Annotated in this window: 37 protein-coding genes (1 of these 37 cut by a window edge); 22 read left to right on the forward strand and 15 right to left on the reverse strand. The window is 39.1% G+C overall.

What is annotated here, in order from left to right; all coding sequences use genetic code 11:
* The 4 genes in view from ribD to KIM67_RS11905 are tightly spaced (each overlapping or abutting the next) and all read left to right on the forward strand, a layout consistent with a single transcriptional unit that may run on beyond the window.
* A protein-coding gene (gene ribD / locus KIM67_RS11890) for a bifunctional diaminohydroxyphosphoribosylaminopyrimidine deaminase/5-amino-6-(5-phosphoribosylamino)uracil reductase RibD (protein WP_250149247.1) crosses the window boundary here: on the forward strand, positions 1–139 show its 3' portion. It extends 893 nt beyond the left edge of the window; only the last 139 of its 1,032 coding nucleotides appear in the window; the start codon falls outside the window, past its left edge; the stop codon is at positions 137–139.
* On the forward strand, positions 132–734 hold the full coding sequence (locus tag KIM67_RS11895; protein WP_213831615.1) for an HAD family phosphatase: 603 nt from the start codon (positions 132–134) through the stop codon (positions 732–734). The genes ribD and KIM67_RS11895 overlap by 8 nt, the downstream gene beginning before the upstream one ends.
* On the forward strand, positions 734–1,597 hold the full coding sequence (locus KIM67_RS11900; RefSeq protein WP_213831616.1) for an EamA family transporter: 864 nt from the start codon (positions 734–736) through the stop codon (positions 1,595–1,597). The genes KIM67_RS11895 and KIM67_RS11900 overlap by 1 nt, the downstream gene beginning before the upstream one ends.
* Entirely contained in the window at positions 1,597–2,208 is a 612-nt protein-coding gene (locus KIM67_RS11905) for a YigZ family protein (RefSeq protein ID WP_213831618.1), read from the forward strand. The genes KIM67_RS11900 and KIM67_RS11905 overlap by 1 nt, the downstream gene beginning before the upstream one ends.
* On the opposite strand, the gene KIM67_RS11910 is transcribed toward KIM67_RS11905, so the two are convergent.
* Positions 2,205–2,603 (reverse strand): thioesterase family protein, encoded by a 399-nt coding sequence (locus KIM67_RS11910; protein ID WP_213831620.1) that lies wholly within the window; start codon positions 2,601–2,603, stop codon positions 2,205–2,207. The genes KIM67_RS11905 and KIM67_RS11910 overlap by 4 nt on opposite strands.
* Positions 2,604–2,805: 202 nt before the next feature.
* Here KIM67_RS11910 and dnaA point away from each other — a divergent pair, with 202 nt between their 5' ends.
* From dnaA to KIM67_RS11925, 3 genes are read left to right on the forward strand one after another with little or no spacing between them, the layout of a single operon-like run.
* A complete protein-coding gene (gene dnaA, locus KIM67_RS11915; protein ID WP_163418620.1) occupies positions 2,806–4,230 on the forward strand; it encodes a chromosomal replication initiator protein DnaA in 1,425 nt (474 codons plus the stop codon).
* 16 nt (positions 4,231–4,246) lie between these two features.
* Positions 4,247–4,699, forward strand: coding sequence for a low molecular weight protein-tyrosine-phosphatase (locus tag KIM67_RS11920; RefSeq protein WP_213831622.1), 453 nt, complete (start codon positions 4,247–4,249; stop codon positions 4,697–4,699).
* 3 nt (positions 4,700–4,702) lie between these two features.
* Complete coding sequence (locus KIM67_RS11925; RefSeq protein WP_213831624.1) at positions 4,703–5,431, forward strand: SAM-dependent methyltransferase; 729 nt, start codon at positions 4,703–4,705, stop codon at positions 5,429–5,431.
* Between the two features lie 50 nt (positions 5,432–5,481).
* Here the strand turns inward: KIM67_RS11925 and KIM67_RS11930 are convergent, their stop codons facing one another.
* From KIM67_RS11930 to dapF, 4 genes are all read right to left on the reverse strand, one after another.
* Positions 5,482–6,126 carry a hypothetical protein gene (locus KIM67_RS11930; protein WP_213831626.1) on the reverse strand — a complete coding sequence of 215 codons (645 nt, stop codon included), beginning with the start codon at positions 6,124–6,126 and terminating at the stop codon, positions 5,482–5,484.
* Positions 6,127–6,286: 160 nt separating this feature from the next.
* A complete protein-coding gene (gene mltG / locus KIM67_RS11935) occupies positions 6,287–7,327 on the reverse strand; it encodes an endolytic transglycosylase MltG (RefSeq protein ID WP_213831627.1) in 1,041 nt (346 codons plus the stop codon).
* Entirely contained in the window at positions 7,320–7,850 is a 531-nt protein-coding gene (locus KIM67_RS11940) for a GNAT family N-acetyltransferase (RefSeq protein ID WP_213831633.1), read from the reverse strand. The genes mltG and KIM67_RS11940 overlap by 8 nt, the downstream gene beginning before the upstream one ends.
* Positions 7,844–8,620 carry a diaminopimelate epimerase gene (dapF, locus tag KIM67_RS11945; RefSeq protein ID WP_213831638.1) on the reverse strand — a complete coding sequence of 259 codons (777 nt, stop codon included), beginning with the start codon at positions 8,618–8,620 and terminating at the stop codon, positions 7,844–7,846. The genes KIM67_RS11940 and dapF overlap by 7 nt, the downstream gene beginning before the upstream one ends.
* A 133-nt stretch (positions 8,621–8,753) precedes the next feature.
* Between dapF and KIM67_RS11950 the strand changes: the two genes are divergently transcribed.
* The 11 genes from KIM67_RS11950 to KIM67_RS11995 all read left to right on the forward strand — a co-directional run bounded on the left by KIM67_RS11950 (position 8,754) and on the right by KIM67_RS11995 (position 20,709).
* A complete protein-coding gene (locus KIM67_RS11950) occupies positions 8,754–10,145 on the forward strand; it encodes a trypsin-like peptidase domain-containing protein (protein WP_213831640.1) in 1,392 nt (463 codons plus the stop codon).
* 136 nt (positions 10,146–10,281) lie between these two features.
* Positions 10,282–11,730 carry a glyceraldehyde-3-phosphate dehydrogenase gene (locus KIM67_RS11955; protein WP_213831642.1) on the forward strand — a complete coding sequence of 483 codons (1,449 nt, stop codon included), beginning with the start codon at positions 10,282–10,284 and terminating at the stop codon, positions 11,728–11,730.
* A 110-nt stretch (positions 11,731–11,840) separates the two neighbouring features.
* Positions 11,841–12,446, forward strand: coding sequence for a tRNA (guanine-N1)-methyltransferase (locus KIM67_RS11960; RefSeq protein ID WP_213831644.1), 606 nt, complete (start codon positions 11,841–11,843; stop codon positions 12,444–12,446).
* 99 nt (positions 12,447–12,545) lie between these two features.
* The gene (locus KIM67_RS18625; RefSeq protein ID WP_250149248.1) at positions 12,546–12,818 is read left to right on the forward strand and encodes a GNAT family N-acetyltransferase; all 273 of its coding nucleotides are present in this window, start codon (positions 12,546–12,548) and stop codon (positions 12,816–12,818) included.
* A 3-nt stretch (positions 12,819–12,821) separates the two neighbouring features.
* On the forward strand, positions 12,822–12,995 hold the full coding sequence (locus KIM67_RS18630; protein WP_250149249.1) for an N-acetyltransferase: 174 nt from the start codon (positions 12,822–12,824) through the stop codon (positions 12,993–12,995).
* Between the two features lie 31 nt (positions 12,996–13,026).
* Positions 13,027–13,701 carry a tRNA (guanosine(37)-N1)-methyltransferase TrmD gene (trmD, locus tag KIM67_RS11970; protein ID WP_213831645.1) on the forward strand — a complete coding sequence of 225 codons (675 nt, stop codon included), beginning with the start codon at positions 13,027–13,029 and terminating at the stop codon, positions 13,699–13,701.
* A gap of 1 nt (position 13,702) precedes the next feature.
* A complete protein-coding gene (locus KIM67_RS11975; protein ID WP_163418608.1) occupies positions 13,703–14,029 on the forward strand; it encodes a hypothetical protein in 327 nt (108 codons plus the stop codon).
* A gap of 121 nt (positions 14,030–14,150) precedes the next feature.
* Positions 14,151–14,501: a 50S ribosomal protein L19 gene (rplS, locus tag KIM67_RS11980; RefSeq protein ID WP_163418607.1), complete on the forward strand. Its 351-nt coding sequence runs from the start codon at positions 14,151–14,153 to the stop codon at positions 14,499–14,501.
* A gap of 622 nt (positions 14,502–15,123) precedes the next feature.
* Positions 15,124–17,346: an NADP-dependent isocitrate dehydrogenase gene (locus KIM67_RS11985; RefSeq protein ID WP_213831647.1), complete on the forward strand. Its 2,223-nt coding sequence runs from the start codon at positions 15,124–15,126 to the stop codon at positions 17,344–17,346.
* 91 nt (positions 17,347–17,437) lie between these two features.
* Complete coding sequence (locus KIM67_RS11990; RefSeq protein ID WP_213831650.1) at positions 17,438–18,247, forward strand: DUF4249 family protein; 810 nt, start codon at positions 17,438–17,440, stop codon at positions 18,245–18,247.
* 62 nt (positions 18,248–18,309) lie between these two features.
* Complete coding sequence (locus tag KIM67_RS11995; RefSeq protein ID WP_213831651.1) at positions 18,310–20,709, forward strand: TonB-dependent receptor; 2,400 nt, start codon at positions 18,310–18,312, stop codon at positions 20,707–20,709.
* A gap of 18 nt (positions 20,710–20,727) precedes the next feature.
* Here KIM67_RS11995 and KIM67_RS12000 read toward each other — a convergent pair whose 3' ends face one another.
* The gene (locus KIM67_RS12000; RefSeq protein WP_213831652.1) at positions 20,728–22,050 is read right to left on the reverse strand and encodes a GntP family permease; all 1,323 of its coding nucleotides are present in this window, start codon (positions 22,048–22,050) and stop codon (positions 20,728–20,730) included.
* 58 nt (positions 22,051–22,108) lie between these two features.
* Here KIM67_RS12000 and KIM67_RS12005 point away from each other — a divergent pair, with 58 nt between their 5' ends.
* A complete protein-coding gene (locus tag KIM67_RS12005; RefSeq protein WP_213831654.1) occupies positions 22,109–22,342 on the forward strand; it encodes a DUF6095 family protein in 234 nt (77 codons plus the stop codon).
* Here the strand turns inward: KIM67_RS12005 and KIM67_RS12010 are convergent.
* Positions 22,339–23,019, reverse strand: a complete 681-nt coding sequence (locus tag KIM67_RS12010) for a DUF4294 domain-containing protein (protein ID WP_213831656.1) — start codon at positions 23,017–23,019, stop codon at positions 22,339–22,341. The two genes, KIM67_RS12005 and KIM67_RS12010, sit on opposite strands and share 4 nt — an antisense overlap.
* Positions 23,020–23,121: 102 nt before the next feature.
* On the opposite strand from KIM67_RS12010, the gene KIM67_RS12015 reads away from it, so the two are divergent.
* From KIM67_RS12015 to KIM67_RS12025, 3 genes are all read left to right on the forward strand, one after another.
* Complete coding sequence (locus KIM67_RS12015) at positions 23,122–24,210, forward strand: M42 family metallopeptidase (RefSeq protein WP_213831657.1); 1,089 nt, start codon at positions 23,122–23,124, stop codon at positions 24,208–24,210.
* 135 nt (positions 24,211–24,345) lie between these two features.
* On the forward strand, positions 24,346–24,684 hold the full coding sequence (locus tag KIM67_RS12020; protein WP_213831658.1) for an IPT/TIG domain-containing protein: 339 nt from the start codon (positions 24,346–24,348) through the stop codon (positions 24,682–24,684).
* Between the two features lie 162 nt (positions 24,685–24,846).
* Entirely contained in the window at positions 24,847–25,407 is a 561-nt protein-coding gene (locus tag KIM67_RS12025) for an NUDIX domain-containing protein (RefSeq protein WP_213831659.1), read from the forward strand.
* Here KIM67_RS12025 and hisS read toward each other — a convergent pair.
* From hisS to KIM67_RS12065, 8 genes are all read right to left on the reverse strand, one after another.
* Entirely contained in the window at positions 25,396–26,778 is a 1,383-nt protein-coding gene (hisS, locus tag KIM67_RS12030; protein ID WP_213831664.1) for a histidine--tRNA ligase, read from the reverse strand. The two genes, KIM67_RS12025 and hisS, sit on opposite strands and share 12 nt — an antisense overlap.
* 82 nt (positions 26,779–26,860) lie before the next feature.
* Positions 26,861–27,331, reverse strand: coding sequence for a DUF6495 family protein (locus KIM67_RS12035; RefSeq protein ID WP_213831665.1), 471 nt, complete (start codon positions 27,329–27,331; stop codon positions 26,861–26,863).
* 126 nt (positions 27,332–27,457) lie between these two features.
* Positions 27,458–30,802: a T9SS type A sorting domain-containing protein gene (locus tag KIM67_RS12040; protein WP_213831666.1), complete on the reverse strand. Its 3,345-nt coding sequence runs from the start codon at positions 30,800–30,802 to the stop codon at positions 27,458–27,460.
* Between the two features lie 6 nt (positions 30,803–30,808).
* A complete protein-coding gene (locus tag KIM67_RS12045) occupies positions 30,809–32,899 on the reverse strand; it encodes a fibronectin type III domain-containing protein (protein WP_213831668.1) in 2,091 nt (696 codons plus the stop codon).
* 4 nt (positions 32,900–32,903) lie between these two features.
* Positions 32,904–37,769, reverse strand: a complete 4,866-nt coding sequence (locus KIM67_RS12050; RefSeq protein ID WP_213831670.1) for a hypothetical protein — start codon at positions 37,767–37,769, stop codon at positions 32,904–32,906.
* A 310-nt stretch (positions 37,770–38,079) separates the two neighbouring features.
* On the reverse strand, positions 38,080–38,799 hold the full coding sequence (locus tag KIM67_RS12055) for a hypothetical protein (protein ID WP_213831671.1): 720 nt from the start codon (positions 38,797–38,799) through the stop codon (positions 38,080–38,082).
* 10 nt (positions 38,800–38,809) lie between these two features.
* Entirely contained in the window at positions 38,810–40,318 is a 1,509-nt protein-coding gene (locus KIM67_RS12060; protein ID WP_213831673.1) for a M23 family metallopeptidase, read from the reverse strand.
* A 1-nt stretch (position 40,319) separates the two neighbouring features.
* A partial coding sequence (locus tag KIM67_RS12065) for a hypothetical protein (RefSeq protein ID WP_213831676.1) occupies positions 40,320–41,252 on the reverse strand: 933 nt, incomplete at its 5' end.

Genomic DNA, 41,252 nt, shown 5'->3' on the forward strand with positions numbered 1-41,252 from the left:
AGGATTATGGGACGAAGCAAGGGTTTTCAAGGGAGTGACCTTGTTTCAAAAAGGTATAACAGCTCCAAAAATTCCTGGGCGACTTTCAGAGAACATTTCAATACTGACGGACACTTTATCAATCTTTTTAAATGATTAAAAATATAATTCTAGACTTTGGTGATATTTTCATCAATTTGGATAAATCCGCTACGGCAAAAGCCATGGAAAAATTTGGTTTTTCGGGCCTAACTACGGATTTAGATACGCTTTTTAAGGAGTATGAAAAAGGAACTGTAAGTTCTATAGCTTTTTTGAATGATGTTTCGCACCACTTTCCAAAAGCGACCCGACAAGATTTAATCAATGCTTGGAATGCTATTTTATTGGATTTTCCAGATAGACGATTGGAATTTATAGAAGCATTGGCCAAGGAAGATCAATACAGGTTGTTTCTGCTCAGCAATACCAATGACATTCATATTGAATTTGTGAAACACCAAATGGGCATGGAGCGGTTCAATAGATTTAGGGAGTCTTTTGAGATATTTTATCTATCCTATGAAATGGGAATGCGCAAACCTGATGCCGAAATCTTCGAATTTGTTTTGGAAGAAAATAAGCTAATAACAAGTGAAACCTTTTTTGTAGACGACACTAAAGAGAATACAGATGCTGCGGCCAGTCTGGGAATTCATATTTGGAATTTGAAAGTAGGCAAAGAAGATATCACACAATTAAAATCTTACTTGTAATGCTATATCTGGTCCTTAGTGTGCTTTGCTCAAGTTTGATCTTCGTCATCTTTAAACTTTTTTCAGTATACAAAGTACAGACCCTCTATGCCATTATCACCAATTATGTGGTAGCTTGTGTGGTAGGCCTGGTTTTATATGAGGGCACAATAGATTTTAATGAAATAACACATAAATCTTGGTTTTTGGGCACTTTAGCGCTCGGCATGTTTTTTATTCTCATTTTTAATTTAATGGCAAAAACATCACAAGTTGCTGGTGTTTCGGTAGCTTCGGTGGCAACAAAAATGTCTTTGGTCATGCCAGTCATCTTTGGGGTCATTCAATATAAAGAGTCTCTTTCCCTGCTTCAGATCATAGGCATTTTACTTGCGTTGGCAGCAGTCTATTTTGCCTCTCTAAAAGAAAATGGCATCGTAGTCTCCAAAAAGATATTGGTGTTACCACTGCTCGTATTTCTAGGTTCCGGGATTATAGACATCAGCATGAAATATTTTCAGGAAAACCATCTACAACCTGAAGAAGTTTCCATTTTTTCGGCCATGATTTTTGGTTTTGCGGCGATTACCGGTTTTGTATTTATTGGTTCAAAAGCAATTAAACAACCCATCACACTTAATTTTAAAAATGTATTGGGCGGCATCGCATTGGGAATTCCCAACTATTTTTCCATTTTCTTTTTGATCAGGGCTTTGGAAAACAAGGCGCTTAGCAGTGCTGTCATCTTCACATTGAACAACGTTGCCATCGTTATGCTTTCAACCATTCTTGGGATTTTGATTTTTAAGGAAAAAATGAGCTTAAAAAACCGAGCTGGTATTCTCTTGGCCGTAATCAGTATTGTTTTAGTAGCCCTATTTTGATGAAGGCGGACGATATTTTCAAGACCATTGCCGAGCCGTCCGATGAAATTCTTTTTAAGGATAGAAAAAGCAAATTTTATGGCTATGCTTTCCCTATTACTTCTGAAGATGAAGTAAAACCCATAATTGAAAAACTACGTAAAAAACACCATACCGCAAATCATGTCTGCTACGCATGGCAGTTGGGCGAGAAAGTATACAATTATAGGGCAAACGATGATGGAGAACCCAATAATTCTGCTGGAATGCCAATTTACGGGCAAATTCAAGCCTTTGAAATCACCAATGTATTGGTAGCCGTTGCAAGAATTTTTGGAGGTACCAAACTTGGAGTTGGCGGACTTATTCAAGCATACCGCACTGCAGCCCAGATAGCTTTGGAAAATGCATCCATTGTTGAAAACACCATAGCCTCATTCTTTAAACTGCATTTTGAGTATCCGATCATGGACAAAGTCATGCGAATCATCAAACAAAAAGGAATAACCATAGTCTCGCAAAAAATGGAACTGACTTGTATATTAACTATTTCAGTAAGGGAGAGCGAGGGCAAAGAAACTAAAATACTTTTCGACGAAATGCAACATGTGCGTATTAAAACACTTCACTAAAAAGTTAACTTTTCCAGAATATGATCGGGACATTTTACTGGTCTATTCGTATTCTTATCCATGAACGCCAAAACAGTATTGGCTTCTGCCAATAATTCCCGAGATTCGTTATAAATTTTGTAGTCAAACTCAATCTTCACCAAAGGTGGTTTCTTGATTTCGGTCTCTACAGTAATCAAATCATCATAAAGCGCCGACTTTTTGTATTTAATCTGTAAGGAAATTACGGGCAGTATAATTCCATTTTCCTCCATGCTCCTATAAGTGGTGCCCAAGGACCTTAGCCACTCTACCCTGCCAAGCTCCAAATACTGCGCATAGTTACCGTGGTATACGACACCCATTTGGTCGGTTTCTACGTAACGAACTCTAAAAGAAAATGAATTTTTTAGCATATATTAAATGAAAAATGATATATTTAAAGGCTTGGTTAACATTAAGGAAACATGCGAAAAAAAAATAGAATATTCAACCACTAAATGATTTTTTTTTTCAAAGATTTGTTCACATATTTGTCGCATCCAAAGAGCATCTAATTTCCCCTTAGATGTTTTAACATAGCTTTAAACTAACCAACAAAACTAAGGAAAAACTTTTATGAGTGTGACTGCAAATTCCGTGTGGAACAACTGTTTGGCTTTTATCAAGGATAATATCCAACCGCAGGCATTCAAAACTTGGTTTGAACCTATAAAGCCTATCAAGTTAACAGACAAAGCCCTTAGCATACAGGTGCCCAGTAAATTTTTTTATGAGTGGCTAGAGGAACATTACGTGAAACTTTTAAAAGTTGCGCTCACCAAGGAATTGGGAAATAATGCAAAACTTATTTACATCATTAAAATGGAAAATAAGTACGGTAATAAAGAACCGTTCACAGAACAAATACCAAGCTCCAACAGAACTGCCGTTGGACCACAAGAATTAGATGTGCCAATTACTTCAAAAAGTCCTGAGCTCAAAAACCCTTTTGTTATTCCCGGAATACGAAATATAAAGATTGAGTCACAGCTAAACCCAAATTATAACTTTGAGAATTTTCTCGAAGGTGATTCCAATCGCTTGGCAAGGTCCGCGGGTATGGCGGTAGCCAATAAACCTGGGGGCACTTCCTTTAACCCGCTGTTGGTTTTTGGGGGAGTTGGTCTAGGGAAGACACATTTGGCCCATGCCATTGGTGTTGAAATCAAGGATAAATATCCAGAAAAGACCGTATTATATATCTCTGCAGAAAAGTTTACGCAGCAGTATATAGAATCTGTTAAAAAGAATACTAGAAACGATTTTATCCATTTTTACCAGTTAATCGATGTACTTATCATTGATGATGTACAGTTTCTATCCGGTAAATCGGGCACACAAGATGTTTTCTTCCATATATTCAACCACTTACACCAAAACGGAAAGCAGGTTATTTTAACATCCGATAAGGCTCCAGTGGACATGCAGGATATAGAACAACGTTTGTTATCACGATTCAAATGGGGACTTTCCGCAGAATTACAGAGTCCAGATTTTGAGACCAGAATCTCTATCTTAAAGAACAAGCTCTATCGTGATGGTGTTGAGATGCCAGATGAGATTATAGATCATGTCGCCAAAAACATAAAGACCAATATTCGAGAATTGGAGGGCGCCATTATTTCTTTGATAGCACAATCCTCCTTCAACAAAAGAGAAGTGACGTTGGAACTCGCGCAACAAGTGGTTGAAAAGTTTGTAAAAAATACCAAGCGAGAAGTTTCCATAGACTATATCCAAAAAGTAGTTTCGGATTATTTTGAGATGGATGTAGCTACCTTACAATCCAAAACAAGAAAGCGCCATATTGTGCAAGCAAGACAATTGGCCATGTTCTTTGCAAAAAAGTTCACGAAAGCCTCTCTGGCCAGTATAGGGTCGCAAATTGGAAAAAGAGACCATGCCACAGTGTTACACGCCTGCAAAACAGTGGACAACTTAGCCGAGACGGATAAACAGTTTAGGAAATACATCGAAGACCTAAGCAAGAAATTCTCTTAATAATTACTTATACTTAATGAAAACCAAAGTCTTGATGGTCTGCCTGGGAAATATATGCAGGTCACCCTTGGCCGAAGGTATTTTAAGGTCTAAAGTTGATAAAGACAAGATAGTTGTAGATTCAGCAGGAACAGCTGGTTATCATGTTGGCAATCCGCCGGACAGAAGATCTATATCGGTAGCTAAAAAACATGGAATCGATATAAGCCTTCAAACGTGCAGACAATTTTCCAAAGACGATTTTAACATTTTCGACTTTATCTATGTCATGGATAAAAATAACTTTGATGATGTAATACTTTTAGCAACTTCCGAATTAGAAGAAAAAAAGGTAAAATTACTTTTGGACGAAGTCGACTTAAACATCAATGAAGTACCCGACCCCTATTATGGGGGAACGGACGGTTTTGAAAATGTATATCAGATGATCGATATCGCTTGTGAGGCAATTGCAAAAAAAGTAAGTTAGCGTATGGAGGACCCTAAACCAAGCCTCATTGTAGGCAAAATATACTTGATTCCTACTACACTTGGAGATAATGCACCTCTTGAGGTATTACCGATTTCCATAAAGCGAACTATTGAAAATACTGATCATTACATTGTAGAGAACGAAAAAACCGCAAGGCATTTTATAAAAAAAATAAGTCCAAGTAAGGCTCAACCCACCCTGCATATTGAAACATTGAACAAATTTACCGATCCAGCCGTTATCCCGGAGTTTTTGGAACCTTGCATCAGTGGTTTTGATATAGGCATACTATCCGAAGCGGGCTGCCCGGGAATTGCCGATCCAGGTGCAGAGGTAATTCGAGTTGCACACGAAAAAAGAATACAGGTAGTTCCTTTGGTAGGGCCTTCTTCTATTCTCATGGCCATGATGTCAAGCGGAATGAACGGACAAAATTTCGCATTTAATGGTTACCTGCCTATCGATGCTTTTGAACGTAAATCCAAAATTAAGAGTCTGGAACGTATCTCGAGAGAAAAAGGCCAATCCCAAATCATCATGGAAACACCCTATCGAAATGATAAACTTTTGAAGGAGTTAACGAAAATACTTCAAAAAACCACAAGATTATGTGTTGCCTGTGATATTACATTGCCTACAGAGTTCATTAGGACCAAAATTGCGCATGAGTGGAGCGAAATAAATATTGACCTTAATAAGAGACCTACAATATTTATTATTCAGGCATAAAAAAACCCAGAATTGTATTCTGGGCTTAAGGTTTCATCAAGAGTCAATTCTCAAACTTTTGCATTTCTTTTTTGCGCTATTCTAGAAATGTCATACCCTGCAAATTTTCGAATGTAATATGAAATACTACTTCCATACGCATCTGCTACATCGTTCTTTCCATAAGAACGTAGGTACTTTTTCACATTTCCGGCACCAGCTAGATGCGCTGCGGCCAAAATACCAGATTCAGTAATTTCAACTCCTCTTATCCTTTTCCCGTTAAAACGTTTAATATCCCTGCGCAAAATCCATTTATTCCTTGCAATATTGGTTTCAAATGTCTTTTCTTGAAGCGCTGGATCGTTCAAAAAATTCTTGGAATCGTGCACACCCATTAAACTAAGGGTGCTCAAACCAAATTGATACTTTCCAAGATATCCGAACGTATTAATAACAGAGTACCTTCCTTGGGATTCTTTAAAAGCCAAAGCTTCTTTAAATCCATTGTACGCTTTTCCCAAAAAAGGAGGTTTAATTTTTAAATCTTTGGAAGAATCCAAAGAATCTTTAAGAACCAAGATTTCAGTATTGGCTTCTACTTTTAACGAATCAGGAACTTTATAGTCCACTTTTTTCGTCACGGTATACGAACCAAAACTTGTCAAAATTACAATCATGGCCAGATGCAAAATAAAGCTTATCCATCTTTTCATAACTTTCATATTTAGCGTTCTGATGTACCAAAAACGGTACAACTAAATTAGGGCGGCAAATATAAGGGCAGTGTTTTTCATTTGAAGCATGATGTTCATAAGATTTTCTTAAATGAGGCCTAAAATCCGTTAAATCACTGAAAATTAACGACAAAAGGTATTATCGACGTACTTTTTTGGAATCCAACCATCGGGTATATTGTACTTTATTTCGGTTGTGTTGCGCCAAGGTTTTGGCAAACATGTGGTATCCAAAATTGGAAACATCGGCTACAAAAAATAAATAATCGTGTTTTTCAGGATTTAAAACGGCATCGATCGAAGAGATGTCGGGCATGGCAATCGGACCTGGAGGAATGCCAGCATATTTATACGTGTTGTAGGGCGAATCCATTTCTAAATCTCGATATAAAACCCGCTTGATAATGGTATCAAAATTCCCCGTTTCCTTTTTTATGGCATAAATAACTGTTGGGTCAGCTTGCAGTAATATGCCTTTCCGCACTCTATTAAGATATACTCCGGCCACTCGAGGGCGTTCCTCTACTTTTACGGTTTCCTTTTGTACTATTGCGGCAAGCGCTATGACTTGTGATGGAGAAAGATTTAATTCTTCCGCTTTTTTCAATCGTTCAGCATTCCAGAACCGTTCATATTCCTTATACATCTTATCCCTAAAATTCTTTGCATTGGTATTCCAGAAGAATTCATAGGTATTGGGCAGGTACATTCCTAATTTGGAGTCTTCGTTCAAGCCTATACTTTCCAAAAATTCAGGATCATTGAAACTCTTAACAAGCTCGGTACTATCTGCCTCTATCTGTTGGGCTATCCTTCCTGCCAAGGCATTTAGGGACTCTTGATTGTTGAACGACACTTTTACAGGGATATTTTTACTTCGAAGAGAATTGATCATCTCATTATTGTTCATCCCCTTTTTTACGGCAAACTTTCCACCTTTAATATTTGTTACATATCCTTTGCGTTCCGCTACGGCCTCAAAAGTGGACATGTCCTTAACCAGTGGTTCTAGACTATTCCTTACATCAGAAAAAGTAGCATCGGATGGAATGTACACAAAGGCTTCATCATTATTAAAGTTGGTATTAGGACTAAAAATTGCACTGTAGATTTGATATGCTATGAAACCACATATCAAAAGTCCTAGAATGGCTGTTGCCCAAAGTACTTTTTTAAGCATGGGAATTTATTTTTTGGAACATAATCTCATTTTTGAAACCGTTATTGGTCCTGATCCACTCTTTCTTCACGCCTATTTTTTGAAAGCCCATTTTTTCAAATAGATAAATACTAGCGGTGTTTTCTTCCAATATATTGGCATAGAGCTGGTGAACATCTAGAATTGAAAAGGCATAATTGCATAATAGGGTAAGTGCTTCCGCACCCAAACCCTTGTTCCTATCTTCAGGTCTTGCAATTACGATACCTATCCCTACCCTTCTGTTTTTCGGGTCAAAATCGAAAAGATCTATTAAACCAATACTTTTATCAGCATTATCACAAATGCACAAGCGTAATTGCTTCACATCAAAAATATCCCTGTGAGCGTTATCCAAGTATAATCGAAGTACTTTTTTAGAGTATGGCTTTAATGTGCCGCTTATCTCCCAAATTGAAGTATCATTTTCCAATTGGTACAGAAAATCCAAATCTTTGGGTTCCAAAGCCCTTAAACTTACTTGTTTTCCTTTAAGGTTTACCATTTAATTTCACCTTTATAGACCTGTTTTGCCGGTCCTTTTAAATAAATATTCCTGTAAGAACCTTCTTGATGATCAAAGCTAATGGTCAGATTTCCACCGGGAGTGCTCACTTCAATACTGTTCAAAGATGTTTTACCCAGTTTGTGCATAGCAATGGCAACTGCCGTTACCCCTGTTCCGCATGAAAGTGTCTCATCCTCAACACCCCTTTCATAAGTTCTCACCCCAAAAGAGTTGCTGTCCAACTGTTCAACAAAGTTTATATTGCTTCCAACCTGTCCATAAAGCCCATAACGCAACTTGGCACCTTCTTTTTGCACATCCAACTTTGATAGGTTTTCTATGAGCTGTACATGATGTGGCGACCCTGTATCCAAAAAACTATACGCAGGTTTTATTTTGACCTCGTCCACATCCGTCATGTTCAGTTCTACAATGTCTTCCACAATTGTAGCATGGTGTAATCCGTCAATAGCATTAAACGAAGTCTTACCATTGATAACACCCAGATAGTTGGCAAAAGCTACCAAACATCTGCCCCCGTTCCCGCACATAGTACTTTCTGCACCGTCAGCGTTGTAATAGACCATTTTAAAATCCGACATTTTGTCATTTTCCAATAAAATGAGCCCATCTCCCCCAATGCCAAATTTTCTGTCACAAAGCTTGGCAATCAATTTGGTATCGTTTTTGGGAAAAGTTTGTAGACGATTATCAATGATTACAAAATCATTTCCCGTACCTTGATATTTAAAAAATTGTAGTGCCATAATTGCCTGCAAAGAAACAAATATAGGGTATTCTTTAAGGAATTTTTTGTAGTTAAAAGCGAGTTAAACTGATGAAGCCAAAAATGAATTGAATTAGTTTTGTTAATTGAAAAAGTTAAATTTTTATAGAATTATGAAAAGAATTGCCAATTTACTCTTGGTATCCGTTTTTGCAGGTGCAATAACATTGGGAGCTTACAAATTATTTTTTGAAAAAGATACGTATAAATGGGTTGCGGAAAACCAAGAAACACCTTTTATAAGTACCAGTGGTCTAACAGCATCTGCCAAAGGAGCGGGAATAAATGAAGTTGACTTTACCATTGCAGCAGAAAAAACTGTAAATGCGGTAGTACATGTTAAAAACGTAACCTTAAATAAAGGCTCCAATAGCATAGCCGATTTCTTTTATGGGTTTGAACGTCAACAAACCCCACAAGTAGGTACGGGTTCTGGTGTAATTATTTCACCTGATGGCTATATCGTCACCAATAATCATGTTATTGCTAAGGCCAGTCAATTGGAAATAACCCTGAACAATAACAAGACGTACGATGCCACGGTCATTGGCGCTGATGCAAGCTCCGACATAGCACTTTTAAAAATTGATGTGGAAAAAGCACTGCCTTATCTAGCTTTTGGTGATTCGGACAATGCCAAGATCGGTGAATGGGTGCTTGCTGTTGGAAACCCCTTTAGCTTGACTTCAACGGTAACCGCAGGAATTGTAAGTGCCAAAGCAAGATCGTTGGGCAGAAATCAATCCTTTATCCAAACGGATGCAGCCGTGAACCCTGGTAATAGCGGTGGCGCATTGGTCAATACGAATGGTGATCTAATTGGTATAAATACGGCCATCACCTCACAAACAGGTTCTTATGTAGGATACTCGTTTGCAGTACCTAGCAATATCGCTAAAAAGGTGGTAGAAGACATCATGGAGTTTGGCAATGTGCAAAGAGGACTATTGGGCATCTCTGCTGCAAACGTAAATTCTAGACAAGCTATTGAAATGGGATTGAACGAAATTGAGGGAGTCTACATTTCTCAAATTGAAGAAGACTCCGGAGCGGAAGCAGCTGGATTACAATCAGGTGATATTATCAAAAAAGTTGATAATGTGCTTGTGCGTAAATTTTCTGAGCTTACCGGGTACCTGTCTTCAAAAAGACCGGATGACACTATTGAAGTTGTGGTAGATAGAGATGGCAAAAGAATTACAAAGAAGGTAACCCTTAAAAAACAACAGACCGTTCAATTGCCCACTGTTGGTTTTACGGTAAAGAATTTATCCAAAAAAGATAAAAAGACTTACGGGGTAAGCAAGGGAGTCAAGATCACTGATGTACCTGAAGGTTATAACCGTTACGATTTAAAGAACAAGGTAATTACGGAAGTGGACGATAAACCAATAAGTAATATTGAAGATGCTAAGGAGCTTTTTGATGAAATTTCCAGATATGGTAGAACAAGTTTTACCATGATCAACGAGAAAGGTGAAAAAGAACGTCTTATACTTCAATAAAACGTATAAATAAATATGAATGAAAAATAGCACCCAAAATTGGGTGCTATTTTTATGCGCAAAATCTTTTACGAAAACGTTTGAAATATCTAATTTTGCCGAGCATTTAAAAAAACAACATCTCCAACCGATAGATATGAGTGATATTAAGTCTTACGAGAAAGAACTTGCATTCCAAGCAGATAGAAGAAAAGCTACTACGGAATTCATAAAAATTATCAGTGACCTTTGGTATGACAAAGCAATTGAAGTGGTACTCTTCAAAAATCAAATTATAGATAAAAATGTAAGCGATATTATCAATCTCCATGAATACGCCGGGGAATTTGTACAAAAACCGATTTCAATCTTTGATTCAGTTGAAATTCTTAGGGCCATTAACGATATCAACTTACCTCCTTCAAAATTGGATATTGGCAAGTTGACCTACGAATACCATTCGGACGACAACAATCACCTGAATGTTAAGTCATTCGTTTTGGAAAAACTCAAAGATGCCCAAGCATCCAAAGAAATAAAACCGAAAGATGTTGTGCTTTATGGGTTTGGTAGAATTGGCCGATTAGTTGCCAGGGAGTTAGTTGCCAAAACCGGAAGAGGTAGCCAGTTGAGACTTAGGGCCGTTGTGGTTAGGGGATTGATCAACAAAGAGGTCTTGGAAAAAAGAGCAGCGTTGTTAAAAACCGATTCCGTACACGGACAGTTTATGGGTACCGTAGATGTTGATGAGAAAAAAAATGCCTTGATCGTAAATGGCACAACAGTTCTGTTCATTAGCGCAGACAAACCTGAAGCTTTGGATTATACACAATTTGGAATCTATAATGCACTTATTATTGACAATACAGGTGCTTTTAGAGATAAAGCAGCACTTTCCAGACATTTGGAAGCTAAAGGAGCAAGCAGGGTATTGCTAACTGCGCCGGGCAAAGAAGTCCCAAATATAGTGCACGGCGTAAACCAAAAAGATTTTGACCCGGATAAGACAAAAATATTTTCGGCAGCATCCTGCACCACCAATGCCATAACGCCAATATTAAAAGTCATTGAAGATTCGCTTGGGATAAAAAAGGGACATTTAGAGACCATTCATGCCTATACAAATGATCAAAATTTGGTTGATAACATGCACAGCAAGTACCGTAGAGGTAGGGCCGCTGCGCTAAATATGGTCATAACCGAAACCGGTGCGGGAGCAGCAGTTGCCAAAGCATTACCTTCGTTAAAAGGAAAATTAACATCCAATGCCATTCGAGTTCCGGTCCCCAATGGTTCACTGGCAATCCTTAATCTTGAAGTAAAGAACAAGACCTCCAAGGAAAGTATCAATACCATTTTAAAGAAGTATGCCCTTGAGGGCGACCTTGTGGAACAAATTCAGTATTCTTTAAGTAATGAATTGGTATCATCGGACATTGTGGGCGCCTCTGCACCTTCCATCTATGACAGTAAGGCTACCCTAGTGTCCGCAGACGGGAAAAGTTTGGTACTTTATATTTGGTACGACAATGAGTATGGCTATTCACACCAAGTAATCCGATTGGCAAAATACATTGCCAAAGTAAGGCGCTATACCTATTATTAAAGCCTAAATCTTTGCATATAATTTTTATTAAAAGATTTTTCTTTTCAATCTTAACTTTATTCGTGTAATTTCGCAGTTCCCTCAATCTAAATTTATACGCAATATTTATCATGAAACGTTTACAAGTATTTTTCACCCTTACCTTACTAATCACTTTTTTACCAATTTTAGCCCAAGACAACGAATCGGAATCCAGTTCTGACAATACGCTTGTTGGACAATTTCAACAACTTGAAAAAAAATCGGGTAATTACAGGGCAAACGGTGTTCGTTACGAAGTTGTACGCATAGGGGACTTGGCCAGAATCAAGGAGAATATTTTCGATTCCATTAATAGTGCCAACACATCAATAAAAAACTTATCCGCTACCATAGAAAGCAATAACTCAAAAATAGAAGAGTTAAATTCCCAGCTTCAAGAGACTACCAATAATTTAGAGACCGTTACCGAAGAAAAAGACAGCATGTCGTTTTTTGGGGCTTTGGTGAGCAAGGGAACGTATAACCTAATACTTTGGTCAATTATTTTCGCATTGTTATTATTCTTGTTGTTTTTTATCTACAGATTTAGAAACAGTAACTTTTTAACCCATCAGGCAAAAACGGCACTTGCCGATGTAGAAAAAGAATACGAAGAACATAGACGCCGTGCACTGGAACGTGAACAAAAAATCAGTCGTCAATTACAAGACGAGCTGAACAAGCAAAAAAAGTAAACCAAAAACTCCCTTTTTTAGGGAGTTTTTTCATTGATATCCTTATCAAAAAAATATAATAGGAAATCTTTAGCTTTACGATTATAACTATTTTATGTGATGAAAGTTAAAAGAGCAACCCTATCAGATGTAGCGTTTATCGCTCCGTTATTCAATGAATACCGAATATTCTACAAACAAGAAACAGACTTAAGTGCCTCCAGAGCTTTTCTTGAAGCGCGTTTGCGCAACAACGAATCAATCATTTTTGTAGCAATTAGTGAAGGGGAGATGATTGGATTTACCCAACTCTACAAAACCTTTTCATCGGTATCATTGCAACCTTATTATATTTTGAATGATTTATTTGTAGCACAAGCGCACAGAAAATAAGGAGTGGGAGAAGCACTACTAAACCATGCAAAAATCCATTGTGCCAAAAAGAATTATAAAGGCTTGGCACTGGAGACCGCTACAGATAATCCAGCACAAAAATTATATGAACGCTTAGAATGGAAAAAAGATAATGACTGCTTTCATTACTTTTGGAAAAATACTATTGCACAATAACCCTTATTTTTGATGAATTTCTAAGATAGCCATGCGGATAGATATTATCACGGTTTTGCCAGAACTATTAAAAAGTCCTTTTGAAGCTTCAATCTTAAAAAGAGCTATAGAAAAGGGGCTGGTCGAAGTACATTTCCATAATTTAAGGGATTACTCAACGGGCAATTACAAGCAAGTGGACGACTATCAATTTGGTGGGGGTGCGGGAATGGTTTTAATGGTAGAGCCCATAGACAGGTGTATTACTGGATTAAAGGAAGAACGGGAGTACGATGAAATCATCTATATGACACCAGACGGAAGTACACTGAATCAAGCCGTTTCCAACGAGATATCCCTAAAAAAAAATATCATAATCCTATGCGGCCATTACAAAGGAGTTGACCAAAGGGTACGTGATATGTTCATAACAAGAGAAATTTCCATAGGTGATTACGTACTGTCAGGTGGGGAGTTGGCGGCCGCAGTCTTTTGTGATGCTGTTATACGATTATTGCCAGGAGTCCTCAATGATGAAACCTCAGCATTAACAGACACATTTCAAGATAATTTATTGGCGCCACCTGTTTATACTAGACCATCTAATTATAAAGGCACAACTGTACCTGAAGTGTTGCTAAGCGGTGATTTCCCAAAAATAGAGAAATGGCGCGAAGAAAAAGCTTTGGAGCGAACTGAAAAACTAAGACCAGATTTATTAAACTGATATGGAAAATTCTCACACGCTATTTTATGCCATTGGAGGCATTCTGAACGCACTTGCACAACTGGTTGTTATTATAGGTTGTATTGTTTTGGTCACCAAACAGAAAAACACGGGCACTATTCTCATGTTGGTCGCAAGCATTCTTTCCCTGCTCTTTTTGATAGGAAACTTTGCAGGAAACATGATTGCTGGACATTATGGGACAGATGCTATTTTGCTGTTCAGTAAAATGACCGCAGTTTTGACACCACTCCCCTATGTTCTGTTTGCTGCCGGGCTATTAACTTACGGGGTGATGTATGTCAACAAAACAAAACCTGTAGCATAACCATTTAAAAATTTAAAAACATCTTGTCAATTCTAAATATTGCACTATTTTTGCAATCTCAAAATTAACCTCTGACGATGTCCGTGAAAGTTAATCTTGTTAAACGATAAAAAAACATACCATGGAATCCTTAATAAAATTTGTTGAAGACGAATTTGTTCCAAAAAAAGATTTTCCAAAATTTTCTTCTGGTGACACGATAACTGTTTACTATGAAATTAAGGAAGGTGAAAAAACCCGTACACAGTTCTTTAAAGGAGTTGTAATACAACGAAGAGGGACTGGAGCTACAGAAACATTCACTATTAGAAAAATGTCAGGTACTGTTGGTGTGGAAAGAATTTTCCCAGTAAACATGCCAGCGCTTCAAAAAATTGAAGTAAACAAAAAAGGTAAGGTACGTAGATCTAGAATCTTCTACTTTAGAGAGCTTACAGGTAAAAAAGCCCGTATTAAAGAGATAAGAGGATAACTCAATAATCCTATACGTAATAAAAAGCACCTGTAACAGGTGCTTTTTTTATGAACAATTGTTAATAACCAAAGTTCATAGTCTGTTGATTTTTAATCGCTTATAAAGTTTGCATACCTCCTACTTTATTTTAATTTAGTAAAAGAATAAGCAAGGGATGTATTTCTACTCCTTATTCTTTTAGAGTTAACGTTCTTTAAAACTGATATTTTCCTTTTTAGTTGGTAACACTACTAATCGAAAAAGAAGTTTCATATTTAGATAAACTTAGGTTAATCTAATTATGGGATAATAAATTTTATGTGCGGACAGAAGAGCAATTTTCTGTTTTGATAAAATTTAGAAAATAACAGACCTGTTTCGTAAAATGTAGTTTGATTTAATAATTAAAGATATTTTGCGAAATAAACGTTAAAAGAGCAACGGATGCAATCAATGGTTGCGAATTTGTTGAAAAGCAAATAAAAATCTTTTAGCTCTTTTCAGAAAGCCATATCAATGTTCACACATAGATATGGCTTTTGTTATTTGGGCTCTTCTAAATTCACACTTTAAGTTAAATCCCTTACACTTCCAACAGCCATAAATTGTATATTTGCACCGCTCAAATAAAAACACCTTAATGGCTAAAATTTTCTACACAAAAACTGACGAAGCGCCAGCCTTGGCAACATTATCTTTTTTACCAATAGTAAAAGCATTTACAAATACCGCCAATATAGACATAGAGACCAAAAATATTTCGCTTGCAGGTAGAATAGCAGCTGTATTTCCCGAGTTTTTGGACGATAACCAAAAAATATCGGATGATTTGGCCAAATTGGGCAGTTTAGCAAAGACCCCGGAAGCCAATATTATCAAATTACCAAACATAAGTGCATCCATTCCACAACTAAAAGAAGCCATTGCGGAACTTCAACAAAAAGGATTCAACGTACCCAACTATCCAGACGAGCCAAATACCGAAAACGAGAAGACCGTTAAGTCCAGGTATGATAAAATAAAGGGAAGTGCCGTAAACCCTGTGTTGCGCGAAGGAAACTCCGATAGAAGAGCGCCAAAAGCAATTAAAAATTACGCAAAAAAGAATCCCCACAGCATGGGCGAATGGTCATCGCAATCCAAAACCCATGTGGCCACAATGTCAGAAGGAGATTTTAAACACAATGAAAAATCCTTGACTTTAAAGAATGTTGATGATGTGCGTATTGAACTGGTCAATGCCAATGGCGAAGCGACTGTACTAAAAGAGAGCACTCCGCTTCAAAAAGGGGAAATAATCGATGCTACGGTCATGAGCAAACGCGCACTTGTTGATTTTTTAACCCATGAAGTGGCAGCCGCAAAAAAGGATGGTCTTTTACTTTCCCTACACTTTAAGGCCACTATGATGAAGGTGTCCGATCCAATTATATTCGGTCATGCATTAAAAGCTTATTTCGCTGATCTCTTTGAAAAATATGGTGATGCTTTAGAAGATTTAGGAATAAATCCCAATAATGGTTTAGAAAGTCTGCTTGATAAATTGCACAAGTTGCCCGAAGCAAAACGAAAAGAGATTGAAGCTGTAGTTGCTGAAAATATCGAAAATGGTCCAGCTTTGGCCATGGTGAATTCAGATAAAGGAGTAACCAATCTTCATGTCCCCAGTGACATCATTATCGATGCTTCCATGCCAGCAATGATTAGAAACTCTGGAAAGATGTGGGACAAAAATGGACAACCTCAAGATACGAAAGCCATTATTCCTGATAGTAGCTACGCAGGAATTTATCAAGCTACCATAGACTTTTGCAAAGAACATGGCGCTTTCGACCCCACAACCATGGGAACCGTTCCCAATGTAGGACTAATGGCCCAAAAAGCGGAAGAATATGGCTCCCATGATAAAACTTTCGAGATACAAAATTCTGGAACAGTTCGCGTGGTCAGTACAACGACCAATGAAGTTTTACTACAGCATAACGTTGAGCAAGGGGATATCTGGAGAATGTGCCAAGTTAAAGATGCTCCCATCCAAGATTGGGTAAAACTAGCTGTTACCAGAGCTCGAGCGACCAACACACCTGCTGTATTTTGGTTGGATGAAGAAAGAGCCCATGACGCTGAATTAATTGGTAAAGTAACCGAATATCTGAAGCTTCATGATACAGAAGGATTGGATTTACGTATTCTATCCCCCACTGATGCTACCAAATTCACTCTGGAACGCATAAAGGATGGAAAAGACACTATCTCAGTCTCTGGAAATGTGCTACGCGATTACCTTACTGACCTCTTCCCAATTCTGGAAGTTGGTACCAGTGCAAAAATGCTATCCATAGTTCCGTTGATGAACGGTGGTGGCCTGTTTGAAACAGGTGCTGGTGGATCTGCACCAAAACATGTACAGCAGTTTTTGGAAGAAGGACACCTAAGATGGGATTCCCTAGGTGAATTTTTGGCACTTGGTGTTTCCTTGGAACACTACGGCGAAAAAAATCAGAATAAAAAAGCTTTGGTATTGGCAGAAGCTTTGGACAATGCAACAGAGAAATTCTTGGACAACGATAAATCTCCTTCAAGAAAAGTGAACGAACTGGATACACGGGGAAGTCATTTTTATCTGGCATTGTACTGGGCAGAAGAACTGGCTAACCAGAATGAAGATAAAGAGCTTAAATCCTCTTTTACCAAGGTGTATGAGTCCCTTGATGCTAACCAAGATAAAATCACTTCAGAATTAATAGATGCACAAGGTGTTTCTGTTGATATTGGTGGATATTATCTTCCCGATTCGGATTTGGCATCAAAAGCAATGCGACCAAGTAAGACGTTCAATACCATTTTAGAGGCTATTTCTTGATTTTTCACAATTAAGGATTAAGAAACTGTTAAACCAGATAGTTTAATAGTATGATTGTCTATTTTAGACCCCAAAAAGCAACTTTAACACTTTGAAAAACAGCATATACCCCCTACTATTATTATTTCTACTAGCGAGTTGTGAAGAAGTAATCGATATAGAGTTGCCAACTTCTGAACCTAGATTGGTCATAGACGCCATAATAGGCTATAACCAAAACAATGGAGACCCAATCACTATTGGACAGGTAAAACTTACCCTTACAGCACCTTTTCTTCAAGATGAAATACCGCCTGCAGAGAATGCAACGGTAACCATTATAGACGAAGAAAATGGACAATCTTTTCCCCTAGTAGAAAGTGACCCAGGTGTTTTTCAAAATGGGTTTCCTGATTTGGAGTTTGATAGGGAATATACCCTTATTGTGAATTACGATGGAGAAACCTACACAGCAACACAACAGTTGATACCAGCCCCGGTCATTAGTAGCGCTGTACAAGGAGACGGTTTTTTGTTCGATGAGGAAGAAGAGACCGAAGTGGTCATCACATTTACAGATACCCCAAACGAACGCAACTACTATTTGTTCTCTTTTGGGTTTGACAACTTTTTGGTTGTCGATGATGAATTTTTTGAAGGTAGTGATATTACATTTTCATATTTCTATGAAGATGTTGAACCTGGCGATTTGCTCACGATAACACTATTAGGGATTGATAAAAATTTTGCAGATTACGTTGACCTAGCTTTGGTACAATCTGGAGAAAGTGGCGGTGGCCCTTTTGCAACTCCTCCAGCTACCGTTAAAGGTAATATCCTAAATACGACAACCCCGGAAAATTTCCCTTTTGGCTATTTTAACCTGAGTGAGTTTGACACTGAATTATTGACCGTTGAATGAAATTAGATATCTCTTTTTCTATAAATCGCCCTGTTTCATTCAAAACATCGAAAAAACGTAAAATGTCCAAAAGGCAATTGTTTCTTTTTCTTTCCTTGCTGATTAGCGCTATCTCTTTACAGGCACAAAATAGATTTACGTTAAGTGGCACCATTACAGAAGCTAGCAGTAATGAGACCCTAATAGGAGTAACCATAGCGTTTCCAGAGTTAAAAACAGGTGTAACCACCAACGAGTATGGGTTTTACTCCATCACACTGCCACAAGGTGAGTATGAAGTTATTGTTAGCTATTTGGGTTTTCAGGAGGTTCGTGAGACTATAAACCTATCCCTTAATATAAAAAAAGACTTTGAGCTCAATGAAGAAGCGGAACAACTGGACGAAGTTATCGTTTCTGAAAATCCAGAGCGTTTGGATATTGTAAAACCTCAAATGAGCGTAAATACCCTTGCGGTGCAGACCATAAAACAAATACCCGTGGTACTGGGCGAGGCGGATGTCATCAAGTCGCTACTTTTATTACCTGGTGTTTCCAATGCTGGTGAAGCTTCTTCAGGATTTAACGTGCGTGGTGGTGCAGCGGACCAAAATCTTATTCTATTGGATGAAGCCATCGTATTTAACTCATCTCATCTTTTTGGGTTCTTTTCGGTTTTTAACCCAGATGCCATAAAAGATGTAAAACTGTTTAAAGGAGGTATCCCCGCTAGGTATGGCGGAAGACTTTCGTCTGTTTTGGAAATATTTCAAAAGGAAGGCAACAGTAAGGAATTTAAGGTAAACGGTGGAATTGGTGCCGTGGCCAGCAGACTGCTCGTGGAAGGCCCGATTATCAAGGATAGAACGGCTTTCTTGGCAGGTGGCAGGGCTTCATATGCACACTTGTTTTTACCGTTTTTTGATATTGACAACAAAGCCTACTTCTATGACCTGAATACCAAAATCAACCATAAGATCAACGATAGGAACAACATATTTTTATCGGGTTATTTTGGGCGTGATTTGTTCAGCATCAATGACAGCTTTGTAAATACCTACGGTAATGCCGTAGGGAACTTTAGATGGAACCATTTGTTCTCGGACAAATTGTTTTCGAACCTGTCCATAATCTATTCCGATTATTTCTATGGCCTAGAACTCGATTTTGTAGGTTTTGAATGGGATTCGGGGATTCAAAATTTCAATCTAAAGTATGACCTCAAACATTATATCAACGATAAGTTTCAGTTGAATTATGGATTGAACAATATATACTATGTATTCAATCCCGGTGAAATAAAACCGAACAGGGAAGATTCGGGAATAGTCGCAGACCAGCTTACAAAAAAATATGCAAATGAAGCTGCAGCCTATGTTGATGTGCAGCACAAAGTCTCAGAAAGGCTGAGCCTTAACTATGGGCTTCGGGTCAGTCATTTTAACCGATTGGGGCAAGATGAATTTTTTGTTTACGAAAATGACAATGCCGTCATTTTTGATCCTTCCATTGGGATATATAGAGAAGGAACACCCACAGATACCATAAGTTCCAGCCGGGGCAACAGCTTAGATACGTTTACCAATTTTGAACCAAGGATATCGTTATCCTATAATTTTAACGGAAAAAGTTCCGTAAAGGCAAGCTATACGCGATTAGCACAATACTTACATTTACTTTCCAATACCAACTCCCCTACTCCCTTAGATGTATGGACTCCCAGTGGTCCATTTGTTGAGCCACAATTACTGGACCAATATGCCATAGGCTATTTTCAGAATATAAAAGATGGCGTATTCGCCTTGGAAACCGAGTTGTTTTATAAGGATATCCAAAATAGAATCGATTATATAGATGGTGCAAACTTGATTGCAAATAATGCCATTGAACAAGTAATCTTAAATGGAGAAGCCCGCGCTTATGGGTTGGAAATCTTATTTAGAAAGAACGAAGGGCGTTTTAAGGGGTGGTTGGCCTACACACTTTCAAAATCAGAGCAGAGGACACCTGCAAGAACCTCAACAGAAACGAACGGAATATCACCATTGGAAACCGGTATTAATTCAGGGAAATGGTACAATACGCCTTATGACAAAACCCATGATATTTCGGTATTCGGTAGTTTTGATATAAACGAGAAATGGAACTTTAATGCAAACTTTGTATACCAAACAGGCCAACCTACAAATTATCCCATAGGCCAATTTGAGTTTCAAGGGATTACCATTCCATTTTTTGGAGAACGTAATGTAGAGCGTTTACCCGCCTACCATAGACTGGACATTTCGGCAACATTGACTCCAAAAAGAAATAAAAGAAAAAAGGTGCAATCGGAATGGGTGTTTAGTATCTACAATGCTTATAATCGTATGAATGCGGCTTCTATCAACTTCAGGGAAAATGAGGACAGTGGTAGAAATGAAGCACTCAGGACTTCGATATTCGGGATTATTCCTGCGGTGACCTATAATTTTAGGTTTTGATCAGTTTCTATTTTGCTATTATAAAACTTGATATAACAACAAAATCAACGTTATCCCTACCACTCCTTGTAAAAGAGTTCCCAAAGTGTGTCCTTTCAAAGCGTTCTTTACATCAATATTGGAAAACTGCGAAACCACCCAAAAATAACTATCGTTGATATGGGATACGGTCATGGCCCCAGCTCCTATGGCCAATACCGCAAATGCCTTATCCGTAGCTCCGACCAAACCAAAAGTCTCCAATAAGGGCGCTATGATGGCCGAGGTAGTAATAATAGCTACCGTAGAAGATCCCTGCGCCGTTTTGAGCACCATGGCAATAACGAAAGCTATCAAAAGACCACCAATCCCAGAGCTGGATTCGAAATTAATCACCGAAGCAATATCAATTGTCCGTAAAATAGCTCCAAAAGCTCCCCCGGCACCTGTTATCAATACAATGAGCCCCGCTTGTTTAAAGGCTTCGGTAACCCAGCCCTTCTTTTGCTTTGCAGGTACTTTTCGCCCCAACGAAACAGCCAATAGAACCCCTGCCAAAAGTGCAATGATAGGATTGCCCAAAAAATTGAAAACATCAAAAACAAGTTCCTTTCCCAATGGGTATGTGGGGTAGCTTACAATTGACTTCATGGCTATAAGAACAATGGGTACGATAAGCGGCAAAAAAGCCTGAAAAGGTGTAATGCCAAAATCCTTCTGAGCATCATCGGCGGCAACGACTTTGTCGGTAACTTCTTCCTTTAGGGATTTTCCAATAAACCGTGCCCAAAAATACCCTGTCAACGACACGGGTACCGAAACCAACAGTCCAAAAATCAAGACCATTCCCAAATCAGCTTCCAAAATTGCTGCTGCGGCCAAAGGACCTGGCGTTGGCGGAACAAACACATGTGCTGCGTACAATCCGGTTGCAAGGGATATCGCAAAAACCAGCACGGGAATTCCTGTTTTCTTGCTGATGGCTTTGTTCAAAGACGAGAGGATGATAAATCCAGAGTCACAAAAAACTGGAATTGAAATCAAATAGCCCGCTAAATTAATGGCTAGCGGCGACCTTTTCAATCCCACCAATTTTAAAACGTAATTTGCCAATACCTTTGTACTCCCGGTTCGCTCCAGATAAATGCCGATAACTGTTCCAAAAGCAATAACAAGACCAATGCTCGACAGTGTTTTTCCAAAACCTTCGCCCAATGTATCCATAATATCCTTGGGGGAAAGTCCAAGTAAAAATCCTGTGGATACTGCGGCTATTGTCAACGAAAAGACAGGATGCATTTTAAACCTGACGGTAGCGAGAATAATAAATAGAATAACTACGGCCAGTACAAGAATCTCCATGCTCAATTTTTGTAAAATACCTGCTAAATATAAGGTAATATTCCTATTTTAGTTCTGTATGAGAACGGATAAAGAACTTCTGATCAAAGGGCTTAAATTTCTTGGTTACACCGTAGCTTTTATGTTTTTGGCGCCTTTTGTCATATCCCAAGCTTTTAAAAATCAAGACCACCCTGCATATGTTCCTGTACTGGTCATTGGACTTTTATTGGCCATTGTCGCAATCGGTTTTGGGTTTTATTCCATCAAGATTTTTATGGATGCAATCTTTGGGAAGAAATCGAAAAGTTAATTTTTCTTTTTGGAATCTTTCTTCCATTTATTGCTCAACTGTGCATAATCATAATCCAGCACAGATTCTTGTCGTTCCAGTTTTTGAGCGGCAAAAGCACGCTGCAAAATGTCTTCGATCAAGTAATCTTCATGGATACGGTCTGGGTGGAATTCTTCTTTTATGCTGATTTTAAAGGCCTTTGCCGTAGTATTGTACCAAAATGCACGCCAACCGTTGCGTAATTCCTTTACCAAGTTGAAAGCGGTCTTTCCTGTTTGACGATAAATCAATTTAATCAATATTTGGCCTTCGGTACGGGTTAGCTTCTTCAGTTTCTCCGAAAACTCACCCTCAATATACTTTTGTACTGTCTTCGTATACTTTTTGCGGTGGCGTTTCTTTTTGATTTTCCCTAAGCTGTCGTTCAATTCCACTAAACGTTCTGCTGCCAGCTTAGCATATGGATATACTTTTAGGGTTTTGCGTCTAAGAATGTAGTAACGCAATTTCTCTTTTCGGTCTGCGAATTCAAGTTTACCAAACAAATAAACTTCGCCTATTTCGATAGAGCTACGAAGAATAGAATCACCTTCAAACCTTATATAATAATCAGTAACCGAATCTTTTTCAACTTCTTGGGAAAAGCCAAGTGAAAAAAACAATGAAAAAATTATAACAAAGCTGTAACGAAACATTCGTACTATTTAACAAAAGTCCTGCCAAAATTAAGGATAAACACAGTATTTGGCTATTAAATAAAAGTGAATATTGTTATGTTTGTGGACTAAACTATAGAAATGGCCGCATCAAAAATCATTACTTCCAAATCCTTAAAATTCTTTGAAAAATATCTGAACAATGCCTCTCCAACTGGTTATGAATGGGAAGGGCAAAAAATTTGGATGGACTATTTAAAGCCCTACGTGGATGATTTTATTACCGATACCTATGGTACTGCTGTTGGGGTCATTAATCCAGATGCAAAATTTAAAGTGGTCATTGAAGGACATTCCGATGAGATTTCCTGGTATGTTAACTATATTACTGATAACGGCCTATTGTATGTTATTAGAAATGGAGGGAGCGATCACCAGATTGCACCTTCAAAATGGGTGAATATCCATACCAAAAATGGTATCGTGAAAGGTGTTTTTGGTTGGCCGGCCATACATACAAGGAATAGAAGCAAAGAAGAACCGCCAAAAATCGATAATATTTTTATTGACATAGGTGCAAAAGATAAAGAAGAGGTCGAGAAGATGGGTGTACATGTAGGTTGTGTCATAACCTACCCAGATGAATTTCAGGTATTGAACAAAGACAAGTTTGTTTGTCGTGCCATTGACAACAGAGCTGGAGGTTTTATGATTGCCGAAGTTGCACGTCTATTGCATGAAAACAAAAAGAAATTGCCATTTGGCTTGTATATCACCAACTCCGTACAGGAAGAAATTGGGTTGCGCGGTGCCGAAATGATCACCCAGACCATAAAACCCAACATTGCCATCGTAACGGACGTTTGCCATGACACCACTACCCCAATGATCGATAAAAAGAAAGAAGGCGAAACCGGGATGGGTTCAGGTCCTGTAATCTCTTATGCCCCTGCCGTACAGAACAAATTGAGAGAGCGTATCATTGAAACCGCGGAAGCAAAAGAAATACCTTTTCAACGTTTAGCTGCATCACGTTACACGGGGACGGATACGGACGCCTTTGCCTATAGCAATGGTGGCGTTGCATCGGCTCTGATTTCCTTACCGCTCAGATATATGCATACTACAGTGGAAATGGTCCATAAAGATGATGTGGAAAATGTAATCCGATTGATTTACGAAACATTACTGACCATAAAAGAGGGGGAAACCTTTAGTTATTTTGATTAGACAATACAGTATATTAATTCTTTGCTTCTCCAAAACCATCATTTATCAAGTCAAAGAGGGCATCGGTCAATTTAGCGTCTGATTATTCTTTTTTTCATCTTTACTTAACGGGTATTAATCCTAAAAATACTTGTTTTGAATAGATTTATTTTTTTCTGTTTTATATTGGCCATATTGGCTTGTAGCAATGGTGATAATCCAGCTCCTTTCGTTTCTGATATTAGAACAACTCCTATCATAACTAGTTTCAGTCCTATTTCCGGACCAGTGGGAACGGTTATCACAATTGAAGGTTTTAATTTTGATGGCTCTGGACAATCTGTAAATATAGGTAGCACAGAAACAATAGTTATAAGTGCTTCAAATACTAAAATTGAAACAGTCGTCTTAACTGAAACTATCACTGATAATATCATAGTTACAGTAAACGGCAGGTCGGGTTCTTCAGAAAACAAATTCACTGTACTTCCATAGTTAAAAATTTTGACCAAGGTTTTTTTATTTTTTTAATTATGCTGCGCTTTTGAATTCTATTTAGTGTTAGAATTACCTTTCTAAAAAATACGCTTTCTGTTCACAACAAATGATTTTATATTTTCATTATTTTAGACATCATTCACCAATTTTGATGGAATTATGATACTTGACAAACTTGATCACGATGAGCGAGTAGACATTCTTGACGAAAATGGAAAGTTTACAGGAAAATCCTGCTTGAAATCGAAAGCACATCGTAAAGGATTGTATCATCCAACCGTTCATGTATGGTGTTATTCCAATGATGGCTTGGTCTTGCTACAACGTAGGGGGCGTTCCAAAAAGAACTTCCCCTTAAAATGGGATATCTCTGTCGCTGGACATGTAGGTGCTGGAGAATCCCTCGAAAAAGCAGCTGTTAGAGAAGTTCGAGAAGAAATAGGGCTTAAAATATCAACACTGGAGCTGGAAAAAATAGCTGTTTTTAAAACAAAGCATAAACACAGTGAAACATTTCTGGACCATGAATACAACCATACCTATCTATGCAAGTTAGATGCTACAACAAAGCTCCAAAAACAGGAATCCGAAGTAGAAGAATTAAAATGGTTTTCCATAGAACAATTCAAAGAATGGGTACATCAAAAAAATCCGGATTTAGTGCCCAATAGCAATGAACGTTACGAAAAGGTGATCCTTGAAATTGAATCACGGATTTAATTCGTTGACAAAAATTTCAGGATGCTGTAATTCGTAGGTTTTCTGTTCACCGCTGGACATGTTTTTGATCACAAAATGGCCATCGGAGAGCTCTTTATCCCCCAATAAAATAACATACGGTACATTTCTGCGGTCTGCGTATTTAAATTGCTTCTGGACTTTTGCGGAAGAAGGATACAAATCGGCTCTAACCCCTTTGCTTCGTAGCTGGGAAATCAACTTTAAGGCCGCTTTCGCTTCTGCTTCACCAAAATTAAGGCAAAGAACATCCAAAGAGACCGAGACCGCATCAGGAAATAGGTTCAACTCTTCCAGAACCAAATAGATTCGATCTAATCCAAAAGAAATCCCTACCCCACTAACATCCTTTAATCCAAAAATCCCAGTCAGATCATCATAACGACCTCCACCACCAATCGAGCCCATGGTTACTCCTGCCGGTGCACTCACTTCAAAAATAGCTCCAGTGTAATAGTTGAGTCCACGGGCCAAGGTAACATCCAATTGCAGCTTGGCCGTTTGCAAACCAAGATCTTCAATATGTTTCACGATATCTTCCAATTCCGCTACTCCGTCCATTCCAACCTCAGATTCAGCAAGTAATGTTTTCAATTGCTCCAATTGTACTTTGCTAGAGCCTGACATAGCAAATAATGGAGCTGCTTTTTCAATGGCGGTTTCTGAAATGCCCTTGGATAGCATCTCCTTTTTAACGCCCTCCTCCCCTATTTTGTCTAATTTGTCCAATGCAACGGTAAAGTCAATCAATAAGTGCTTTGCCCCAATTACTTCTGCAATACCCGACAATACTTTTCTATTGTTGATTTTTATGGTGGTATCCGCTAATTTTAAATCGGTAAAGACCGCATCGTATAACTGTATCAATTCCACTTCTTGCAGCAAAGAATTAGAACCGACCACATCGGCATCACACTGATAAAACTCACGAAAACGCCCTTTTTGTGGTCTATCCGCCCGCCAAACAGGCTGAATTTGATACCGTTTAAAGGGAAAATCAATTTCATTTTGGTGCATGACCACGTACCGCGCAAAAGGAACGGTCAAATCATAGCGAAGTGCTTTTTCCGAAATCTTTGGAGTTAATGTGGATGAGTCTTTTGAACTGTAGGTTACATCATCCACCTTAGAGATATAATCCCCAGAGTTTAAAATCTTAAAAATCAAGCGATCTCCTTCTTCGCCATATTTTCCCAGTAAGGTTTCCGAATTTTCAAAGGATGGTGTCTCTATAGGGCGGAAACCATAAACCTCAAAATGCCTTTTTATGGTTTCCATGATGTAGTTGCGCTTGGTAACTTCAGTTGGGGAAAAATCACGGGTTCCTTTGGGTATGGATGGTTTTTGTGGCATGCGTTTTATTTGTTGTGCAAATATACGTTGTATGGTGAATTTACTTAAGACTTATTGACTGCGCTCGAAACGATAGAACTACTCAATCAATAATCTGGTCGAACCACTTGTACAATTCGCCTTTAGTGATTACCGCTCCTTGCTGAATTAAATTGAATTTATCCAGATTTTTATCCTCTGAATAGGCTTTAGATGCGGTCAGGTATTCCACAAAATCAGATTGGAAATTACGTTTGAACCAGCTAAAACCTTCCTTGGTCCGTAAATCGATATTAGGATTCATCACTTTAACAGAAAACAACTTCATTTCTTTATCGGTCAAATGAAACAAATGCATATGCAGTTCGGAAATATTCTCCAGATATTCGACTTTGCTTAGTACACCTTCCCAAATCAAATCACTAAATACATCAAGTTCTTCTTCGGCAACTTCTGGTTTTTCCTGTTTTAACTTGGTCCATTCCTCCGCAGTGATGGACTGAGTAGCTAAAAAGTTGATGAATTCTGGATGCAGCTCTTCCAATTGCTGCTGTGTCAATCGCGTATATTTCATTTGGCAAAAATAAAAAACCATAGATTTAAAATCTTTGGTTTTTCAGTAAAAAGCTTTCTTCCTGTAATCTTGGCCCTCCCTCAATCCCTCCCTAGGGAGGGAAGTAGCCTTTATTTGAAAGTTTAGTTATCTGAGTATCAATTTGCGGAGTGAATTGCCCACTGGTGTCTCAAGAACTACCACGTATATTCCAGAAGGAAGGCCTTCGATATTCATGGGGATGTTATAGTTATGCTCACCTCCCGCCAATTCTTGGAGCATAAGGTTATTGTTGGCGAACCCAAAGACCTTTAGACTGATATTCCCAATTTCCGAAAGACCTATATCTGCATAGAACTGTCCGGTGGTTGGATTAGGATATACAACAAAATGCTCAATTCCTTCACGTGAAACTTCTTCGCTTTCATTTATAATGCCGGTTAACGTGTTTTCCAAAACCAATATTCTTTTCGTTGATGTAGACCAACAATCCTCTCGATACACCGTAACCCCAATTTCATATTCTCCGGGTTCAGTAAAAGTAATACCAAGTTCATCATTGTTTCGTTCTGTTACGATGGCACCTTCGGGAACGGACCACTCAACCGTGTCCGGGAGCGGATAACTAAGATCGACAGCAATAATATTCTCATCTACAAAAGACTGGCTCGCCATGGCAAATTCCGCTTTTATTTGATCGGGCAATCCTACTGTTGTTTTGATTAGCAGTTCACATCCGTTATCATCCATTATTATAACCTGATAATTGTCTGCTTGAAGATTGGAAAATGTATCACCACCTTGAAAACTTGACCCACCATCGATGGAATAAATATAAGGTGGGGTTCCACCAAAAGCACTGATATCGATTGTCCCTTCCTCGCCAATAAAGCAAACCGTTGAGAATGGCACTACATTCGCTACAAGCACTTCGGAAGGTTCGGTCAAAACAACGGAATCGACCACTTCGGATACAATGGAATTATCTGTAAGGCGTAAGGTGTAGGTACCGGCAGTAAGTCCTGTAATCGTAGGTTCGCTGGCCGTCGAGAAATTGACCTCGCCCTGTTTTTCCCAAACATAATTGAATGGCGGTATGCCCGTAACATTTGCAGTAATGGCGCCAGAAGCTTCTCCTTTACAATTTATATGTATCGGGTCCAATGCTACAATCTCCAAGGGTTCGGGCTCAAAGATAAAGGCGGGTTGTTCCAAAGAGGCGGAACAGCTGTTGGCATCCATCACTACGACCTGATAGTTCCCTTCGCCCAAACCGACCAGTTCAGTGTTCGTAGATTCGGGTGAAAGTAAAAACGGTTCCCCATTTTTTGTCCATTCATACGTAAAGGGCGGCACCCCGTTCTGAACTTTGATAGTAAGTGTACCGTCCTCGGCACCGTTGATACTGATGTTGGTCTTGGAAATTTCAATGACTTTTATTCCTACACTAGGCTCAGTCAATACTATGGGGTTGTCTTCATTAGTGACCATACATTCTCCGTCGGATACAAAATATACATATTCACCAATGGAAAGGTTTTCCCTAAACGATTCGGTCACAGGGTCGTCCAACCAACTTACTTCGTAAGGACCGCCCGTGCCCCCGGATATGTTCAACTGTATGCTCCCAAAATCCTCTCCCTTGCAGATGCTATTGTTCTGTGCCACTTCAACGGTCAATAAAGGATTCACGTAGTCGAATTCGTGCAGGGCCTCTTCCACACTGTTTGCATTGTCGGTCACCGTAACGGAATAGCTCCCTTGCCCTACTTTGATCGATTTTGTGGTCTCGCCAGTAGACCACAGGTACTTGTACCCCCCGTTGGTTCCACCGACAGTGTCTGCCTCAAGGATACCAATGTCACCTTCACAGGTTATGGATACGTCTTCGGCTATGGAAACCTCCAATGGATCCAGTTCATTGATAGTGAACATATATTCTTCCGAAGGGCAGCCTTGCCCACCGTCGTCGGTAATGACAAGCGTATACTCCCCCGATTCGAGATCTTGCAGATCGATCGAATCGTTAGGCGCAAAATCCTCTCCGTCCTTGGTCCAATTGTAAACGTAGTTACCGTCCCCGCCCGATATTTGTTCCAATACGATGCTCCCGGTAGCAAGAAAGTTGGGAGGTTCCCCAGGCTGGAAAATCAGATAGGAATCCAACTGTGGGCTTTCGGCAAAGGCCATTAGCTCCATTTCTTGAACTTCGGATTCACAACCTAGAACATCGGTAACCAGTAAGGAGTAGTTGCCAACGGGTAAGTTGACCAAATGGGTATTGGTAGAGCCTTCGGGAAGCTCGAAAGACCCACCATCTCTTTTCCAATCAAAGGTATAATTACCATTTCCACCCGAAAGGTCTGCAATGGTGATCTCTCCATCAAAAACTCCCGAACAGGTAAGGTCGGTTTTGTTTAGGTTGAAAGTGATTGGCTGTGGTTCCGTTATAGTGACTGGGGCTTCATCCCCACCTATAACATCGTTACCAATCTTTACGTCCCACTGCATCATATATTCACCAGCAGATAATCCTACTTCGGTTTCATAGGTCAGCATGTTTCCTTCAAAATCAGATTGGGTAAGTGGTGGATTTGTTTGGTGCACCGCGTCATCGCCTATTTTGAAGGTGAGTACCATTGTCTCCTCCTCGGTCAACGCGCGGTCAAAAACTGCCGTTATACCACCATCTGCGTCACCATTACAGCTAACATCCAGTCCGATCAGATTGTTTGGAACGTCTGGGTCTAACACGGGGACACATGGGAAGACATCATAGGTAATAGTATTGGATTCTGTTTTCTCTTCATTATAGAAAACTTGAAATTGGATTATACTTGAATCTGTGACGTTAGGAATATCTGAAGGTGTAAACACGTATGTCCCAGAATGAGACTCGTAAGGAAGAAGTAATACTGGGTTATTGATATCTCCATCAATGATTGCTTCTAATGAGTATTCTACATTATTGCATGATTCAAAAATATCTAATGTTTTTTCTTCACAAATTTTTGCAGTCAAATTTAGATTTAGTTCTGATAAACTTTCGATTTTATATAGTTTTCCTGCACCAGAAAAAGCTTCATTACAATATTCTGATGCTTGAAGAATGAGAAGATGGTCACAATTTGGGTTTATTACATCCAATATTATTGGAGTCAAATCTTCTGAATATTGAAGACATGCATCATAATCGCCTCCTGACTCGTAATCTTGCACATAAAAAACTAAACTTGTAACTGGCATAGGTAAATCAAAAATGGAGTATTCGATTTGAGTAGATATTTCGTTTACTTCAACATTAAACCAAGTTGGATCGTAGTCAGCCATTTTAACATCACCGTTATAAAATGCTATTGCAAAATCAAAATGTGAAAAGCCGGAGTTTTCTGAATATAAATTCATTTCGCTGTGTATTCTATATTTATGCTGTCCAACAATTTTCATTTGATAGAAGAAACTGAAAAAAACAACTATAATAACCTTTTTCATCTTGTATTAATATTTTATTATCGTCTCGTCCCATTCACTTAATTCTCCATCTTTAAAAACTCCGCGTATACCATAACTGTAAATAGTATTAGGAACCACTTTTTCGTCTCTAAAACTTTGTAATTCAGGAGACAATGTAGCATAGCGCAAAAAAACACCTTCTTCTCCCTTTCTGAATAGTTGTATTTCCAGTACATCTTGTTCATTATAGCGCCAGCTTAACTGAATGTATTTGTTTTCTCTATCCACCTCTGCGAACAATCCTTTTACTTTGGGCCGTAACAGTTGTTTTAAGGTAGTTATGGAAAGTGGTGGAGATGGGGGACTTTCCAGTTCGGTTTGATTTGTGGTCGTGATGGTGTAACTATAGGTTGTATTTGGTTCCAAATCGGTATCTTTAAAGGTATCCCTAGAAACATCATCTGTTTCAAAAATGTTCTCCCATAATGTTTCCCTATTGGTATCGATATGTTTTCTGTAAAGCACTTGTTTGGTAAGGTTATCCGAGGAGCTTGGTATCCAATGTAGCAGTATGTTATCCCCTATTAGTTCATATGCCTTGAAAACGGAACTGGTTGGAGGTATTCGAATTGGACGCTCCAAGACCAAAGTATCCGATGGTACGGACTCGTTATAGCGTAGATCCGCAGCAATAATTTGATAATACACCTTGCTCGCAAAGGTTTTTACGTTGACGGTATCTTGAAAAATAGTTGTTCGCAATTCCTCTTTGGTCAGTCGGGTGAATTCTTGGTTTTTACGATTGGCCCGTAACACCGTATAGCCCTTTAAGTCCAATTCCATATTGGGTTCCCAGGATAAACGTACCACACCCAGTGTATCCACAGTGCCCTTGAGCCCCAAAGGTTTTTCTGGCGGTATGGAATCCACGGGCTGTACCATAGTAGGCGATGAATCCTGATAATCCCCAGCGATACCGTTGGCGCGTACTTTAAAGTAATTTATGCGGTCCAAACCTTGGTAGGAAAACTCCCTTTCCCCTTTTCCCAGTTCCACACCTACAATTTCATAAGGCCCTATGGCTTTGGATGCTCTCAAAATCTTAAAATCCACTAATTTCCATGCCTCATCTGTTGGGAAATCCCATCGCAGTTGCACTTCCTTGTCGGATACAATTGTATTCGTCTCAAACTGAGGTGCAGCCAATAGTTCTTTAAATGCGATTACTGAAACGGTATCCGAAGGCGGGCCCATTGCATCAAAAAGGCTTTTTCCTTTAATGCGGTACCAATATTTTTTGTTGTACTCGGGGATGCTGTCCGTATATGAAATTCCAGACGATTTGGTTATGGCCAATTTGGTAATGGGCGCATCATTCACTTTGTGAAAGTTTTTCCCATCTTCTGATTTTTCAAGATCATATGCCGTATAAAAATCGAGAAGTCCATCGTATTCCCAAATCAGGACAAAGGCATTGTTATAAAAATACCCGGCAAAGTCATACGGTTTTGGCAATGCCAATTTCTCCGAAGGTGCCATGAGCACTCCGGCTTCTTCCATCTGCATAAGTTCTTGGGGAACAGCCAACTTTACATTATAGAGGTACTCCTCGTTTTCTTTTACATCTTTGTCCACATAGCCCAATCCTGCATATTGTGCAGCGGTAAAGTCCTGATCCACAGTAAACATGGAAAAGCCAAAACGCTGTTCCAGTTCGCTGCTCTCGTTGACCACTTTTATAAATAAGTTCTCGCTCTCGTCGTTTACGCTAAAACTTTCGCCATATATGGCCTGCGCCGCTACGGCGGCCATATCATTGTTCTGAATCAAAGATTCCCACTGTGATAGCGGCCTGGGTTTGATGAGGCTTCCTGTCAATATCACTTTTTCCGATTTTTCCAGGGGTTTCCCGTCCCTGAATATCGTTGCTCGTTCCACCAGATAGCCATATAGGTTGCCATACTTCCAAGCCCATTTGTCATTAACGCCCCAACGCAGATAAATAGCACCCTTTTTTGCAAACCCCTTCACAAAAAGTTTGGGAATCTGTGTGGGATTGATGGTATCTTGTTGCGAGCAACACCACAACCCTAATAGGATAAAAACCAAAAAACTGCATGTTTTTTTTAAGTCCATCGTTTTAAAGGGAATTTTTATAACTGATGATCTCCGAGTTTCCAGATTCCTTATTAGGCAATACATAGCTAAAACGTACCCGATAGTTTTCCTTTCTTATAAAGGGAAATCTTCCCAAGATTATATAAGAGTATTTTTCATATTTTTCTTGATCGGTGATACCGTTTCTCATGTAACGGTTGGTTATGAGGTATCGCAAATCTCTAAAATCATTATAAAAAGCGATAGGGAGATGCCAACGGTATGGAAAATAGGTCTTAACAAAATCATTCTCAATCCCTTCAGATGCATAATTTATATAATTGGAACTCAGCTGAATTGATTTTCTAGGAGGTACCCCTATGGACGCATCCCTTGGTACTGTTAAATCACCATCCAAAGGATATTCTTCGTATACCAAGGGATAAATATCCTTTTTATAGTATTGATCGTTCAGTACGGCACTAAATTGAATCAATGGTTTGTCCTGTGTAAAGGCACTACCTGCAAGTTCCACGGTACTAAAGGGTTCGTACTCTTCCATGATCAGGGACATTCGGGCAACGTTGGCTATCGCCCCAGCATCTTGATACCCATCCAAATATGTAATGGTATTGCTAACGCGCATTGAATTTATCTTTTGTTTGAATGTATTGTGGCGGCTTGTGGTAAACGGAAAGTCCAATCGGGAAATAAACGCCCCGCTCTCGGCACTGCCAACGATGGTGTTTGTGGATATTTCCAAATCTTCCGCTATTTCATTGAACTGGGTCGTGGTCATCACCAGATTTTCATCTACATCACTGGGATTGAGGGTAATCAAGGCATAGGTATAGGTAGTCTGATTCTCCAGGTTTGGAATCGTGAACTCCAATCTTTTTTGCGAGGCCACATATTGAAAATCGGCTTTGATCTTATTACCGGCTACGTCCAAGAAATACAGTTCGTCCTGATATCCATTGCCGAACAAATAAGCCTGTCCCTTATTCAACTGTACATAACCCGTTGTGCTTTCGCGCGGTAACATGTATTGCTGATCCACTACCGGATACATGTATTGGATATTATGATAAGGGATTTTCCGTGGGGCATCGCCTGTAACAAAGCGAATTTCTTTTTTCTCATAAACTGGTTTTCCATTGTCCGTAACGGGAACCCAATTATCACCCGACCGTCTTTCAAAAGATACCTTTACGGTCACCTGGATTTCCTGTTCCGGGGGCAATATTTCAAATGACTTAAAAGTAGCGAGGTCGTTGGTTTCATTGAATTCGATTTTCCCGGCTATGGAATTGCCCTCAAATTTTACAAGAAACTCCGTTAAATTCATGCGATAGCTCTGTCTACCCGTCTCGTCCTCAATTTGCATGATACTTCCCACAGGAGCATTGAATGCAACCTGTACCGCTTCAAAAACGTCCACATCCTCGAATCCATCTCTTGGGGAAATATCCGAAATCATCACAATATCCTGTAGCTCCGTTTTTCCGACAATCTCACATTCCTCCCCAATAACAACTTTTAGGCGGGTGCGTATGCGTACCACTCCCAAAACCCGAACATCCACTCCTGCATAGCCTTTCATGTACCACGGATTGGGCAATTGCGCCTGCGCCAATACCGCCAGTCCCGCTTTTAGAATACGGACACGTTTTCGAATACCGAACAATTTTATCTGTGCTCCTATATCCCCTTGAAGATATGCATATAGCTGCCCTGTAGCGTACCATCCATCCATCCCCAATGGACCAGATTTTCCAAGACAGTGTGCATCACCAAAGTCCCGCATCATTAAATCAAAACCAACACCTGCACGGATGCTGGCGTAGATGATACCCCAATCAATTTCTTTTCCAACTTCAAATGAAGCGCCAAAGGCATACCCTGCCCCTTCTGCCAGTTCTTGGTTAAAATTTCGGTTGAACAATAGGTCATCCTCACTTAGATTGAGTATTTCGATAACGGTATGGGGCGGTCTTGCAGGATCTGGTAGAATAGTTCCTGTCAGAAAGTACATATCGATTTTGGCCGTGAGTGGACCTATGGGGATACCCTGTAATCCGAAACGCTTGGTTGGCGTACCCACATAGATATACCAGTCATCGGGGGCGTTATAAAATTCCAGATAGCCCAAACGGTTCTTTTCCCCAGCACCTTTAATGGGTCCAGCATTTAAAAAGACATCGCACATGCCCCAATAGGTTCGATTGGTAAAGTCAAAATCTATGGCCACTTGCGCCGCAAAAAGCTCATCCCCTGTCAGGATACTGGGAAATACCTCTTCAGCGAAAAATTTTATTCCTTCCTTATCAATGGAAAGTTCATGGAAATTACCCAGTGCCTGCTCGCTATCGGAAACGGTCCGTTGCATATCATCCACACTACCAAAAGGATCACGTGATGTTCCACCTCCTTGGATCAATACAGCTGCGCCATAAAACCCAAGGCGGCTTATTCCTCCACCATTGGCCTGCGAATTGAAACTCATTTCCAATGCTACCAATCCTGTGAAAGCAGCTCCTCGCTTTACTTCAAAAGCTGCCAAGGCCTTAAAGCCCATGGATATGCTTTCATCAGGTGCATAGTAGATTCCGGACATGGTATTTGCCCTTTCATCAATACCGGCCTTTCGCATATGATGGTACACTCCACCTCCAATGTTATAAATGGTGAAATTGGGGTTTTCCGATTGTGTAGGCCTGCCATGGGCATCGACGAGCCAATAGCGATAACCATCCGTATTACCGAATATTCCTTTTGCCCCAACTTCAATACCTATACTCTCGGAATACAGGTTCAGTTCACCAGAAAAGCCTTTGCCATAGACGGGATTATCCTTAAAGAAATTCAATTCCCCAAAAAATTCAAAGCCTTTGCGCTTTACATCAACCTGAACAGAACTTACTGTTATTTCCTTAAAACGCCATTTTAAATAATCCCCATCATGAAGCTCTCCAATTACATTAAGGCCAACATCGCCTTTAATGCCAGTTTTGTCGAGGTTTATATAGCTATTGAAATCCAACAACGCTCGGTTTTCTCCTTGGGTTCTTATTGATATGTCATAGAAACCCAGTTCAAATCCGGCCAGTTTTGGTGTAGTTATCGAATCACGGTAGCCCGCATATCCAATGGAGAGATAGGGTCGTTCACGGGTCTGGATTTTAAAATCCTGAAAGGACAACCCTTCAAATTCCAATGATGTAACCCCTTGATTAGAATCTATGTTAGAACTTGCGGTTTGATTTAACGAAGCTTCCTGCTTAGCGTTAAAGGACATAATGCCCGTTAAGTTCGCCTCTGGATAAAAGCGGTCATTTTCGACTTCAAGTTTTATATAGGATTCCCTGAAGAGTTTGGCCTTGGATCTGAAAATATTGAAATCAACGTCCTCAACAACGTCAACTGTTACGGAGTAGTATTGATCGGCGGTGATCAACCCCCTGTAGCCCAATCTACTGCCCAAGGTGTCTTCGTCACTTATTGGAAGTACTATCTCACCGTTAAATCCGGCTTTTATAAATCGGTTGACCTTTAAATCCACACCTATGGAATCCAAGGAGAACTGCCATTTGCTGGCATCCCCTTCGTCCAAGTCCATGACATTGGTGGCATAAAAATCGCCAGAAACCCCAAAATTATCAATGAACAACCGCTCTGCTCCTATAGTAAGGCGTTCCGTAGAATTCCTTTTTTTAAATTCGGGCGGTAGGGTAATTGAAACGGCATCTGCATAAAACCCGCGCCAAAGATTTTCGTTGCCCGGAACCAATAATTGATTTGTTGTGTAGAAATCTGGAAATTGGACACTTGGTGCGTTCTTCGTATCACTTAAATCCAAGACTGCATTAGCTATATTAAAGCCCCATTTTGGCAGGGGCCTTAACTCAAAATAGGGTAGATCGAGCTCTATGAGCAAGTCATTTATACCCCTAGTCCGTATACTAAAGTTGGCTCCTACATAACTATCGTTGTTGACTACCTTTTCTCCAGTGCCCGGTGTTGTTTTATTGGGATACTTTTTTGTTCCATCTGCATTTAAAGGTATCGCCACCGTTTTTGCGATACGTACGTCAGCTGCTATTCCCAGTTCCTTGATTTTTCCTTCACAATCTATAGTGACATAGGTAGATTCGTCAGCCTTACCTTGATTGTCCGTTCCCCCTAAAAAGGTCACCAACCATTGTCCACCGCTCAACCCCACCGGTACATTGGACAAGAGTGATAGTCGGGCTTCCTCGTATATGCCTCCCTGACGCGATATCCTTACCTGATTGGCCCCGAACATTAAATCTACATTGAGTTCGGCCAATCGTACTTTTGCAAAAAGATCAACTTCGGTGTAATCCTTATGATATTCCATACGAATGATGCCCAGCGTAATGAAAGATCCTGCCGATAAATTTTGTTTAATTCCAACGGGAAGTTCTATTGGAGTATTTCCAGCGATAATGTTGATAAACCGTTGTTCCCGCTCTATGATATCAAATACATTTCCTGCTGCGGCCAAGATTTCGTTTGTCTCTGCACTGTTCTGAAACTGTTGCCGGACGTAGTCTTCCGTAAATTCCGCAAGATTATCGGAAAAATTATAATGGAACGATGAGGTTTCATCATCAAGCTCGGGAAAGGTTCTGAATAGTTTGGATGTACTTGTTTTTTGGAGTTGTTCCCCATTGTTCTTGTGTTCTTCCCATTTTTTTAGAAGGTGTTGAGCATCCACATTGGAACTTGTTCCAATTTCTTTTTGGTTAACCGAATCTTTTAGTGCAAGACTATCTGTTGGGATTTTCCTATCACATATTTTAGCATGTATGATGACCGTACTAAAAAGGAAGAATAGGGAAAATAACTTTGTTTGACATACGTTGTATCGTAATAGGTTTCTCACTGGTTGTTTTGGTTTTAAAAATCACTCTACTTCCTTTAAAGACTCCAGTCTTTATTTGGAAGAAATGAAATAACCTATGTAATAAATGGATTACGGAAAAAAAATAACCGAGTAAATTGACAGATGGCTGTTTTGAATTGACGGATGGGGTCTAAAATTGTTTTTTGCAATCCATCTGCTGTGAAAAACTGTTAATTGCTCATGTCTTTAAATATAGCTATTGTACAAAATTGCGAATAGGTTTTGAAAAACTCTTTAAAGAAAATTTTCTATGTTCAAAATCGGTATTTTTGAAATCATTATTTGAAAACTATTCACATTGATTTAAATGAAGACTATACTCCCCATTCTCATATATTAGCTCAACTTGACCTATTTCATCTCTATTAGGATCAATAAGATAGTTTAAAAAAATCCTTCCATTCTTTATTTCATAAAAACTATGCCATTCATACCAATCTTCATAAAAGAGACATCCTTTCGAAAGAAACTTTCGCTTAATACCATCTTCAGTTATTTCGAAAATTCCGACTTTATATCCTCCTTCGGAGTAATAAACAACTATATATTCATCTTTCTTAATATTTTCAATAATTCCAGCAGGGAAATATGTTTCATGCCCTTCACCAAACTTATCATAGAAGGTTTTATACTCTATACCTATTTTATCTAAAAAGTCATATTCTTTTTCACTTTTCTTTATTAAAAAGAATTCACCACTATAATTAACAATAAATGTCAAAGTTGATATATCTAATTCTTTTTCAATCTTTTTGTGCTTCTGTATTACTGTGTCTTTTTTTGAATCAAAATATTTATAATCCTGTATAGATAAAAGAATTGTGTCTTGATTCATAACCAGATAAGATTGATATGACTTTTTGCGTGGTCTGAATTTCGTAGAATCCCCATAAACACCTATCAATCTATAGGTCGTATCAAAAGTTTTTGGATTATCCTTATCTTTTTCTTGTCCTTCTGCGCAACAAGAAATACTAAAAAAAATTATTAATGCTAAAATATATTTCATGAGTAGATTTTTAAAAATTGATTACTTTAAAATATTCTAATGGCGGTTTTCTAATACTGAATCCTTTATTCTTATCGGGCCATTTTTGTGTCAAAATCTCTAAATGTAAGTGATATTCACCCTCAGGAAGATTTTTTCCATTTCCAGTAATTCCTGTTCTTCCAAGAGAATCTCCAATTTTTACTTGATCTCCATTTTTGACATCTACACTGCTTAAATGAGCATAGATTACATACACATCTTCTTCTTTTCCTGTTTTAAGGTTTTTTAGCTTACCCTCTACACTAATTATTTTTCCATATCCTGACATCATTCCAGAGTATACATAAACAGTTCCATTAACAGCACTATAAATTGCGGTGTTTTCTGTAGCTAACAAATCAACTCCCATGTGTGCCTTGTTTTTTCCCTGAACAACATATATGGGATTATTATGAGAACACGTTCGCCCATCAAAATATCTTACGCAACCGAACTTTCCTACATGTTCTTGTAGATTCCCTCCCGAAAACTTACGCAACTCCATGACTGCTAAAGGATTGTTATTGATAAAATCATCTTCTTTAACCAAGTTTCCTCCATAACTCTTATAATCCACTACGCTATTAATATAATACTGCGTACGATCTTGGTTATCACAGACCAAGCCAAATTGCTTGTCCACCAAATAGGGGTTTTTATGGAACTCGCTTAATTTTATGGCATTGAATACCTTCGTCACTTCATCTTCCTCATACCAAGCACCAAACTCTGCGAAATGGAGCAAGTAAAACATCTTACCCGCCGTGATATTTTCAGTCATTTCACCCCCACCATCCACTCGCCGTGGTATTTGCATTTTCCGTGTGGCATCAATTTTCAAAAGGTCCAAACGGATGTCCCATATATTTGCATTGTCATTTACACTTTTAAAAGTGGTCTGTTTGTTTTCAATTTTGTTATAAGCCTCTTCCATTGCGGCAACCAAACGTTGTTGATATTGGGAGCGTAGATTCCCCAAAAGACTTTCCATCAAAGCTTCGTATTCGTCAAAAAGGTTGGTAACCTCCGTATCGACCTTGCCAAATTCCATCTTTTTGTTTTTTAAATTTTCTTCAGTCGTGGCAATGGCTGTAGAATCAATGGATAATGTATCCGCTTTCAGTGCATTACGCTCTTTCGTCAAGGTTTTCACTTCGTTTGTCAACCGCGCCCATTCTTTTGCTTTGACATCAAGAGCCTCCAGCTTTTGTCTTGATTCTTTCAAGCTCTCTTCTTTTAAGGCCATCAGTTTACCTATGCCAAAAGCTTCTGATTTGTAAAGTGGAATTTCACAATCAATTTGCTTTAAATCTATGCGAACTTTTACCTCTTTATCATCCTCCTTTAGCACCAGATAGTAGGTGGCCGTTTTCTTTTTGGTGGCCCGTACTTCTTTCATCAAAGCTCCCACATTGGTATAAATGGTATCCTTGGGTTTTGGGTACGCATGGCATAAGAGCCCTGTACATAGCATAATAATAGTGGTCAAGTTTTTCATTTTAAAAAAGTTCTAAGGTTAGGGCAATTTTTTCTGAGATAATTTGAACGATCAATTCCTTTACTTCGATGGTAAGTTCTTCATTTGATGCGCCATCATCGAGCCGTGTGTAGATATAAACCCCTAAGGTCTCTCCTTCGTTTTCGAGAAGATTCCCCAATTTTGTAGTCCCTTCTTCGGTCTGTAGATTGGTCGCGATATATTTTAAAGCGGTCCAACGTTCATATTCAAAATGGTCAATCTGTTCCTGTTCCGATGTTTGGATTTCCTCAAATTCCATAGCCTCTGAGATCTGGTCAAGATTGTTACTGGAAAGCTGTAAACTTTCGTTGGCTTCTTTTTCTACTACGCTTTCCTCCCCGTAGCCTTCCAATCCGTTTTCCAAACGATCGTTGCTTTCAATTACAATTTGTCGTAATGCCTCTTCAATAATTGAAGCGTAGGCATCTATGAAATCATCTCGCTCATTTTCCGCTTCCCGTAAATCATTTTGTGCAGAAACAAACTCATTTTCAGCTTCCGATGCCATTGCTTGATTTCCATTTTGGATGGCTGCATCATATGAATTCTTAGCCTCCAACATTCTATTCGAGGCATCTTCTATAGCACTGGCAAGTGGTTCGGGAAGTTCCGCTCTGGCCTGTTCAACAAGAAGTTCGGTAAGGTTTTCAATATTCTGTTTTGTTGTTCTATCTATCTCCGCATTCAAAAGCTGATCAAACAACTCTTCAAATGTTTGGGCTATGGCATCAACTACTTCCCCTACCGTCTCCACCACATCCCCCGTATCCACAATGTTCCGTAGGGTAGGGTCATACTCGGTCACCACAGTGCCCTGCAGCAATTGGCGGTCAGTATTCAAAAGGATATTGTCGTAATGTACCGCCAGTTTTATATTGCCCAGATAAGGAATGCGCACAAAGCCCTTGCCGCT

The sequence above is a fragment of the Flagellimonas sp. 389 genome (genome assembly GCF_018449435.1).
Taxonomy (GTDB): Bacteria; Bacteroidota; Bacteroidia; order Flavobacteriales; family Flavobacteriaceae; genus Flagellimonas.

What these genes read in the sequence shown, in the direction of transcription:
- KIM67_RS11910 (WP_213831620.1), bottom strand. Translation starts at nt 2,603, where the DNA reads ATGCTAAAAAATTCATTTTCTTTTAGAGTTCGTTACGTAGAAACCGAC.
- KIM67_RS11925 (WP_213831624.1), top strand. Translation starts at nt 4,703, where the DNA reads ATGGAGGACCCTAAACCAAGCCTCATTGTAGGCAAAATATACTTGATT.
- KIM67_RS12010 (WP_213831656.1), bottom strand. Translation starts at nt 23,019, where the DNA reads ATGTTTCGTTACAGCTTTGTTATAATTTTTTCATTGTTTTTTTCACTT.
- dnaA (WP_163418620.1), top strand. Translation starts at nt 2,806, where the DNA reads ATGAGTGTGACTGCAAATTCCGTGTGGAACAACTGTTTGGCTTTTATC.
- KIM67_RS11930 (WP_213831626.1), bottom strand. Translation starts at nt 6,126, where the DNA reads ATGAAAAGATGGATAAGCTTTATTTTGCATCTGGCCATGATTGTAATT.
- KIM67_RS12045 (WP_213831668.1), bottom strand. Translation starts at nt 32,899, where the DNA reads ATGGACTTAAAAAAAACATGCAGTTTTTTGGTTTTTATCCTATTAGGG.
- KIM67_RS11895 (WP_213831615.1), top strand. Translation starts at nt 132, where the DNA reads ATGATTAAAAATATAATTCTAGACTTTGGTGATATTTTCATCAATTTG.
- KIM67_RS11920 (WP_213831622.1), top strand. Translation starts at nt 4,247, where the DNA reads ATGAAAACCAAAGTCTTGATGGTCTGCCTGGGAAATATATGCAGGTCA.
- KIM67_RS11955 (WP_213831642.1), top strand. Translation starts at nt 10,282, where the DNA reads ATGAGTGATATTAAGTCTTACGAGAAAGAACTTGCATTCCAAGCAGAT.
- KIM67_RS11975 (WP_163418608.1), top strand. Translation starts at nt 13,703, where the DNA reads ATGGAAAATTCTCACACGCTATTTTATGCCATTGGAGGCATTCTGAAC.
- KIM67_RS11985 (WP_213831647.1), top strand. Translation starts at nt 15,124, where the DNA reads ATGGCTAAAATTTTCTACACAAAAACTGACGAAGCGCCAGCCTTGGCA.
- KIM67_RS11900 (WP_213831616.1), top strand. Translation starts at nt 734, where the DNA reads ATGCTATATCTGGTCCTTAGTGTGCTTTGCTCAAGTTTGATCTTCGTC.
- KIM67_RS12005 (WP_213831654.1), top strand. Translation starts at nt 22,109, where the DNA reads ATGAGAACGGATAAAGAACTTCTGATCAAAGGGCTTAAATTTCTTGGT.
- mltG (WP_213831627.1), bottom strand. Translation starts at nt 7,327, where the DNA reads ATGCTTAAAAAAGTACTTTGGGCAACAGCCATTCTAGGACTTTTGATA.
- KIM67_RS11950 (WP_213831640.1), top strand. Translation starts at nt 8,754, where the DNA reads ATGAAAAGAATTGCCAATTTACTCTTGGTATCCGTTTTTGCAGGTGCA.
- KIM67_RS11960 (WP_213831644.1), top strand. Translation starts at nt 11,841, where the DNA reads ATGAAACGTTTACAAGTATTTTTCACCCTTACCTTACTAATCACTTTT.
- KIM67_RS11940 (WP_213831633.1), bottom strand. Translation starts at nt 7,850, where the DNA reads ATGGTAAACCTTAAAGGAAAACAAGTAAGTTTAAGGGCTTTGGAACCC.
- KIM67_RS12040 (WP_213831666.1), bottom strand. Translation starts at nt 30,802, where the DNA reads ATGAAAAAGGTTATTATAGTTGTTTTTTTCAGTTTCTTCTATCAAATG.
- KIM67_RS12015 (WP_213831657.1), top strand. Translation starts at nt 23,122, where the DNA reads ATGGCCGCATCAAAAATCATTACTTCCAAATCCTTAAAATTCTTTGAA.
- KIM67_RS12055 (WP_213831671.1), bottom strand. Translation starts at nt 38,799, where the DNA reads ATGAAATATATTTTAGCATTAATAATTTTTTTTAGTATTTCTTGTTGC.
- trmD (WP_213831645.1), top strand. Translation starts at nt 13,027, where the DNA reads ATGCGGATAGATATTATCACGGTTTTGCCAGAACTATTAAAAAGTCCT.
- KIM67_RS11905 (WP_213831618.1), top strand. Translation starts at nt 1,597, where the DNA reads ATGAAGGCGGACGATATTTTCAAGACCATTGCCGAGCCGTCCGATGAA.
- dapF (WP_213831638.1), bottom strand. Translation starts at nt 8,620, where the DNA reads ATGGCACTACAATTTTTTAAATATCAAGGTACGGGAAATGATTTTGTA.
- hisS (WP_213831664.1), bottom strand. Translation starts at nt 26,778, where the DNA reads ATGCCACAAAAACCATCCATACCCAAAGGAACCCGTGATTTTTCCCCA.
- KIM67_RS12025 (WP_213831659.1), top strand. Translation starts at nt 24,847, where the DNA reads ATGATACTTGACAAACTTGATCACGATGAGCGAGTAGACATTCTTGAC.
- rplS (WP_163418607.1), top strand. Translation starts at nt 14,151, where the DNA reads ATGGAATCCTTAATAAAATTTGTTGAAGACGAATTTGTTCCAAAAAAA.
- KIM67_RS11995 (WP_213831651.1), top strand. Translation starts at nt 18,310, where the DNA reads ATGTCCAAAAGGCAATTGTTTCTTTTTCTTTCCTTGCTGATTAGCGCT.
- KIM67_RS12060 (WP_213831673.1), bottom strand. Translation starts at nt 40,318, where the DNA reads ATGAAAAACTTGACCACTATTATTATGCTATGTACAGGGCTCTTATGC.
- KIM67_RS12035 (WP_213831665.1), bottom strand. Translation starts at nt 27,331, where the DNA reads ATGAAATATACGCGATTGACACAGCAGCAATTGGAAGAGCTGCATCCA.
- KIM67_RS12000 (WP_213831652.1), bottom strand. Translation starts at nt 22,050, where the DNA reads ATGGAGATTCTTGTACTGGCCGTAGTTATTCTATTTATTATTCTCGCT.
- KIM67_RS18625 (WP_250149248.1), top strand. Translation starts at nt 12,546, where the DNA reads ATGAAAGTTAAAAGAGCAACCCTATCAGATGTAGCGTTTATCGCTCCG.